This is a genomic window from Streptomyces sp. NBRC 110028 (assembly GCF_001417735.1).
Lineage (GTDB): Bacteria > Actinomycetota > Actinomycetes > Streptomycetales > Streptomycetaceae > Streptomyces.
The window spans coordinates 171,943-213,378 of the sequence record NZ_BBUZ01000035.1 but is presented as its reverse complement, the minus strand read 5'-3'; the positions used below and the strand labels follow the sequence as shown (position 1 = coordinate 213,378).

Annotated in this window: 31 protein-coding genes and 1 riboswitch (1 of these 32 only partly in view); of the genes, 21 read left to right on the top strand and 10 right to left on the bottom strand. The window is 73.7% G+C overall.

Features of this window, described 5'->3' with window-relative positions:
- The first annotated feature begins 116 nt into the window (after nucleotides 1-116).
- From ASC60_RS28310 to ASC60_RS28280, 7 genes are all read left to right on the top strand, one after another.
- Nucleotides 117-1,511 carry an alpha/beta fold hydrolase gene (locus tag ASC60_RS28310; RefSeq protein ID WP_159043331.1) on the top strand — a complete coding sequence of 465 codons (1,395 nt, stop codon included), beginning with the start codon at nucleotides 117-119 and terminating at the stop codon, nucleotides 1,509-1,511.
- Nucleotides 1,512-1,689: 178 nt separating this feature from the next.
- Nucleotides 1,690-2,982 carry a P450-derived glycosyltransferase activator gene (locus tag ASC60_RS28305; RefSeq protein WP_055555810.1) on the top strand — a complete coding sequence of 431 codons (1,293 nt, stop codon included), beginning with the start codon at nucleotides 1,690-1,692 and terminating at the stop codon, nucleotides 2,980-2,982.
- 41 nt (nucleotides 2,983-3,023) lie between these two features.
- Entirely contained in the window at nucleotides 3,024-4,310 is a 1,287-nt protein-coding gene (gene oleG1 / locus ASC60_RS28300) for an L-oleandrosyl-oleandolide desosaminyltransferase OleG1 (RefSeq protein WP_055555853.1), read from the top strand.
- Between the two features lie 4 nt (nucleotides 4,311-4,314).
- A complete protein-coding gene (gene oleG2, locus ASC60_RS28295) occupies nucleotides 4,315-5,595 on the top strand; it encodes an oleandolide olivosyltransferase OleG2 (protein ID WP_055555851.1) in 1,281 nt (426 codons plus the stop codon).
- Nucleotides 5,585-6,325: a class I SAM-dependent methyltransferase gene (locus ASC60_RS28290; protein WP_055555808.1), complete on the top strand. Its 741-nt coding sequence runs from the start codon at nucleotides 5,585-5,587 to the stop codon at nucleotides 6,323-6,325. Before oleG2 ends, ASC60_RS28290 begins: the two co-directional genes overlap by 11 nt.
- A 74-nt stretch (nucleotides 6,326-6,399) precedes the next feature.
- Nucleotides 6,400-7,551: a hypothetical protein gene (locus tag ASC60_RS43355; RefSeq protein ID WP_055555806.1), complete on the top strand. Its 1,152-nt coding sequence runs from the start codon at nucleotides 6,400-6,402 to the stop codon at nucleotides 7,549-7,551.
- Between the two features lie 80 nt (nucleotides 7,552-7,631).
- Complete coding sequence (locus ASC60_RS28280; protein ID WP_055555805.1) at nucleotides 7,632-8,855, top strand: cytochrome P450; 1,224 nt, start codon at nucleotides 7,632-7,634, stop codon at nucleotides 8,853-8,855.
- Nucleotides 8,856-8,948: 93 nt separating this feature from the next.
- Here the strand turns inward: ASC60_RS28280 and ASC60_RS28275 are convergent, their stop codons facing one another.
- The gene (locus tag ASC60_RS28275; RefSeq protein ID WP_079038683.1) at nucleotides 8,949-10,658 is read right to left on the bottom strand and encodes a TlrC/CarA/OleB/SrmB family ABC-F type ribosomal protection protein; all 1,710 of its coding nucleotides are present in this window, start codon (nucleotides 10,656-10,658) and stop codon (nucleotides 8,949-8,951) included.
- Nucleotides 10,659-11,095: 437 nt separating this feature from the next.
- Between ASC60_RS28275 and ASC60_RS28270 the strand changes: the two genes are divergently transcribed.
- On the top strand, nucleotides 11,096-11,302 hold the full coding sequence (locus tag ASC60_RS28270) for a DUF5302 domain-containing protein (RefSeq protein ID WP_055555804.1): 207 nt from the start codon (nucleotides 11,096-11,098) through the stop codon (nucleotides 11,300-11,302).
- A 666-nt stretch (nucleotides 11,303-11,968) separates the two neighbouring features.
- Nucleotides 11,969-13,246 (top strand): MFS transporter, encoded by a 1,278-nt coding sequence (locus ASC60_RS28265; protein WP_055555803.1) that lies wholly within the window; start codon nucleotides 11,969-11,971, stop codon nucleotides 13,244-13,246.
- Nucleotides 13,247-13,537: 291 nt separating this feature from the next.
- On the opposite strand, the gene ASC60_RS28260 is transcribed toward ASC60_RS28265, so the two are convergent.
- Nucleotides 13,538-13,717 carry a hypothetical protein gene (locus tag ASC60_RS28260; RefSeq protein ID WP_055555802.1) on the bottom strand — a complete coding sequence of 60 codons (180 nt, stop codon included), beginning with the start codon at nucleotides 13,715-13,717 and terminating at the stop codon, nucleotides 13,538-13,540.
- A gap of 609 nt (nucleotides 13,718-14,326) precedes the next feature.
- On the opposite strand from ASC60_RS28260, the gene ASC60_RS28250 reads away from it, so the two are divergent.
- Complete coding sequence (locus tag ASC60_RS28250) at nucleotides 14,327-15,166, top strand: family 16 glycosylhydrolase (protein WP_055555798.1); 840 nt, start codon at nucleotides 14,327-14,329, stop codon at nucleotides 15,164-15,166.
- A gap of 4 nt (nucleotides 15,167-15,170) precedes the next feature.
- On the opposite strand, the gene ASC60_RS28245 is transcribed toward ASC60_RS28250, so the two are convergent.
- The 4 genes from ASC60_RS28245 to ASC60_RS28230 form a co-directional block, all read right to left on the bottom strand.
- Complete coding sequence (locus ASC60_RS28245) at nucleotides 15,171-16,166, bottom strand: DMT family transporter (RefSeq protein ID WP_079038682.1); 996 nt, start codon at nucleotides 16,164-16,166, stop codon at nucleotides 15,171-15,173.
- A gap of 97 nt (nucleotides 16,167-16,263) precedes the next feature.
- Nucleotides 16,264-17,820 (bottom strand): phosphatase PAP2 family protein, encoded by a 1,557-nt coding sequence (locus ASC60_RS28240; RefSeq protein ID WP_055555796.1) that lies wholly within the window; start codon nucleotides 17,818-17,820, stop codon nucleotides 16,264-16,266.
- Between the two features lie 122 nt (nucleotides 17,821-17,942).
- Nucleotides 17,943-20,267, bottom strand: a complete 2,325-nt coding sequence (locus tag ASC60_RS28235) for a glycoside hydrolase family 95-like protein (RefSeq protein WP_055555794.1) — start codon at nucleotides 20,265-20,267, stop codon at nucleotides 17,943-17,945.
- A gap of 282 nt (nucleotides 20,268-20,549) precedes the next feature.
- On the bottom strand, nucleotides 20,550-21,485 hold the full coding sequence (locus ASC60_RS28230) for a DUF3048 domain-containing protein (RefSeq protein ID WP_055555792.1): 936 nt from the start codon (nucleotides 21,483-21,485) through the stop codon (nucleotides 20,550-20,552).
- Nucleotides 21,486-21,705: 220 nt separating this feature from the next.
- On the opposite strand from ASC60_RS28230, the gene ASC60_RS42365 reads away from it, so the two are divergent.
- From ASC60_RS42365 to cobM, 9 genes are all read left to right on the top strand, one after another.
- On the top strand, nucleotides 21,706-21,876 hold the full coding sequence (locus ASC60_RS42365) for a hypothetical protein (RefSeq protein ID WP_199831072.1): 171 nt from the start codon (nucleotides 21,706-21,708) through the stop codon (nucleotides 21,874-21,876).
- A gap of 933 nt (nucleotides 21,877-22,809) precedes the next feature.
- Entirely contained in the window at nucleotides 22,810-24,015 is a 1,206-nt protein-coding gene (locus tag ASC60_RS28225) for a cytochrome P450 (RefSeq protein ID WP_055555790.1), read from the top strand.
- A gap of 336 nt (nucleotides 24,016-24,351) precedes the next feature.
- Nucleotides 24,352-26,250 (top strand): methylmalonyl-CoA mutase subunit beta, encoded by a 1,899-nt coding sequence (locus ASC60_RS28220; RefSeq protein WP_055555788.1) that lies wholly within the window; start codon nucleotides 24,352-24,354, stop codon nucleotides 26,248-26,250.
- The gene (scpA, locus tag ASC60_RS28215) at nucleotides 26,250-28,490 is read left to right on the top strand and encodes a methylmalonyl-CoA mutase (protein ID WP_055555787.1); all 2,241 of its coding nucleotides are present in this window, start codon (nucleotides 26,250-26,252) and stop codon (nucleotides 28,488-28,490) included. Before ASC60_RS28220 ends, scpA begins: the two co-directional genes overlap by 1 nt.
- Entirely contained in the window at nucleotides 28,490-29,491 is a 1,002-nt protein-coding gene (gene meaB / locus ASC60_RS28210) for a methylmalonyl Co-A mutase-associated GTPase MeaB (protein WP_055555786.1), read from the top strand. The genes scpA and meaB overlap by 1 nt, the downstream gene beginning before the upstream one ends.
- Before the next feature lie 161 nt (nucleotides 29,492-29,652).
- A complete protein-coding gene (locus ASC60_RS28205; RefSeq protein WP_055555784.1) occupies nucleotides 29,653-30,378 on the top strand; it encodes a (2Fe-2S)-binding protein in 726 nt (241 codons plus the stop codon).
- Nucleotides 30,379-30,427: 49 nt separating this feature from the next.
- Nucleotides 30,428-31,177 carry a DapH/DapD/GlmU-related protein gene (locus ASC60_RS28200; protein WP_055555845.1) on the top strand — a complete coding sequence of 250 codons (750 nt, stop codon included), beginning with the start codon at nucleotides 30,428-30,430 and terminating at the stop codon, nucleotides 31,175-31,177.
- A gap of 81 nt (nucleotides 31,178-31,258) precedes the next feature.
- A complete protein-coding gene (locus ASC60_RS28195; protein ID WP_055555782.1) occupies nucleotides 31,259-32,500 on the top strand; it encodes a bifunctional cobalt-precorrin-7 (C(5))-methyltransferase/cobalt-precorrin-6B (C(15))-methyltransferase in 1,242 nt (413 codons plus the stop codon).
- Nucleotides 32,497-33,261 (top strand): precorrin-4 C(11)-methyltransferase, encoded by a 765-nt coding sequence (gene cobM, locus ASC60_RS28190; protein ID WP_055555780.1) that lies wholly within the window; start codon nucleotides 32,497-32,499, stop codon nucleotides 33,259-33,261. The genes ASC60_RS28195 and cobM overlap by 4 nt, the downstream gene beginning before the upstream one ends.
- A gap of 50 nt (nucleotides 33,262-33,311) precedes the next feature.
- Here the strand turns inward: cobM and ASC60_RS28185 are convergent, their stop codons facing one another.
- A complete protein-coding gene (locus tag ASC60_RS28185; RefSeq protein ID WP_055555778.1) occupies nucleotides 33,312-34,454 on the bottom strand; it encodes a cobalt-precorrin-5B (C(1))-methyltransferase in 1,143 nt (380 codons plus the stop codon).
- A 53-nt stretch (nucleotides 34,455-34,507) separates the two neighbouring features.
- Here ASC60_RS28185 and ASC60_RS28180 point away from each other — a divergent pair, with 53 nt between their 5' ends.
- A complete protein-coding gene (locus ASC60_RS28180) occupies nucleotides 34,508-35,281 on the top strand; it encodes a cobalt-precorrin-6A reductase (protein ID WP_055555777.1) in 774 nt (257 codons plus the stop codon).
- Here the strand turns inward: ASC60_RS28180 and ASC60_RS28175 are convergent.
- Genes ASC60_RS28175 through cobG form a run of 3 tightly spaced genes read right to left on the bottom strand, consistent with a single transcriptional unit; the run spans nucleotide 35,266 to nucleotide 38,824 of the window.
- Nucleotides 35,266-36,801: a precorrin-2 C(20)-methyltransferase gene (locus ASC60_RS28175; RefSeq protein ID WP_055555775.1), complete on the bottom strand. Its 1,536-nt coding sequence runs from the start codon at nucleotides 36,799-36,801 to the stop codon at nucleotides 35,266-35,268. The two genes, ASC60_RS28180 and ASC60_RS28175, sit on opposite strands and share 16 nt — an antisense overlap.
- Entirely contained in the window at nucleotides 36,798-37,439 is a 642-nt protein-coding gene (locus ASC60_RS28170) for a precorrin-8X methylmutase (RefSeq protein ID WP_055555843.1), read from the bottom strand. The genes ASC60_RS28175 and ASC60_RS28170 overlap by 4 nt, the downstream gene beginning before the upstream one ends.
- Before the next feature lie 8 nt (nucleotides 37,440-37,447).
- Nucleotides 37,448-38,824, bottom strand: a complete 1,377-nt coding sequence (gene cobG / locus ASC60_RS28165; RefSeq protein ID WP_055555773.1) for a precorrin-3B synthase — start codon at nucleotides 38,822-38,824, stop codon at nucleotides 37,448-37,450.
- Between the two features lie 258 nt (nucleotides 38,825-39,082).
- Nucleotides 39,083-39,211, top strand: a riboswitch (cobalamin riboswitch).
- Nucleotides 39,212-39,242: 31 nt separating this feature from the next.
- Between cobG and cobN the strand changes: the two genes are divergently transcribed.
- Nucleotides 39,243-41,436: the 5' portion of a cobaltochelatase subunit CobN gene (gene cobN, locus ASC60_RS28160; RefSeq protein ID WP_055555771.1), read on the top strand. Its footprint extends 1,436 nt past the window's final position; only the first 2,194 of its 3,630 coding nucleotides appear in the window; it begins with the start codon at nucleotides 39,243-39,245; the stop codon falls past the right edge of the window.

Sequence of the window (41,436 nt, the reverse complement as noted above, 5' to 3'; positions counted from 1 at the left end):
GCTGTCGGAGCGCCGGCCTGCCGGCGACGAGTGTGGCGTGGGGGATGTGGGCCGGTCAGGGTATGGCGTCGGTGGAAGGTGTGGGGCAGGAGTTGTCCCGTCGGGGGGTGCGGGCGATGGATCCCGAACGTGCTGTCGCCGCGATGGCCGACGCGGTTGGTCGTGGTGAAACGTTCGTCGCGATCGCCGCCGTGGACTGGGAACGCTTTGTGACCGGCTTTGCCTCCGCTCGTCCCCGCCCTTTGATCAGCGACCTGCCGGAAGTCCGTACCGCCCTGCAGAACCAGGAGCAGGACCAGCTCCATGCCCCCGTCCCCGAGGACCGATCGGCACAGCTTCTGCGGCAGCTGTCCCTGCTGTCTCCCGCCGGACGGGAAGCCGAGCTGGTGAAGCTCGTCCGCACCGAGGCCGCCGCTGTTCTCGGGCACGGCTCCGCGCAGGACGTCCCGGCCGAGCGGGCGTTCAAGGAGCTGGGCTTCGACTCACTCACCGCCGTTCAGCTCCGCAACAGACTGGCCGCCGCCACCGGCACCAGGCTCCCCGCCGGCGCCGTCTTCGACCACCCCGACGCTTCGGTTCTCGCCAGGTGGCTGCACGCAGAGATGCGGCATGCCGATAGTGGACACGGTGGTGCGCACGCCGGTGGACCTGGGCCGGACGCCGACGATGGTCGGTCGGTCGGCGCTGGGCAGAGCGGAATGCTGGCCGATCTGTACCGGCATTCCGCCGAGTTGGGCCGGAGCCGGGAGTTCATCGGGCTGCTGGCCGAGACCGCGGCCTTCCGCCCGGTGTTCCACGGGCCGGCGGACCTCGACGCGCCGTTGGAGGCCGTTCCGCTGGCGGACGGGGTGCGCAAGCCGCAGTTGATCTGTTGCAGCGGGACCGCGCCGGTCGGCGGGCCGCACGAGTTCGCGCGCCTGGCTTCGTTCTTCCGCGGCACTCGTGCGGTCTCGGCGCTTCCGCTGCCCGGCTACCTGCCCGGTGAGCAGTTGCCCGCGGACCTCGACGCCGTGCTCGCCGCGCAGGCCGAGGCGGTGGAGAAGCAGACCGGGGGTGCGCCGTTCGTCCTGGTCGGCTACTCGGCGGGCGGACTGATGGCCCACGCGCTCGCCTGCCACCTGGTCGGACGCGGCACACCGCCGAGCGGTGAGGTGCTGGTGGACGTCTATCCGCCGGGACGGCAGGAACCCGTGTTCCGCTGGCAAAAGGAGCTCACTGAGGGCATGTTCGCCCAGGACTTCGTGCCCATGGACGACACGCGGCTGACGGCCCTCGGCACGTACGACCGTCTCATGGCCGAGTGGCGGCCGGCGCCCTCCGGACTGCCCTCCCTTCTGATCCGGGCTACCGAACCCATGGCGGAGTGGACCGGGGCCACCGACTGGCGGGCCTCCTGGGAGTACGACCACACCGCCGTCGACATGCCGGGGAACCACTTCACGATCATGCGCGAGCACGCGGAGGACGCGGCCCGGCACATCGACGTCTGGCTGAAGGGGCTCACACCCTGACACCTGCCCGCACCCCGTGACTCCTGCCCGCACCCGGCGTCCCGGTCCTCCCAACCCGTATGCGTAACGGCCGAGTCGCTCAGGAAGTCCCCATCGGCATGCCCCGCATTCCTCCTCCCTCCGAACGCATCGACGACCCGAATCCCCGCAGGGACCGGCGAAGGAGCGTGTTGCACTCATGCAGGACATGCAAGGCGTACAGCCCGAACAGCAAGTGCCGAACACGCGGCAGACGCAGCTCGAGCAGAGCGAGCAGCGCACGGAAGCCGCCCAGGAGATGGAGGACAGCGAACTGGGGCGCCGCCTGCAGATGCTCCGCGGCATGCAGTGGGTCTTCGGCGCCAACGGCGATCCGTACGCCCGGCTGCTGTGTGGCATGGAGGAAGACCCGTCACCCCTCTACGACGAGATACGGACCCTGGGCGAGCTGCACCGGAGCAGGACCGGAGCCTGGGTCACCGCAGCCCCCGGGCTCGGGGGCCGCATCCTCGCCGACCGGCAGCTCGGTGCCCGGCGGCTCGTTGCCGGTGCGGGCGAGACCGACGGGCTGGAGCAGTACGTGCTGCCCGGGCACCAGGCGTTCCTGCGGCTGGAGCGCGAGGAGGCCGAGCGACTGCGGGAGGTCGCGGCGCCGGTGCTGGGGGCCGCGGCGGTCGACGCGTGGCGCCCGCTGATCGACGAGGTCTGCGCGGGGCTCGCGAAGGGGCTGCCGGACACGTTCGACTTGGTCGAGGAGTACGCGGGGCTGGTGCCGGTCGAGGTGCTGGCGCGGATCTGGGGCGTCCCCGGGGAGGACCGCGCCCGGTTCGGGCGTGACTGCCGGGCGCTCGCTCCCGCGCTGGACAGCCTCCTGTGTCCCCAGCAGTTGGCGCTGAGCAAGGACATGGCGTCCGCCCTGGAGGACCTGCGACTCCTCTTCGATGGCCTCGACGCGATGCCGCGCCTCGCCGGCCCCGCCGGCGGTGACGGAACGGCCGTGGCCATGCTCACCGTTCTGCTCTGCACGGAGCCGGTGACCACGGCGATCGGGAACGCCGTGCTCGGGCTCCTGCCCGGGCAGTGGCCCGCGCCCTGCACCGGCCGGGTGGCTGCCGGGCAGGTTGCCGAGCAGGCGCTGCACCGGGCGGTGTCGTACCGTATCGCGACGCGGTTCGCCCGGGAGGACCTGGAGTTGGCGGGCTGCGAGGTCAAGTCCGGTGACGAGGTGGTGGTCCTGGCCGGAGCGGTCGGCCGGGACGGACCGTCCGCAGCCGCCCCACCAGCCCCGCCCACCCCGCCCGCCCCGTCGGTCTTCGGTGCCGCCGCCTTCGAGAACGTGCTGGCCGAGCCCCTCGTCCGGGCCGTGACGGGAGCGGCGCTCCACGCCCTCGCGGAGCGGGCCCCCCGGCTGACGGCGGCGGGACCCGTCGTACGACGGCGGCGTTCCCCCGTCGTCGGCGGGCTGCACCGGGCTCCGGTGGCTGCGGCATGAGCATCGCGTCGAACGGTGCGCGCCCGGCACCCCGCCGGCCCCTGCGCGTGATGATGACCACCTTCGCGGCCAACACGCACTTCCAGCCGCTGGTTCCCCTGGCCTGGGCACTGCGGACGGCTGGGCACGAGGTGCGCTTGGTGAGCCAGCCCTCGCTGAGCGACGTGGTGACGCAGGCGGGGCTCACCTCGGTCCCGGTGGGCACCGAGGCTCCGGTCGAGCAGTTCGCGGCGACCTGGGGCGGCGATGCCTACATCGGCGTCAACAGCATCGACTTCACCGGCGACGACCCCGGCCTGTGGACATGGCCGTACCTGCTGGGCATGGAGACCATGCTGGTGCCGGCCTTCTACGAGCTGCTGAACAACGAGTCCTTCGTGGACGGCGTGGTCGAGTTCGCCCGTGACTGGCGGCCCGACCTGGTGATCTGGGAGCCGTTGACGTTCGCCGGCGCGGTGGCGGCGCGCGTCACCGGCGCGGCCCACGCCCGGCTGCCGTGGGGGCAGGAGATCACCCTGCGCGGGCGGCAGGCGTTCCTCGCCGAGCGTGCCCTGCAACCGTTCGAGCACCGGGAGGATCCCACGGCCGAGTGGCTGGGCCGCATGCTCGACCGGTACGGCTGCTCGTTCGACGAGGAGATGGTCACCGGGCAGTGGACCATCGACACGCTGCCGCGCAGCATGCGGCTGGAGCTGTCCGAGGAGCTGCGTACCCTGGACATGCGGTACGTGCCGTACAACGGACCGGCGGTCGTACCCCCCTGGGTGTGGGAACCGTGCGAGCGGCCCCGGGTCTGCCTGACGATCGGCACCTCCCAGCGTGACTCCGGCCGGCACCATGTCCCCCTCGACCACCTGCTCGACTCCCTCGCCGACGTGGACGCGGAGATCGTGGCCACGCTCGACACCACCCAGCAGGAGCACCTGCGGGGCGCGGCCCCCGGCAACGTCCGGCTGGTGGACTTCGTCCCGCTGCACGCGCTGATGCCGACCTGCTCGGCGATCGTGCACCACGGTGGTCCGGGCACGTGGTCGACGGCGGCGCTCCACGGCGTCCCGCAGATCATCCTGGACACCTCGTGGGACACGCCGGTGCGGGCGCAGCGCATGCAGCGGCTCGGGGCGGGCCTGTCGATGCCGGTGGAGGAACTGGGCGTCGAGGCGCTGCGGGACCGGGTGCTGCGGCTGCTGGGGGAGCCGGAGTTCCGCGCGGGCGCCGAGCGGATCCGGGCCGAGATGCTCGCGATGCCGGCCCCCGGTGACGTCGTACCGGACCTGGAACGGCTCACCGCGGAGCATGCCACCGGCGCGGTGGCGGGGAGGCGGTGAGACGATGCGTGTACTGCTGACCTGCTTCGCCAACGACACGCACTTCCACGGGCTGGTGCCGCTGGCGTGGGCGCTGCGGGCCGCCGGGCACGAGGTCCGCGTGGCCAGCCAGCCCGCCCTGTCCGACACGATCACCCAAGCGGGACTGACCGCGGTGCCCGTGGGCCGGGACACCGCCTTCCTGGAGCTGATGGGGGAGATCGGCGCGGACGTCCAGAAGTACTCCACCGGTATCGACCTGGGCGTCCGTGCGGAGCTGGCGAGCTGGGATTACCTGCTCGGCATGCACACGACCCTGGTGCCCACGTTCTACTCGCTGGTCAACGACGAGCCGTTCGTCGACGGCCTCGTCGCGCTGGCCCGGGCCTGGCGGCCCGACCTCATCCTGTGGGAGCACTTCAGCTTCGCCGGGGCGTTGGCGGCGCGGGCCACCGGCACGCCCCACGCCCGCGTGCTGTGGGGGTCGGACCTCATCGTCCGGTTCCGCCGGGACTTCCTCGCGGAGCGGGCGAACCGGCCCGCCGAGCACCGCGAGGACCCCATGGCCGAGTGGCTGAGCTGGGCGGCCGAACGGCTGGGCTCCACCTTCGACGAGGACCTGGTGACCGGGCAGTGGACGATCGACCCGCTGCCGCGGAGCATGCGGCTGCCCACCGGGACCACGACGGTGCCGATGCGGTACGTGCCGTACAACGGGCGGGCCGTGGTCCCCGCATGGGTCCGGCGGCGCGCGCGGCGGCCCCGGATCTGCCTGACGCTCGGGGTGTCGGCCCGGCAGACCCTGGGCGACGGCGTGTCGCTGGCGGAGGTGCTGGCCGCGCTGGGCGACGTGGACGCGGAGATCGTGGCAACGCTGGACGCCTCCCAGCGCAAGCTCCTGGGGCCTGTGCCGGACAACGTCCGGCTGGTGGACTTCGTGCCCCTGCACGCCCTGATGCCGACCTGTTCGGCGATCGTGCACCACGGCGGCGCCGGTACCTGGCTGACGGCCGCCGCCCACGGCGTTCCGCAGATCGTCCTCGGTGACCTCTGGGACAACCTGCTGCGCGCCCGGCAGACACAGGCCGCGGGCGCGGGCCTGTTCATCCATCCGTCCGAGGTCACCGCGGCCGGGCTCGGTGAGGGCGTGCGCCGGGTGCTGACGGACCCTTCCATCCGGGCCGCCGCACAGCGCGTCCGGGACGAGATGAACGCCGAGCCGTCGCCGGGCGAGGTCGTGCCGGTGCTGGAGCGGCTCGCCGCGAGCGGCGGACGCGGACGAGGAGGCGGGACCCATGCGGGCTGACACGGAGCCAACTTCCCGGTACGAGGACGAGTTCGCCGAGATCTACGACGCCGTGTACCGGGGCCGGGGGAAGGACTACGCCGGCGAGGCGAAGGACGTGGCGGACCTCGTGCGCGACCGGGTGCCGGACGCGTCCTCCCTCCTGGACGTGGCCTGCGGCACGGGCGCGCACCTGCGGCACTTCGCCGCGCTCTTCGACGACGCCCGCGGTCTCGAGCTGTCCGCGAGCATGCTGGACATCGCCCGCTCCCGCATGCCGGGCGTGCCGCTGCACCAGGGGGACATGCGCGCCTTCGACCTGGGCCACACGTTCTCCGCGGTCACCTGCATGTTCAGCTCGGTCGGCCACTTGGCCACCACCGCCGAACTCGACGCGACGCTGCGGTGCTTCGCCCGGCACACCCGGACCGGTGGCGTGGCCGTCGTCGAGCCGTGGTGGTTCCCGGAGACCTTCACCGACGGCTACGTGGCGGGCGACATCGTACGCGTCGACGGCCGGACCATCTCCCGGGTGTCCCACTCGGTGCGGGACGGCGACGCCACCCGCATGGAGATCCACTACGTGATCGCCGACGCCGAGCACGGTCCCCGGCACCTGGTCGAGCACCACCGCATCACGCTGTTCCCGCGGCAGGCGTACACGGCCGCGTACGAGAAGGCGGGCTACACCGTCGAGTACCTCGACGGCGGCCCCTCGGGCCGGGGGCTGTTCGTCGGCACCCGGACGTGAACCCGCCGCGCACCGCCCGATCACCTGCTCACGCCGTTCACACCGATCACCGGACCACGCGAAGGACCTTTCACATGTCGTACGACGACCACGCGGTGCTGGAAGCGATACTGCGGTGCGCCGGAGGTGACGAGCGCTTCCTGCTGAGCACCGTCGAGGAATGGGGACCCGCCAGGATCACCGCGGCGCTCGTGGACGAGTTGCTGTTCCGCTGCGAGATCCCGCAGGTGGGCGGCGAGGCGTTCGTCGGCTTGGACGTCCTGCACGGCACCGACCGGATCAGCCATGTGCTGCAGGTGACGGACGGCAAGCCGGTCACGTCGGCGGAACCGGCCGGCCAGGAACTGGGCGCCGTACTGGAGTTCACGCTCAGCGACCTCCTGCGGGAGCTGTTCGGCCCGGCGTCCGGCCGCACCGCGGGGGCCTTCGGCGTCTCCTTCCTGCCCGACCTGCGCGGCCCGCGGACCATGGAGGGCGCGGCCCTGGCCGCCCGCGCCACCAACGTGGTGCTGCACGCGACGACCAACGAGACGCCCCCACTGGACCGGCTGGCCCTGCGCTACGAGTCCGACAAGTGGGGGGGCGTCCACTGGTTCACCGGCCACTACGACCGGCACCTGCGGCCGCTGCGCGACCAGGCGGTGCGGATCCTGGAGATCGGCATCGGCGGCTACGACGATTTGCTGCCGAGCGGCGCCTCACTGAACATGTGGAAGCGCTACTTCACGCGCGGCCTGGTCTTCGGCGTGGACATCTTCGACAAGTCCGCATGCGACCAGCCGCGCGTCAAGACGCTCCGCGGCCGGCAGGACGACCCGGAGTTCATGCGCCGCGTCGCCGAGGAGCACGGGCCGTTCGACGTCATCATCGACGACGGCAGCCACATCAACGCACACATGCGGACGTCGTTCTCGGTGATGTTCCCCCACCTGCGCAACGGCGGCTTCTACGTCATCGAGGACACCTTCACCTCCTACTGGCCCGGGTACGGAGGCCACCCGGAGCCCGGTGCCCGTCCGGACACCGCGCTGGAGATGGTCAAGGGACTGATCGACTCGCTGCACTACGAGGAGCGGCCGGACGGCGCGGCCACGGCCGACTACATCGCCAGGAACCTCGTCGGGCTGCACGCCTACCACAACCTCGTCTTCCTCGAGAAGGGCGTCAACAAGGAGGGCGGCATCCCACACACCGTGCCCCGGGAGCCGTTCTGGAACGACAACTAGCCGACGGCCGCAACCAGAGCCGGAAACCGCACCACTGCTCGCGCCACCTCCGGACCACCTCCAGCAAAGGAGACACCGCTGTGACCGACACGCACACCGGACCGACATCGGCCGACGCGGCACCCGCCTACCCGTTCAGCCTGCCGCACGCCCTGGACCTCGACCCGCACTACGCCGAACTCCGCCGCGACGACCCCGTCTCCAGGGTGCGCCTGCCCTACGGCGAGGGCACGGCCTGGCTGGTCACCCGCATGTCCGACGCCCGTATCGTCCTGGGCGACTCCCGCTTCAGCACCGCGGCCGCCACAGATCCCGCCACCCCCCGGATGTTCCCCACCCCGCCCGAGCCGGACGGCGTCCTCGCCCAGGACCCGCCGGACCACACCCGGCTGCGGCGGCTCGTGGGCAAGGCCTTCACGGCACGCCGAGTGGAGGAGATGCGGCCCCGTGTCCGCGCCCTCGTCGACTCCCTGCTCGACGACATGGTGGCGCACGGTTCACCCGCCGACCTCGTCGAGTTCCTCGCCGTTCCCTTCCCCGTCGCGGTCATCTGCGAACTGCTCGGCGTGCCCCTGGAGGACCGCGACCTGTTCCGGACCTTCTCCGACGCCATGCTCTCCTCGACCCGGCTCACCGCCGCGGAGATACAGCAGGTCCAGCAGGACTTCATGGTCTACATGGACGGCCTGGTTGCCCAGCGCCGCGACGCCCCCACCGAGGACCTGCTCGGCTCCCTCGCCCTCGCCACCGACAACGACGACCACCTGACCAAGGGCGAGATCGTCAACATGGGCGTGAGCCTGCTCATAGCGGGCCACGAGACGTCGGTCAACCAGATCACCAACCTCGTCCACCTCCTGCTGACCGAGCGCAAGCGCTACGAGTCGCTGGTCGCCGACCCGGCCCTCGTGCCCGCGGCGGTGGAGGAGATGCTGCGGTACACACCGCTCGTGTCCGCCGGCAGCTTCGTCCGCGTGGCCACCGAGGACGTGGAGCTGAGCACCGTGACCGTGCGGGCCGGTGAGCCCTGCGTCGTCCACTTCGCGTCGGCCAACCGGGACGAGGAGGTCTTCGACCACGCCGACGAGCTGGACTTCCACCGTGCGCGCAACGCGCACATAGCTTTCGGGCACGGAGCGCACCACTGCATCGGCGCCCAACTGGGCCGACTGGAACTCCAGGAGGCCCTGTCCGCCCTCGTCCGGCGCTTCCCCACCCTCGACCTGGCCGAGCCGGTCGCGGGACTGAAGTGGAAGCAGGGCATGCTGATCCGCGGATTGGAACGCCAGATCGTCTCCTGGTGACGGCCGGCCGCCCGGCCGCCCACCGGGCACCGGCGTCACCAGGGCACCGGCCGGGACCGGAGACCCGGCCGGTGCCCCTCGCCCGAGGCCGTCTCACTCCACGAAGCGGCCACCCTCCATGTGCATGCGGCGGCCGGTGAACCGCTGCGCGAACATGCGGTCGTGGGAGACCACGACCAGTGCGCCCCGGTAGTGCGCCAGTGCCTCCTCCAGGTCCTCCACGAGCGCGGGCGACAGGTGGTTCGTCGGCTCGTCGAGCAGCAGCAGGTCCGCCGGATCGCGCAGCAGACGGGCCAGGGCCAGCCGCCTCAACTGCCCGGTGGACAGGTCTCCCACCGCGGTGCCCAGCGCCGAGGGCCGGAAGAGCCCGAATCCCAGGAGCGCGCCCCGGTGTTCCTCCGCAGGGCCGGGCAGCCCCGCCGCGAAGGCCGCCAGCAGGCTCTGCTGCCGGTCGGCGATCTCCGTCTCCTGCGGCAGCCAGCCGATGCGCTCCGGGCGCTCGCACTCGCCCTGATCGGGCGCCAGGTCACCGGCCAGCACGCGCAGCAGGGTGCTCTTGCCCGCGCCGTTGTGCCCCGTGACCAGGATGCGCTCACCGGGGTCGACGGTGAAGGACGGGACGTCGAGCCGCGTGCCGACGGTGACCTTGTACAGCTCGGCGAGTGCCCCGCCGCGCTCGACCGTGCCGCCGCCCTCCACCCGGACCCGGAAACGCATGGGTTTAGGGGGCCGCGGCACCGGGTTCTCCTCCAGCCGGCGGACCCGCTCCTTGGCGTTGCGGACCCGCGCGGAGATCTGCTTCTCCACGTTGCGCTGGTGGCGCTGGTTCGACCGCTCGGTGTTGCGCCGCGGACCGGTGGCCAGGTTGTCGGCGGCGCTGCGGGCCAGTTCGCGCTGGCGTGCCAGGTCCTCCAGCCAGTCCTGGTACGTCTGCTCCCAGCGGCGCCGCGCGGCCGCCTTGGCTTGCAGGTATCCCGCGTAACCGCCGCCGTGCCGGTTGACGGTGCGCCGCTCGCCGTCCACCTCCCACAGGGCGGTGGCCACGCGCTCCAGGAAGACCCGGTCGTGCGAGACGACCAGCACGCTGCCGCGGTGGGCCCGCAGGCGCTCCTCCAGCCACTCCAGCGCCCCGACGTCGAGGTGGTTGGTGGGCTCGTCGAGCAGCATCAGCTGCGGGGACGCGGCCAGCAGGCAGGCCAGGTTGAGACGCGCCTGCTCACCTCCGGAGAGGCTGCCGAGCCGCCGGTCGCCCGTGATGCCCGCCAGACCGAGGCCGTGCATCGCCGCGTCGACACGGGCGTCCGCCGCGTAGCCGTCGCGGGCCTCGAACGCCTCCAGCAGGTCGCCGTAGGCGCCGAGCAGGCCCTCCAGCTCCTCGGGCTCCGCCCCGGCCAGCGCCTGCTCCGCCTTACGCAACCCCCGCTCCAGGGAGCGCAGTTCGGCGAGGGCGTGGTCGATGGCGTCCCGCACGGTGTCGTCTGGGGGCAGGTCCGGTGTCTGGGGGAGGTAGCCGCAGCCGCCGGGGGCCCGGACGAGGACCTGGCCACCATCCGGGCGGTCCACGCCGGCGAGCATGCGGAGCAGGGTCGACTTGCCCGATCCGTTCTCACCGATGATGCCGACGCGTTCGCCGAGTGCCACCGACTGGTTGATGCCGTCCAACAGCGGCCGTCCGCCGGGTGCTCGGACGATGTCGTCGAGGACGACCTGGAAGGAACCGGTCTCCGGTTGCGTGGGAAGGAGCTTTTCCGACGTGCCGGTGAGCGCCGCGGCGCCGGTATCGGAACGGTGTGCATTCTGCATGGGTGATCCGCCATTCGGAGAAAAAGAGGCAGTGTGGCCAAAAGGGAGCGGTCCACGGCAGACGGCGGAAGAAGAGAATGCCTCGGCGAACACGGCTCACCCGACGGTGCGCGACGCGAAAAACGGAGGCGAAGAGGCGAGGCCGGGAGGCGTCGCAATCAGCGGCAGGAGAAGCCGCGTCACCGTCCTGCCGGGAACCCTCGACGGCGCCGGAGCGGAACCGCGTACGCGGTGCTCCTCGTCGCCCGGACTCCCGTGGCGGTATCAGAGGAAGTAGTAACTGACCACGTCGGCACGATAGCAGAGCAGACGGAGCTGACAGGGGGCCGCGTGATGCGATGGCTGAATATGCGCCACGCCCCGGATCGCTTGCTCGCGGGACGACGAGGCCGTGTGCGAATGTGTCCCGGGCAGTCGTTCGTCAGCGGGAGGTTCACATGCAGGACAACCAGGGTGGATCCGGAGCCGAGTCCGAGTCCGAGACCGAGATCGAGAGCGACGTCAAGCGGAAGTTCCGGGAAGCACTGGAGCGCAAGAAGCTCCTCAGCCGGGAACGCCGGGCGCACGAGGACGCTCGTTCCAAGGTGAACGGAACGTCCCGCAAAGGCGCCAAGAAGCCGAATTTCCGCCGCAAGGCCGGGTGACATCGACCGCTCCGCACACCCGTGCCCCACAGCTCGACTCCGCTGCGACAGGGGCCTGTCCGCGCCGGGGAACCGGCCCGGGCAGGTGTAAGGTGGCGGGCATGTATCCAGGTGTCGGTTCCCTGAAGCTCCGCCGCCGCGCCTGACGGTGCGGCCCTGAACTCTCGTTTCGCGTGCCCACCGTCGCGGTGTCAGTGCCGGGCGGCTTCTTCGTGCTGCCCGGTTCCGGAGCGAACCTGTGGAGCACACTGTGGGTGCATTCCCCGCAAGGGGCCGGCCTGAGGCCGGCCGACCGATACACGAGTTCACCGATGCGAGCGAGGACCGCCGGCCCGGGCGCCGGTGGTCGACGACGCCGGCCACCCCTTCCGCACTGGCCCTGACGGGCCCCGCTCGCCGGCGCCGCTCCCGGCCCCGGCCGGCGGCACCACCCGGGTACGCCGCTCCCGCGGCCCTGGCGGCGTGCGCCGCGCACAGGCCGTACCGGCCCGGCCGGTCTGCCGGCGGACCTCTGCGCCCTGCCGTCCCCGCAGCAACGCTCGCGGGACACGGCGAGACCGCCCCTCGGCCGCCGGCCGCCGTCACCACCCCGGGGCGCCGGAGTCTCGCCGCTCTCGCGCCGGCGCCGTCCACCACCGCTCCCGTGCCTGCCGGAAGGGCCGACTCATGACCAAGCGACACCTCCCCGCCGTCCTCGCGCCCCTGGGCCGGCCCGGCTACCGCCGCCTCTTCGCCGCCATGGTCCTCGCCCTCTTCGGGTACGGCGCGTGGACCATCTACCTCGCGCTCCAGGCGCTGGAGCTCGGTGCCTCGGCGCCGGAGCTGGCCTCGGTCGTCGTCTGGACCGGCGTGGGCCTGCTGGCGACGGCGTTCGCCACCGGTGTGGTCGCCGACCGCGCCGCGAAGAGGTCCGTGCTGCTGGCGGTGCTCGTGGCCAACCTGGCGACGACGGGAGTCATCGCGGGGCTGTCCCTCGCGGACGGCCTCGCACTGTGGCACCTCAGCGTGTCGGCGTTCGCCGTGGGGGCCGCCACGGCGTTCTTCTTCCCCGCCTACACCGCACTCGTTCCCGTCGTCGTGCCCGCCTCCGACCTCATGGCCGTCAACGGCCTCGAAGGGGCCACGCGCCCGTCCGTCCAGCAGGCGGCCGCCCCCGCCGCCGTCGGGGCACTCGTGGGCGCGACCGTTCCGGCGGCAGGTGCGCTGCTGACCGTGTCCGTGTTCGCCGCGGCGCTGCTGTGCACGCTGGGCCTTCCCCCGGGCGCACCCGAGGCGGAGACCACCCGGACGCATCCCGTGCACGACCTCGTCGAAGGGTTCCGGTTCGCGGCCCGCACCCCGTGGATCCTCGCGAGCGTCGTCTTCGCGGCGCTCATGGGGCTGTTGGTGACCGGCCCGCTGGAGGTGCTCCTCCCCGCCCTCGTGCGGGCCCGGTCCGACAACGGATCCACCGTCTACGGACTGCTCGTCGCGGTACTCGGTCTCGGCGGCCTGGCCGGGTCGCTGGTCGCCGGCTCCCTCACCATGCCGCGGCGCTACCTGACGACGATGCTGGGCAGTTGGGCACTGGGCTGCCTGCCGATCGGCCTGGTCGCGCTCACGGACCACCCCTGGGTCATCGGCGCGAGCCTGTTCGTCTACGGTGCCCTGCTCAGCGTCGGCCTGGTCATCTGGGGCACGCTCCTGCAACGGCGGGTGCCGATGGAGATGATCGGGCGGATCGCCGGACTCGACTTCCTGATCACCATCGCCTTCATGCCCGTGTCGATCGCCTTCGTCGGCCTGGTGTCGCAGCAGCTCTCCCACCGGGTCCTGTTCCTGATCGCGGGCCTGGCACCCATCGTGCTCGCGGTGCTCGTGGGCGGCCTTGCCAAGGTGCGCGCCGACGAGACCGCCCACCCGCTCGACGACGACACCATCCAGGAGGAAGTGACACACCGGTAGGAGGACACCGCAGGATGCCGGCGGCGTGCCGGTCCGCTCCGTATCCACCGGCCCGGATACGGCGAGTCGTACCGGCGCGGCGCCGAGCTGCCGTCACAGGCGCCGCCTATGGGGGACAGGGCCGACGCGATGGTGCGAGGCCGGGCCGCCGGGCAGCCCCTGCTACGGACGGAGCAACTCGGCAGGGAGCACCCGGTCGAGTGCGGCGGGCAGGCATTCCTCGTCGCCGGTGCCGACCAGGTCCAGGACGCCGCCCTCCGCCGCACAGTGGCGGTTCGAACTCCTCGATGCTCATGCGGGGTGCGTGGCGATCCACACCCCGGCGGCCCGGAGGGCGAGCGGGAGGAAGCCGCACCTGAGGGCCGTGCGGGCCAGCGCCGTCGGCTCCGCGTCGGTGCGATCGTCCCCGATCAGGGACCGGAGGAGGCCCACCGCGTCCTCGAACTCCAGCGGGCCGAGCCTCAGGCGCACCGCCGGTGCGGTCAGGACCTGCTTTTGGATGGTCGTGTCGCTTCTCTACCGGATGACTCGATGTCTTCTCTCTGTCCCAGCAGTGCTCCTACGGCGGGACACCTCGAAGGAGGCTGAGCTTCTCGTCCTGCGGCACGAAAACGCTGTCCTGCGACGCCAGCTGCGGGGGCGGGTACGGTACGAGACGGCGGACCGTCTCTGGTTCGCCTCCCTGTCCTCGCTGATCCCCGCCGCCGCGGGGTCAAGGTCTTCCCGGTGGTGGACGTGATCAAGGGGGCTGGTGGTGCTGCCGTTGGCAGTAGCGGTGGCGAAGCTTTCACGGGGCATCCAGGGCTGACACGGGCTTCGCGGGGCCCGCTGGCGCCCACTGTCAGGACTCGGCGGGGCCCTGGAGCATGGGGAGGGGCTTAGGGAGGGGCGGACCCTCCCACTGGGTGTGTTTTCGCAGGTGACTGCGTTGCCCTGATTCTCCGTCCGGTTAACACACCGTCCCGCGCCGGACCTTCCCCGCCGGGCTCCGTCCCGAACCGTTGACGTCTTCTGGGGGCCGCGGGATTGTGGTGGCTCCTGTTTGCTTGTGTTCGAAGTTTCGGACTTCGGGAGGCGGCCATGCGTGGCGTGTCAGCACCGGGCGGGCGTTACGGACGCAGGAGATTCCTCGGCGGAGCAGCCGCCCTCGGCGGGGCCGCGGCCCTGGCCGGGTGGCCCCGCCCGGCGGCCGCCGCGCCGGCGGCGACCTGGGAAGACGTGATCAACGGCTCCTTCGGGAGCTACGGCGCCTTCGAGGCGGAGTGGAACTACCTCTACCCGTGGGGCTCCGACCACAACGGCAGTGCCCGGATGTACGGCAGCTCCACCGACCACAACCACATCACGCTCGCCTCCGGGGTGCTCACCCTGAAGGCCACCCGCATCACCTGGGACGAGGGCACCAGCGGCTCGTCCCCGCATCTGCCGATCCGCTACCACTCGGGCGCGGTGCACGCGAAGAACCAGATCGTGGTGACCGACCAGTTCCCCGACTACGAGGTCAAGGGCGAGTTCCAGGCACCGAGCGCGGCCGGGACCTGGCCCGCCTTCTGGCTGACCGGCGTCAACAGCTGGCCGCCGGAGAGCGACATCCTGGAGTTCAAGGGCAACTCCAACAACTGGTTCAACACCTTCCGCAGCTCCTCGGACGTCTCCAGCACGATCGTCGGGGTCTCCGGCCCCGGGAACTGGCACACCTACCGCGCCTGGATCACCAAGGTGAATGCCACCGACGTGGACATCCACTACTACCTCGACGGCACCTGGAAGGCCGTCCACCGCGGCGCCGGTTTCGTCGGCAAACCGCTGTGGCTCATCATCAACCTCCAGATGGAGGGCTCATCGGGCTCCTCCGGACCCGGCGGCGACACCTACTACCGGGCCCGGAACGTGTACGTCGGGCGGAACCGCACCCGCTGAGGCGCTATCGGTGGGTCTGGAGCACCGCCTCGCCGCGGTCGGGGGCGCGCCTGCGGACCGGGTGCCGGGGCCGGGGGATCCGGCGGGTCAGCCGGGGCGGGGCCTCGGGGGCCCGGGGGGCGGGCGGCTGATCGTCGGGGCCGTCGTCCTCGGGCCGCCGCACGGCGTCCGCCCCGGTCTCCGCGTTGTGCACCGTCAGCATCACCAGCCCCGTGGTCGCCACCAGCGCGGCGAGCACCGCCAGCAGCGCGCCCGGCGTGCCGTGCCGGAAGTGCTCGCCCAGCGCGGTGATGCCCACGACCGTCGCCACCACGGGGTTGATCACCGTGGCCGTCGCGAGCGGCGCCGCCAGCCCGGCCCCGTGGTACGACGCCTGGGACAGCAGCACCCCGCCCCCGGCCAGCAGCCCGATCATGACGAGGCTGGGCAGGACGCCGGCCCCAGAACCCCAGCTCCCCTCCACGGCGACGTTCTTGACGAACACCGAGGAGATACCGAAGGCGGTCCCCGCGGCGGTGGCCAGCAGCCCCCCGCGCAGCCCGCCCGGCGGCAGCCGGCGCGCGACCAGCACCAGCGCCGCGACGAAGGAGAGCGTGACCACGGTCACCGTGACCCGCTCCCCGTCCGACAGCGCCTGGGCCCGCGACGTACCGGTCAGCGACAGCAGCCCGGCCAGCCCCGCGGTGGCCAGCAGCGCGCCCCGCCAGCCCGCCGCGCCGACCGGGCGCCGTACGAACACCGCCGCCATCGGCAGCGCGAAGACGATGGTGAGCGCGCCCAGCGGCTGCACCACGCTCAGCGGACCGTAGGCCAGCGCGAGCACGTGGAGGACCGCACCGGCCCCGTTCAGGACCACCGCGGCCCACCAGCGCCCGCGCCGCAGCGGCCCGATGGCGCCCAGCGGCGTGGTCGCCGCGACATGCTCCTGGAGGATGGCCCCGGCGGCGTAGCACACCGACGAGGCCAGTGCCAGCAGCACCGACAGCGCGAGCGAGGTCACGTCGAGGCCCCCTGGGCCGATCCACTTCCGTCCATGCCCTCATCCTTGAGGGTCGGACCCCGCCGCGTCGTCGTCCTTGAGCACAGACTTGCCCGTACTACTTGCGTAGTACGGCATGCCACCACTTCGCCTTGGCGGCGGCCGTGCGGGCCCGCTGCAGCAGTTCGTTCTGCGGCTGGGCGGGCCGGTAGACGGTGAGCGCCCCGGGCCGCTTGTCGATCAGCAGCGCCTCCGCGGGCTCCGCGGCGACCTCACCGTCGTAGGCGCGGGTGTCCAGGGCCTGCAGCCCGGACAGCCGCAGCTGCCGCATCCGGCGGGTCGTATAGACGCGCGAGCGCCCGAGGGTGCCGGTCAGCGCCGAGAACAGCAGCCGGGTCCGGGCCAGCGGCTGGTCCCCGTCGATGGCCCGGACATCCAGCAGCCCGTCGTCGAGCTGCTGGCGGTACGCGGGCGCGAACCCCTCGGGGGAGTAGCCGCCGTTGCCGACGAACAGCACCCACAGCCGCCGCTGGTGCCCGTTGACCTCGATCTCCATGGGGGTGGCCGTGCGCAGCACCCGGCCGAGCGCGACGGCGGCCGCCGGCCACTTGCCCAGCCGGCCCTGCAGGCTCTCGCGGATCCGCACCAGCTCGGGGTAGAAGCCGAGGCTGAAGGTGTTGACGAAGTGGCTGGTCCCCTCGCCCCCGGCGATCGGGGTGGCCCGGGCGAGGTCCACGGCGACCGCGTCGCCCTCGGTCACCGCGTGCGCGGTGTCCTCGAAGTTCGGTACGCCGATGTCCAGCGCGAAGTGGTCGAGGGTGCCGCCGGGGAAGACGGCCAGCGGCAGCCCGCGCTCGGCGGCGAGCGCCGCCGCCGCGTTGACGCTGCCGTCCCCGCCGCAGATCCCCAGCGCCCCGGCCCGCTCGGCGGCCCGGCGGGCGGCCTGGCCGAGCAGCGTCATGAAGTCGTCGTCGGGCCCGCACTCCATGATCTCGGCCGCGGGCAGCAGCACCTCCAGCTGCTCGGCGTCGGTGAACCCGCCCGTGGCCGTCGCGTTGCCCGCGCTGTGGTTGACGAGCACCACCAGCCCCTCGCCCTTGGGCATGGCGGGCGCCGAGACCCGCGGCCGGGCCCGCGCCGGGGTCTCCGGCCGCGGCGGCCACCAGCGGCAGGTCAGCGCGGCGGCCCCGACCCCCAGGGCGGCCCCGGCCACCACATCGCTCGGGTAGTGGACGCCCACATAGACCCGGGAGACGGCGACCGCGGCGGCGAGCGGGGCGACCAGGGTGCCGTACCGGGACGACTCGATGGCGACCCCGGCCGCGAAGGCGGCCGCCGAGGCGGAGTGCCCGGAGGGGAAGGAACTGGTCCAGGGCTGCCGGCGCAGCCGCCGGACCAGCGGCACGGCGTCCATCCCCGGGCGGCGCCGCTCCACGGTCCACTTCACCACCAGGTTCGACGCCATCGAGGCGGCCGCGAGCGAGCCGATGCCCCGCAGCGCCGACCGCCGCGCGGTGCGCCCGCCCACCGCCGCGAGCACGGCGGCCGTGCCGAACCACAGCTTGCCGTGGTCGGCGGCCCGGCTCAGCCGGGGCAGCAGGGGATGAGCGCCCCGCAGCCGGCCGGCTGCGACCCGCGCGAACAGTTGCCGGTCGATATCACTGATCGGTCCCATGTCTCATGGGTAACCCGGAATGGCCGGGGCACGCCTGACCGGCACGCGCTGTGACCCATCCCCCTACGGTTCCGCGCGGTACGGGGCGGGCCCGCACCCGCCCCGTACCGCGTGACGTGGCGTCAGGAGCCGGGGAGCCCCCAACGCGGCGCCGCCTCGTTCGGCTCGACCGGCCCGACCGTCATGTCCGGGTGATCGCCGCGTGCCGTGATCACCGCCTCGCGCCCCTTGCCCAGCGCGATCCGGATCGTCCCCGCGCCGACCCGCTCGTACGGCAGCCGCCGCCCGCGCTCGTCGTGCACCTCGATGCTCCCGGGCAGGGAATGCCGTACGACACAGGGCGCGCCCGCCTCGCTGCGCAGCCGCACCCAGCGGGTCACCCCGCCCTCGCGCGCCGCGCTCAGCAGGAACGCGCCCTGGGTGCGGAAGTCGTGCACCATCAGATCGCGCCAGGCGGCGGGCAGCGCGGGGAACACCCGGATCACCCCGCCCCAGCTCTGGCACACCATGTCGTGCAGCGACTGCGCGGCCGACAGCGGGGTCTCGATGACCGGACCCGACTCCTTGTACAGGGTGTTCGGCTGGATGAAGCGGGTCATCAGCTCGCCCAGGTACTTCAGCGCGTCCTCGCCGCGCCCCATCTGCGCGGACATCGAGGCGGCGCCGGTGAAGGTGTAGCCCTGCAGCGCGCCCTCGAAGCCGACCCAGTGGTTCAGGGACGTCTCGATCAGCTTCCGTCGGCCGGGGTCCTCCCAGGTCACCTCGTACAGCGGATAGACGGCGAGCATGTGGGAGTAGTGGCGGTGGGACTTGGCGAACGGAACCCCCGCGCCGATCATGAAGCCGTTCTCGTCGACCGGATACGGGGTGAGCTTCGTCAGCACCTCCCGCCAGCGCGGGGCCGACGGATCGTCGACGCCGAGGATCTTCGCCGAGTCCAGCAGCGTGGCGCAGCCCCAGCGCAGCAGCATCAGGTCGTAGTTGCAGTCCGGGGCGTTCACCCCGTACTCGGGCGAGAAGGTGGCGGGCAGATGCAGCTTGCCGTCGCTGCCGGGGGCGAGGAAGTGGAGGTAGTACGCGACGGACTTGCGCAGGAGCGGGAAGACCACGTCCCGGAGGATCGTGATGTCCATGGTGTGGCGGTAGCTGAGCCACACGTTGTGCAGCGCCCAGGTGAGGTTGCCGACCTCGGGGGTGGGCGGGTCCTGGCCGGGTATGCCGACGGCGAAGCCGCCGTTCGTCACCGAGCCGCCGTTGACCAGGTGGATGTCGGTGGTGCGCGGGATGCCCGCCGAGTCCTTGCGGTAGGGGGTGTCGAGCTGGTTGGAGAGGTTGTCGCGGAACTCGCCGAGGGCGCGGGTCACGGCGTCCAGCTCCAGGTGGTTGGAGCCGTGGATCAGCCAGTACTCCAGCTGCACATTGAGGTTCCACCAGGTGGCGGGCCACGGCGTGGACTCCAGCCACGGCCCGCAGGTGGCCATCACGGGCGCGTCGGCGCGGGCCGCCGAGGCCACCTTGTACAGCTGGATCCAGTAGAAGCGCTGGAGGCGGGCATCGGGGAGCGAGAGGAAGCTCTTGCGGTAGTACGCGTGCCACCAGGTGCGGTGGGTGGCCGCCAGCACGTCGTACGGCAGCGCCGAGGTGGCCCGGACGGTCCTCACCGCGCGGTCGCGGGCGGTGGTGCGGGGGTGGGAGTGCGCGACCGTGACGTAGAGGGTGCGGCGCCGGGAGCGGGTGCGCTCGCGCCAGGCCGTCACGTGCTGCCCGCCCGCGAGCAGCGGCTGTACGGCGGCCCGGATGCCGTGGCGCTCCTCCACGGTGGCCGGGGGATTGCCGGTGTAGCCGTCGGGAACCGGCTTGAACGCGACGCGCGGGCTGATGGCCTCGGCCGGGTGGAACACCCAGCGGAACTCCGTCTCGCCACCGGTGGGGGTGACCTCGATGGCCATCACCGAGCGGGAGTTGTGGACCAGCGCGCGCAGGGTCAGCGTGCCCCGGTCGGTGGTGATCGTGCCGGTCAGCTCCGCGTCGCGCAGGCGCAGCCGCCAGTCGACGGCCGTGATCGTGCCGACCGGCTCCAGGGTGAAGTGGCCGATCGGAAGCCGGGCGAGCCCGAAGAGCGAGCCGAACCCGGGCCGGTGGTCCTGCACTTCGGTGTGCTGGACGTTGAACCGGACGGCCCCCGGGGTGTCCGGATCGGCGTAGATGCCGGAGCCCAGCCGGGCGTTGCCGAGGTACGGGCCCTCGTACCAGGTCCTGGGCATCTTCCGCCAGACCATGTCGGCGTCGTCCAGGACGGTGGTCCAGGGGTCGGGGGAGGTCTGCCGGGCGGCGTCCGGGGCCGTGGCGGCGGCCGCGTGGGCGACGGTGACCGGCGCGGTGAGCCCGAGGGTCCCGGTGGCCAGGGCGCCACCGACGACGGTCCTTCTGGTGGGTGCGGGTGACATGACACTCCAGGGTTTCGAGATCCAGCCGTCCGGCGTTCGGGGACCGGGGAAGCCCTGGTCGCAGGCATGGTCACGTACATGCCTGGAGTTCCCCGGGCTGAACCCCTCGGCATGATGCAGCCCTTCCGGAGGAACCGGAACCCCTCGCGCACCAGAAACATCGGATGGGAGGCCCGAGATGGTGGGCCGAAATGTCTCGACCGGCCTGCCGGGGCGGCGATACCTCGGATCTCCTCGCCCCGGGCGCTGTGCACGCCGCGATCGTCCACCCAGTGAGACGGCTCACCGGGCCGCGAGGACCACCCACACCGGGCCCGGAGCGAACGTCATCCGGTCACCGTCCGTGGTCGTAAAGGTGGTGCCGCCCCCCGCCCCCGGCCGTGACCAGCGGGTCTCGTACGCCTTGCCGTCGCGCAGCACCAGCGCGGTGCCCGACCCGACCGTCTCGGTGAAGGGCGTGACGCTGCCGAGCACATCGTGGAAGCGCGAGGAGCGGACCGTCGTGTACTGCACCACGACCGTGGCGGCGCCCAGCGGTCCGCCGTCGGTGGTGCGGGCCGGGGTGCCGTCCATCGCCACCAGCCACCGCTTGCCGGTGGCGGACCAGGTGAAGGTGAAGCCCGCGGACGGATAGCGCACCGTCTGCCGCCTCCTGGGCTCCCCGCCCGGCGGAGCGGCGCCGAAGCGGAAGCCGATGTCCGAAGCGTCCGAGGCGTGCGGAGCCGCCCGCAGCGCGGCCTTGGGGCGCACGTACAGGTTGTGCGGCGCGGGGTGCTCCGTACCGCGGAAGTAGGCGCGCGGCGCCGTACCGGGCGGCAGCGGGTACAGCGGCGCGGCGTCCACGGTGGACCGCAGCCGGGACTGGACGCCCGAGTACGCGAGCGCCGGGCGCCCGAACTGGCGCAGCAGTTCCAGATCGCTCTCGCGGGCGCTGCGCACCGGCCCCACGGTGGCGGGCAGCCGGCCGGAGAAGACCGCGAGCAGCCGGCTCAACCCGCCCTCCACCTGCTCGGCATAGACGAGGTCGGCCGCGCCGAGGCCGGTCTGGGGGCGGGCTCGGCCGGTGTTGTCGATCTTCACGGCGAGGACGGGCGCGGGCCTCGCGGACTGCCCGGTGAAGGGGGAGCGGCCGCGCTCCGCGCTCCCGTCCGGGCCCGCCCCGCCGCGGCAACCACCCAGCGTGGCGAGCACGAGGAGCGCCGCGAGCAGCCCGGACACGGGCCGGGCGCCCCATGGGCTCCTCGCCCGTTCGGCCGGCACAAGCCCCACCCCCTCCCGCCCAAGCTCACCACGGATGGCGGCCGGTGGCCACTCGGCGCGGAGCGTTCGGCCGGGGTCCTCGGTGTTTGTCCAGTCCTTGGGAATCGACGGGCGGAGCCTTCAAGTGCTCGTTAACCTGACGACAGATCCGGTTCGGCCGACCACGAAGGAGTGTGCGGTGGCCCCCGAGCAGACGATGAGCGACGAGTCACATACGGAGAACGGCAGGAGGCGGGCGGAGCCGCCGGAAGTGGGCAGTCTGGAGGTGTGGGCGCGTTCCGCGCCGATCCGTCTCGCCGGTTACGAGGACGATCTGGCCGAGCCGCACATCCTCCAGAGCGTGGACTGAGCGGCACCACCGTCGCCTCCATGCCGGACGACGGGGACGGCCGCCGGTCCGTACGACGCTGTTCGTGACCGGCGCCTGCTCCGGTCCGGCCGCTGTCCGCTGGCAGCAAGCGGACATCGGGGCCGCGGCCCGGCCGCTCGGCCGACAGCCCCGCTCCTCCTTCGCCGGCTCGCCGGCCGGTCTGTGGGCGGCGAGCGCGGATCCGCCCGAAACGCCCGCCCAATGATGGCCCGTCAGAGCCGTCCGCCCATGATCCCGTACGTCCTCCCGGCGCACCCCGACGGGTGCGGGGGCGGGCCGCTGGTGTACGACGTGCCCGGCGAGCGGGTCGGCCAAGCGGGTCGGCCAAGCGGGCCGGCCAAGCGGGTCGGCCAAGCGGGGCGCACCGCCGGGGCGTGCGGCCGGTCCGCTCCCGGCGAGTCGGGGGAGACGCCGCGATGACGCGCGGCGCGCGACGGCGGCGCCGGCCGCCGCACCGCCGCTGATCCTTCCCGATGCCGGTGGCGGCCCCCCGCATCCTGCCGGGCCGGACATCCGGCGGCGGGGATTCGCGCGGGGCGAGCCCGGCCTGACGGCCCGTCACCACGATCGCGCCGGCTCGACGCGGCGGCGACCGGGCCCGAACCACCCCATCGTCGCCCCTGCTGACCGCCGCTGTGCGGCCCCCCGGGATCCCGCGTGTCAAGGCTCAAGCGGCGCGGTGCGGCGATTGGCAACTTGCTGCCGAAGGGGGAGCGGCGGCGCTCGGACGCGGTTTGCTGATTCAAGCAGAAAGGCACGGCCCGCGGCGGTGAACGGGGGGGATCAAGGACGAGGTGGCCCTGGACGGGGGTCGGGGCCGCCCGTGGCGCAGGCGGCGTCGGGGAGATTCAGCCCCGGCGCCGCCTCCCGGCCACTGATCTGGACCGACGGCACTCTCTAAGGTCGGGAGCCATGCAGGACACCACCGACACCGCCGACACCGCCGCGCTGCTCGAAGATCCGTATCCGGCCCTGGCCGCGCTCCGGGAGGCGGGCCCGGTCCACCGGATCGCCGGCGCCGACGGCCGCCCCGCCTGGCTGGTCACCCGCTACGACGATGTGCGGCGGGCGTTCGCCGACCCACGCCTCTCGGTGGACAAGCGCCACGCCGCGCCGGGCAACTTCAGCGGCTTCTCCCTGCCGCCCGCCCTGGACGCGAACCTGCTCAACATGGACCCGCCGGACCACACCCGGGTGCGCCGCCTCGTGGCCAAGGCGTTCACCCCCGCCCGGGTCGAGAAGCTGCGCGCACCGGTCCGCCGGGTCGCCGGTGAACTGCTCGACGCCATCGAGGCGGAGGGCCGCGCGGATCTGCTCGCCACGTACGCCGGACAGCTGCCCATCATCGTCATCTGCGATCTGCTCGGCGTCCCGGAGGGCCACCGCCGCGACTTCCGCGCCTGGAGCGACGCGCTGATCACCCCCGACCCGGCGCGGCCCCAGGCCGCGAAGGAGGCGGTCGGCGCCATGCTGCGCTTCTACACCGGCCTCATCGCGAAGAAGCGCGCCGAACCCGGCGACGATCTGCTGTCCGACCTGATCAGGGTGCGCGACGAGGAGACGGGAGGCGGGGACGACCGGCTCAGCGAGGACGAGCTGACCTCGCTGGCCTTCCTCATCCTGCTCGCGGGGTACGAGAACACGGTTCACCTCATCGCCAACTCGGTGCTCTCCCTGCTCGACCATCCCGGTCTGCTGGAGGAACTGCGCGCGGACCCCGCCCGCGTCCCGGCCGCCTTCGACGAGCTGGCCCGCTACGAGGCCCCGGCCCCGCTCGCGATCCGCCGCTTCCCCCGGGAGGACATCGAGATCGGCGGCGTGACGATCCCCGCCGGGGAGACGGTGCTGCTCTCCATCGCCTCGGCACACCGTGATCCGGCCCGCTTCCAGGACCCGGACGCACTCAATCCGCATATTGGCCGATCCGGGCACCTTGCCCTCGGCCACGGCATCCACTACTGCCTCGGCGCACCGCTGGCCCGGATGGAGACCGACATCGCTCTGGCCACGCTGTTGTCCCGTTTTCCGGGGCTGCGCCTCGACGTGCCCAGGGAGGAGCTGCGGTGGCGGCCTTCGATCCGCGCACGTGGCCTGATCTCGCTCCCCGTGGCCTGGTGAATGAAGAAGCGAACAGATTTTTGATGCATAACCCCCGCCGGATGCGGTAAAAAGGTCATCGAGCCCGCCCGGTGTGCATCCCCCGTCGCACCGGGCGGGCCTCTGCGTGAGAGCGCTTCTCCCATGGTCGCCGGCGTACCGCGAGCACGGCGTGAGCCCCCGGACACCGGCCCCCGCGACCGCACCCTCGCGCGGTGTCGCGGCAACCCCTACGATCCCCATGAACACCGGACTTACCGGAGAGTAATCGGTTGGAGCCGGGCAGCCAGGGCCGAGAGTAAGGTCACAGCTCTACCCTCTGCTGCGCCTTTAGCCGAGCGCATTAGCCTCACTTTCATGACGGTCCTGCCCGACGGGCTTCCCCTAGCCGATGAATTCCCGGATGTGACGCGAGACGAATGGCGTCGCCTCGTGGAAGGCGTGCTGCGCAAAACCGGCGCGTCGGACGCCACGGGCGTACAGGCCGAAGCGGCCCTCGCGACCGAGATCGAGGACGGGATCACCGTCCGCCCCCTCTACACCGCCCAGGACGCCCCCCAGGACCCCGGCCACTCCGGCTACCCGGGCTTCGCCCCGTATCTCCGCGGCGCGCGCCCCGCGGGATCCGCCGTCTCCGGCTGGGACGTACGCCCCCTGCACGCCCACCCGGACGCGGGCTCCACCAACCGGGCCGTGCTCGCGGACCTGGAGAACGGCGCCGGGTCGGTGTGGCTGACCGTCGGCGAAGGCGGGGTGGCCGTCGACGCGCTGCCCGAGGCCCTGGCGGGCGTCTACCTCGACCTCGCGCCCGTCGTCCTCGACGCGGGTGCGGACTTCGAGGCCGCGGCGCGCGCCCTGCTGCGGCTGTACGCCGACCGTCGGGTGCCGCCGCACGCGGCGCTCGGCAACCTGGGCGCCGACCCGCTGGGCCTGGTGGCCCGCACCGGCCGGGACGCGGACCTGCCCGCCCACCTCGCGGCCGCCGCCGGCCTGGCGGTCGCCTGCTACCGCGACCACCGCGGCGTCCGGGCCCTCACCGTGGACGCGCTGCCGTATCACGAGGCGGGCGGCGGGGTGGCCCAGGAGCTGGGCTGTTCGCTGGCCGCCGCAGTGGCGTATCTGCGCGCGCTGACCGCGGCCGGGATGACGGTCGAGGCGGCCTGCTCCGAGCTGGAGTTCCGCTACGCGGCCACCGCCGACCAGTTCACCACCATCGCCAAGCTGCGCGCCGCGAGGCGGCTGTGGGCGCGGGTGGCCGAGGCGTGCGGGGCGGCGACGGGCGCACCGGGGTGCGCCCAGCGCCAGCACGCCGTCACCTCGCCGGTGATGATGACCCGGCGCGACCCGTGGGTGAACATGCTCCGCACCACCGTGGCGAGCCTGGCCGCCGGCGTCGGCGGCGCCGACGCGGTCACGGTGCTGCCGTTCGACAGCGCGATCGGCCTGCCGGACGACTTCGCCCGCCGTATCGCCCGCAACACCTCCACGATCCTGCTGGAGGAGTCGGGGCTGGCCCGGGTGATCGACCCGGCCGGCGGCTCCTGGTACGTCGAGTCGCTGACCGAGGACATCTGCCGCGCCGCGTGGGCCTGGTTCCAGGAGATCGAGCGGGCCGGGGGACTGGCCGCCGCCCTCGCCTCCGGGCTGGTGCGCGACCGGCTGGCCGCCACCTGGGAGCGCCGCTCGCGCGACCTCGCCCGCCGCAAGGAGCCGATCACCGGCGTGAGCGAGTTCCCGCACCTGGCCGAGCCGCCGGTCGAGCGCGCCGCCGCTCCCGAGCGGCCCGGTGGTGGGCTGCCGCGGGTGCGCCGCGACGAGGCGTACGAGGCGCTGCGCGCCCGCTCCGACGCGCACGCGGCCGACCGGGGCGCCCGGCCGAGGGTGTTCCTGGCCGCGCTGGGGCCCGCGGCCGTGCACACCGCCCGCGCCTCCTTCGCCGCCAACCTCTTCCAGGCGGGCGGCATCGAGACCGTGCAGGAACCGGCGACGGTCGACGCGGAGTCGGTGGCCGAGGCGTTCGCCGCGAGCGGCGCCACGGTGGCCTGCCTGGCTTCCGGCGACAAGGTCTACGCGGAACAGGCGGCGGCCGTGGCGGCGCGGCTGAAGGCCGCCGGGGCGGCCCGGGTCCTGCTGGCCGGGCGGCCCGGGACACTGCAAGACGAGTACGAGCGGGCCGGGGTGGACGGCTTTGTCCACGTCGGCTGTGACGCGGTCGAGGTGCTGTCCTCGGCTCTGGACATCATGGGGGTGCGGTGATGGGCGGCAATCCGGCCGAAGCGGGCAGGATCCCGGATTTCTCGGCCGTCGAGTTCGACGGACCGGCGGACGGACCGGCGCCCGGCAGCGGTGCCGGTTTCGCCGCCTGGGCCGCCGCCGTGCAGGACAGCGTCGGCAAGGGCGTCGAGGACCTGGTGTGGGACACCCCCGAGGGCATCGGCGTCAAGCCGTTGTACACCGCCGAGGACCTGGACGGGCTGGACTTCCTGGGCACCTACCCGGGCGTGGCGCCGTATCTGCGCGGCCCGTACCCGACGATGTACGTCAACCAGCCCTGGACGATCCGGCAGTACGCGGGCTTCTCCACCGCCGAGGAGTCCAACGCGTTCTACCGCCGCAACCTCGCGGCCGGGCAGAAGGGCCTGTCGGTCGCCTTCGACCTGCCCACCCACCGCGGCTACGACAGCGACCACCCCCGGGTCACCGGGGACGTCGGCATGGCGGGCGTGGCCATCGACTCGATCTACGACATGCGGCAGCTCTTCGACGGCATCCCGCTGGACCGGATGTCGGTGTCGATGACGATGAACGGCGCGGTGCTGCCCATCCTCGCGCTCTACATCGTGGCCGCCGAGGAGCAGGGCGTGCCGCCCGAGAAGCTGGCCGGGACCATTCAGAACGACATCCTCAAGGAGTTCATGGTCCGCAACACCTACATCTATCCGCCGCAGCCGTCGATGCGGATCATCTCCGACATCTTCGCCTACACCTCGCAGCGGATGCCGCGCTACAACTCCATCTCCATCTCCGGCTACCACATCCAGGAGGCCGGGGCCACGGCCGACCTGGAGCTGGCGTACACCCTCGCGGACGGGGTGGAGTACCTGCGGGCCGGGCTCGACGCCGGGATGGACGTGGACGCGTTCGCGCCGCGGCTGTCGTTCTTCTGGGCGATCGGCATGAACTTCTTCATGGAGATCGCCAAGCTGCGGGCGGCGCGGCTGCTGTGGGCCAAGCTGGTCAGGCAGTTCGACCCGAAGAACCCCAAGTCGCTCAGCCTGCGCACCCATTCGCAGACCTCCGGCTGGTCGCTGACCGCGCAGGACGTCTTCAACAACGTGACCCGTACGTGTGTCGAGGCCATGGCCGCCACCCAGGGCCACACCCAGTCGCTGCACACCAACGCCCTCGACGAGGCCCTGGCCCTGCCCACCGACTTCTCCGCCCGGATCGCCCGCAACACCCAGCTGCTGATCCAGCAGGAGTCGGGCACCACGCGGGTGATCGACCCGTGGGGCGGCAGCGCCTACGTCGAGCGGCTGACCCACGACCTCGCGCGGCGCGCCTGGCAGCACATCGAGGAGGTCGAGGCGGCCGGCGGCATGGCCAAGGCCATCGACGCGGGCATCCCCAAGCTGCGGGTCGAGGAGGCCGCGGCCCGCACCCAGGCGCGGATCGACTCCGGCCGCCAGCCGGTGATCGGCGTCAACAAGTACCGGGTCGACAGTGACGAGCGAATCGAGGTCCGGGCGGTCGACAACTCCTCGGTGCGCGCCCAGCAGCTCGAGAAGCTGCGGCGGCTGCGCGCCGAGCGCGACGAGACCGCCTGCCAGGACGCGCTGCGCGCACTCACCGCCGCCGCCGAATCCGGCCCCGGCGGCGGCATGGAGGGCAATCTGCTGGCGCTCGCCGTGGTCGCCGCCCGCGCCAAGGCCACCGTCGGGGAGATCTCCGACGCCCTGGAGAAGGTCTATGGCCGCCACTCCGGCCAGATCCGTACGATCTCCGGTGTGTACCGAGACGAGGCCGGACCGTCGTCCGGCGTGGACCGCACCCGCGCGCTGGTGGAGAAGTTCGAGAGCGCCGAGGGCCGCCGCCCCCGCATCCTGATCGCCAAGATGGGCCAGGACGGGCACGACCGCGGCCAGAAGGTGATCGCGACCGCCTTCGCCGACCTGGGCTTCGACGTCGACGTCGGCCCGCTGTTCCAGACGCCGGAGGAGGTCGCCCGGCAGGCGGTGGAGGCCGATGTGCACATCGTCGGCGTCTCGTCGCTGGCCGCCGGACACCTCACACTGGTGCCCGCGCTGCGCGAGCAGCTGGCCGAGGCGGGCCGCGAGGACATCACCGTCGTCGTCGGGGGCGTCATCCCGCCGCAGGACGTCCAGACCCTGCACGAGGCCGGTGCCGCCGCCGTCTTCCTGCCGGGCACGGTCATCCCGGACGCCGCCCACGACCTGGTACGGAAGCTGGCCGCCGACCTCGGCCACGAGCTGTAATGCCACGGACGATCGACATCGAGGAGTACGCCAAGGGTGTGCTCGACGGGAAGCGCGCGTACATCGCCCGCGCCATCACCCTCGTCGAGTCCACCCGGTCCGACCACCGCGACCTCGCCCAGCGGCTGCTGATCGAACTGCTGCCGCACACCGGCGGGGCGCGGCGGGTCGGCATCAGCGGGGTGCCCGGGGTGGGCAAGTCGACCTTCATCGACGCCCTGGGCACCATGCTCACCGGGCTCGGCCACAAGGTGGCGGTGCTCGCCGTCGACCCGTCCTCCAGCCGCACCGGCGGCTCCATTCTGGGCGACAAGACCCGGATGGAGCGGCTGGCCGTCGACCCCAGCGCCTTCGTACGGCCCTCGCCGAGTGCCGGGACGCTCGGCGGGGTCGCCCGCGCCACCCGGGAGTCCATGGTGGTGATGGAGGCCGCCGGCTACGACGTGCTGCTGGTGGAGACCGTCGGCGTGGGCCAGTCCGAGACGGCCGTCGCGGACATGGTCGACACCTTCCTGCTGCTCTCCCTGGCCCGCACCGGAGACCAGCTGCAGGGCATCAAGAAGGGCGTCCTGGAACTGGCCGACGTCGTCACCATCAACAAGGCGGACGGCCCCCACGCCCGGGACGCCAAGTCCGCCGCCCGCGAACTGTCGGGCGCCCTGCGGCTGTTGCAGCCCCCCGACGCCCCGTGGAACCCGCCGGTGCTCACCTGCTCGGCGCGCGAGAACACCGGGCTCGACGTGGTGTGGGAGCGGCTGGAGCAGCACCGCCGGGTGCTGGAGGCCACCGGCGCGCTGGAGGCCAAGCGCCGCGACCAGCAGGTGGGCTGGACCTGGTCCATGGTCCGCGACCAGCTGCTCGCCCGGCTGCACGCCCACCCCGAGGTGCGCCGGCTCGCGCCCGCCCTCGAACAGGAGGTCCGCGACGGCACGCTGACGGCGACGCTGGCGGCGGACCGGCTGCTGGAGGCGTTCCGCACCCCGGCCGCCGACACCCGTTAGGGGGTGTCTTTCGGATCAGGTCGGATCAGGGAGCGGGGTCTGGTGCGTGCGATCGCAAGGCGGAGGAGGAGAGCGCAGCGGCGCTGCGTGCGACGACGACAACGCGGCGAGCGTGCGTGCCAGACCCCGCGAGCCCGGCATGATCCGGAAGGCACCCCCTAATGCCGGCCATGGCGCGGGCCGCCGAGGTGGGGCCGTTCTTCGCGCTGCGCACCGGCTCCGGTGACCCGGCGGCGGAGGGGTACGAGCGGATCGGCGCGGCCTGCCGGCTGACGGGCGGGGGCGCCGCCGCGCCCCCGCTGCGCGGCCGGGTGGAGGCGGTCGCCGCGAGCCTGGGCACCGACGAGCCGAGGGTCGCGGCCTCCCTCACCTTCCAAGGGCTCGCCGCCCGCGTCTGGTCCCTCGCGCTCGGCCCCGCGGCCCTGACCGGCGCGGTGTACGACCTCCGCCCCGACCGGCTGTGGTGGAACCCCCGGCGCACCGCCCCCGACGACCTGTGGTGGCCCGGCACACCACCGGTGAAGGGCGAACCCGGCGGGCTCGCCGGGCAGCTCGCCGACTCCGCGTACGCGCATCTGACGCCGCTGCACCACGCCGTCAGCCGCGCCTACCGGGTCTCGGACCGGCTGCTGTGGGGCAACGCCGCCTCGGCGCTGGTGGGTTCGCTGCGGGTGCTGCACGACTGGTGCCGGGCGCGGGGCCTGGACGAGGCGGGGGAGCGGGCGATGGCCGTGGTCCGCGCCCAGTTCGCGTACCCGCCGCTGCGCGGCACCGGCCGACTGACCACCACCCCGCCCGCCTTCCGGCGCCGCAGCTGCTGCCTGTACTACCGGGTGCCGGGCGGTGGCCTGTGCGGCGACTGCGTCCTGCGGCGGCCGGGGAGTTGAGGGCGCATGCGAGGCAGACGGCCCCGCGGCGGCCGGATACGGTGTGTACATGCCGAAGAACGAGAACGTGTTCTCATCCTGGCGGGCGTGGCGCCGCCGCGCCGCGTCCCGGCTGGTGCACCGCGGGTGGCGCGCCGTGCAGCGCGCGGGCGCGGTGACCGCCGAGCGGCCCGGCCCGTACCGCTTCGGCCGCATCGGCACCGGCACCCGGCTGGCGTTCCCCCAGGGCACCGTCTTCGGCGAACCGTGGATCGAACTCGGCGACCACTGCGTCATCGGCGAGCAGGTCACGCTCACCGTCGGCATGATGCCCGGCCTCGACCTCGGCCCCGGCCCCATCCTGCGGCTCGGCGACGGCGTGGTGCTGGGCCGCGGCAGCCACGTCATCGCCTCCCGGGACGTGGTCTTCGGCGACGACGTGTTCTGCGGCCCGTACACCTACGTGACCAGCGACAACCACTCCTACGACGATCCCCACCAGCCCATCGGCCGCCAGTGGCCGCGCTCCGCCCCCGTCGAGATCGGCTCCGGGAGCTGGCTGGGCGCGGGCGCGGTGATCCTGCCCGGGGCGCGGCTGGGCCGCAACGTCGTCGTCGCGGCCGGCGCGGTCGTACGGGGCGAGGTGCCCGACCACGCCGTGGTCGCCGGGGCGCCCGCCCGCGTCATCCGGCGCTGGGCCCCCGAGGACGGCTGGCAACCGCCGCTGCGGACGCCCGCGCCCGAGCCGATACCGGCCGGCATGACGGTGGAGGAGCTGCTGGCGCTCGCCGAGACGGAGCCGGGCGCGGGGGCGTCGTAGCAGGTCAGTAGAGTGCGGGCCGGGGCCTGGGGGACAACGAACCTCCTGGCCCCAGCCGCCACCGAACCACGAGGAACCCCAGTGAGCCCACCACCCACCCCCCTGACCGTCATCGGCATCGGCGCCGACGGATGGGGCGGGCTCGCCCCGGCCGGCCGTGCGGCGCTGCGCACGGCGGAGGTCGTCATCGGCGGACCGCGCCAACTCGACCTGCTGCCACCGGACTGCGCCGCCGAACGCGTCCCCTGGCCGTCCCCGCTGCGCCCCGCCCTCCCCGGGCTGCTCGCCGCGCACACCGGGCGCGAGGTGTGCGTGCTGGCGAGCGGCGACCCCATGTTCTTCGGCATCGGACGCACCCTCACCGAACTGCTGGGCCCCGGCGCGCTGCGGGTACTGCCGCATCCGTCGTCCGTCTCCTACGCCTGCGCGCGGCTGGGCTGGGCACAGGAGACCACCGAGGTGATCAGCCTCGTCGGCCGCCCCCTGGCCACCCTCTCCCGCGCCCTGTACCCCGGCCGCCGGCTGCTCGTCCTCAGCGCCGGCGCCGGGACCCCGGCCGAGGTCGCCGGGCTGCTGCGGGACCGCGGCTTCGGCCCGACCCGGATGCGGGTCCTGGAACAGCTGGGCGGCGCGCGGGAACACGCCGTCGAGGGCACCGCCGAGGCATGGCCCCACCCGCCCGGCGACCCCCTCAACGTCATCGCCCTCGACTGCGCACCGGCGCCGGATGCCCCGCGCCTGTCCGCCGTCCCCGGGCTGCCGGACGCCGCGTACGAACACGACGGCCAGCTGACCAAACGCCACATCCGCGCCGCCACCCTCGCCGCCCTCGCCCCCGCCCCGGGCGAACTGCTGTGGGACGTCGGCGGCGGCTCCGGCTCCATCGCCGTGGAGTGGATGCGCGCCCACCCCGCCTGCCGTGCCGTCTCCGTCGAACGCGATCCGGTCCGCGCGACACGCATCACCCGCAACGCCACCACCCTCGGCGTCCCCGGCCTGCGCGTCGTCACCGGCGCCGCCCCGGCCGCCCTCACCGGCCTGCCCGCCCCCGACGCCGTCTTCGTCGGCGGCGGCGCCACCACCCCCGGCCTCCTGGAGGCCTGCTGGACCGCCCTCCCCCCGGGCGGCCGCCTCGTGGTCAACACCGTGACCCTCGAATCCGAAGCCCTGCTCACCCGCTGGTACACCCGCCACGGCGGCGACCTCACCCGCCTCGCCGTCTCCCACGCCGCTCCCGTGGGCGGCTTCACCGGCTGGCGCCAGGCGATGCCGGTCACCCAGTGGTCCACCACCAAAGCCCCAGTCCCAGGAGAGACACGATGACGGTGTACTTCATCGGCGCGGGCCCCGGCGCCGCCGATCTCATCACCCTGCGCGGCGCGCGCACCCTCGCCCGCTGCCGGGTGTGCCTCTACGCGGGCAGCCTCGTCCCCCGCGAACTGCTGGCCGAATGCCCGCCGGACGCCCGGCTCGTGGACACCGCCGGGCTCGATCTCGACCAGATCACCGCCGAGTTCGCCGCCGCCCACGAGGCGGGCCACGACGTGGCACGCCTCCACTCCGGCGATCCGTCGGTCTTCAGCGCCGTCGCCGAGCAAATGCGGCGCCTCGACGCGGCCGGAATCCCGTACGAGGTCGTCCCCGGCGTCCCGGCCTTCGCCGCCGCGGCCGCGGCCCTGGGCCGGGAGCTGACCGTGCCGACCGTCGGCCAGACCGTCATCCTCACCCGCGTCGCCCAGCAGGCCACCCCCATGCCCGACGGCGAGGACCTGGCCACCCTCGGCCGCAGCCGCGCCCTGCTCGTCCTGCACCTCGCCGCCCGCTACGTGGACCGCGTGGTCGGCGAACTCCTCCCGCACTACGGCCCCGACTGCCCGGCCGCCGTGGTCGCCATGGCCAGCCGCCCCGGCGAACTGGTGCTGCGCGGCACCCTGGCGGACATCGCGGACCAGGTGAAGGCGGCCGGAGTGGTGCGTACGGCCGTCATCATGGTGGGCCGCACCCTGGCCGCCGAACAGTTCCGCGACAGCCACCTCTACTCCCCGGCCCGCCCCCGGCCCCCACAGGACACCCCCGCCCCCTGAGCGCCCGTGCCCGCCGCCTGGCGGGCACGCGCACCGCGCCCGCCGGCGCCTCAGGCGTCCCGTGGGCCGCGGGGGGCGGCGTGGCCCACGACGGTGCCCGCGCGGTCGACGCAGATCACGTCGACCGCGACCGGGGCCCCGCGCAGCACCCCCAGGGCGACCTCCCGCGCCGCCGCCGCGACCAGGTCGCCGAGGGGGACGCCCCGGGCCGCGCACAGCTGCACCGTCTCCAGGCCGGTGTTGGCCGCCGCGACCGCCGCCGCCAGTTCCTCGTCCGCGCCGCCGCGGCGGGCCAGCTCCGCGAGGAAGCCCTTGTCGACCTGGGAGCGGGAGGAGTGCAGGTCCAGGTGGCCCGCCGCGAGCTTGGAGAGCTTGGCGAAGCCCCCGGCGATCGTCAGCCGCTCCACCGGGTGGCGGCGCAGGTACTTGAGCACGGCGCCCGCGAAGTCGCCCATGTCCAGCAGGGCGTCCTGCGGCAGCCCGTGCGTGGCCACCGCCACCTTCTCGGACGTCGACCCCGTGCACCCCGCCACATGGCGCCGTCCCGCCGCCCTGGCGACGTCCACGCCGCGCCGGATGCTGTCGATCCACGCCGAGCAGGAGTACGGCACCACGATGCCGGTCGTGCCCAGGATGGACAGCCCGCCGAGGATGCCCAGCCGGGGGTTCCACGTGCTGCGGGCGATCTCCTCGCCGTCGTCCACCGAGATCTCGATCTCGACGTCCCCGCCGCCGCCGTGGCGGGCGGCGACGGAGGCGATGTGCTCGCTCATCATCTGGCGGGGCACGGGGTTGACGGCCGGTTCGCCCACCGCGAGCGGCAGTCCGGGCCGGGTGACGGTGCCGACGCCGGGACCGGCCCGGAACACCACGCCGCCGCCCGGCGGCAGGGCCCGTACGGTCGCCCGTATCAGCGCGCCGTGCGTGACGTCGGGATCGTCCCCGGCGTCCTTCACGACCGCCGCCATGGCCCGGTCCGCCCCCAGTTCCTCGGCCGCCAGCGCGAACGCGGGCCGCTGCCCCTTGGGCAGCGCGATCGTCACCGGGTCGGGGAAGTCGCCGGTCAGCAGCGCGGTGTACGCGGCCGTCGCCGCGGCGGTCGCGCACGCCCCGGTGGTCCACCCGTGCCGCAGCCCGGTCCGCTCCAGCTGTGCCCCGCGGCCCCCGCTCACCCCGGCCTCCGCCTCAGCCATGGGCCACCGGCCGCGCATACGATGACGGGCGCACGGACGACGAAAGGCATCCGATGAACAGCGCACCGGCGCGCCATGTGCTCATCCTGGGCGGCACCACCGAGGCCCGCCGACTCGCCGCGGAGCTGGACCGCGATCCGGCCCTGCGCGTCACCAGCTCCCTCGCGGGCCGGGTCGCCGAACCGCGGCTGCCCGCCGGGCAGGTGCGGATCGGCGGGTTCGGGGGCCCCGAGGGCATGGCCCGCTGGCTGCGCGAGCACCAGGTGGACGCGCTCATCGACGCCACCCATCCTTTCGCCGACACGATCAGTCACAACGCGGCCCGTGCGGCCGCCGCCGTCCATGTTCCCCTGCTGGCCCTGCGCCGCCCCGGCTGGGTGGCGGGCCCGGGCGACCGCTGGCACCCGGCCGCCTCGCTGGAGGAGGCCGCGCGGCTGCTGCCGGACCTGGGGGAGCGGGTCTTCCTCACCACGGGCCGCATGGGGCTGGCCGCCTTCGCCCACCTCACCGCGCCCTCTTTCCTGGTCCGCTCGGTCGACGCCCCGCAGCCACCGTTCCCGCCCCGCATGGAGGTGATCCTCGACCGTGGTCCGTTCACCCTCGCGGGAGAGGCCGAGCTGCTGCGCCGCCACCGCATCGACGTCCTGGTCACCAAGGACAGCGGCGCGGGCGCCACGGCCCCCAAGCTGACCGCGGCCCGCGACGCCGGAATCCCCGTGGTCGTCGTCCAGCGCCCCCCGGCCCCGCGGGACGTCCCGGTGGTGCGGACCCCCGCCGAGGCCGTCGCCTGGCTCCGTACGGCGCCGGGACGTCACACCTCCGGGTAGCGTCGCGGGGTCCAGACGATCTCCGTGCCGTCGCCACGGCGGACCGTACGCGTCTGGGAGGACCCGATCAGCAGGATCGTGCGCATGTCCACCTCGGCCGGGTCGAGGTCGGCCAGGCGGACGATGCGGACGCTCTCCTCGGGGCCGCCGATGTCACGGCCCAGCACGACGGGGGTGTCCGGCGCGCGGTGTTCCAGGAGGAGTTCGCGGGCCTTGCCGACCTGCCAGATCCGGCTGCGGGAGCCGGGGTTGTAGAGGGCGAGGACCAGGTCGGCGGCGGCCGCGGCGTGCAGGCGCCCGGCGATGACCTCCCAGGGCTTGAGCCGGTCCGACAGCGAGACGACGGCGTAGTCGTGGCCGAGCGGCGCACCGGCGCGGGCGGCCGCGGCATGGGCGGCGGTCACGCCGGGCAGCACCCGCACCGGGACATCGCGGTACGGGCCCTCGGACGCGGCCTCCAGAACGGCGGTGGCCATGGCGAACACGCCGGGGTCGCCCGAGGAGACGACGGCGACACGCCGACCGCGCCGGGCCAGGTCGAGGGCGAATTCGGCGCGCTCGGCCTCGACCTTGTTGTCGGAGGGGTGCCGTCGCTGACCGGGCCGTACGGGGACCCGGTCCAGATAGGTGGTGTAGCCGACCAGGTCCTCGGCGGCGGCCAACTCGCCCCGGGCCTCGGGGGTGAGCCACAGCGGACCGGCCGGTCCGAGGCCCACCACCACGACTTCGCCCGGGCGTCCGGACGCGGCGGCGGCCGGGGCGGCCGGTGCGCCGATACGGCTCGGCAGCACCGCCACCGAGAAGTACGGCACCGACGACGGGTCGACCTCCTCCAGCGGCCCGGTGCGCTCCGCGCTCATCGTGGCCCGCTCCACGTACCGCGCGTCGGCGAGCCGCCCCGAACGCTCCAGGGCGCGCCGCACGGCCGGGAAGGTGCGGCCGAGCTTCATGACCGCCGCCGCGTCGGTCGTCGCCAGGCGCGCGGTCAGCTCCTCCTCGGGCAGCGTGCCCGGGAGGACAGTCAGCACCTCCTCGCCCTCCACCAGCGGCGCGCCGAGCCGGGCGGCCGCCGCGCTCACCGAGGTCACGCCGGGGATCACCTCGGTGGGGTAGCGGTCGGCGAGCCGCTTGTGCATGTGCATGTACGAGCCGTAGAAGAGCGGATCGCCCTCGGCCAGCACCGCGACCGTGCGCCCCGCGTCCAGGTGCGCGGCGAGCCGCGCCGCCGCCTCCGCGTAGAACTCCTCCATCGCGCCCCGGTAGCCGCCCGGATGGTCGGTGCCCTCCGTGGTGACCGGGTAGACCAGTCGCTCCTCGATGTGGTCGGGCCGCAGATGCCGCTCGGCGATGGAGCGGGCGATGCTGCGGCCGTGCCGGGCGCTGTGGTACGCCACGACATCGGCCCCGGCGATGACCTCCACCGCCCGTACCGTCATCAGGGAAGGGTCACCGGGGCCGAGGCCCACGCCGTACAGCCGTCCCTTCGCCGCGGGCGTCGCCTGTCGCTGCTGCTCGCTCACTCTTCCTCGCTCGCTATCGCGTTGATCGCGGCCGCGGCGATGGCGCTGCCGCCGCGTCGGCCGCGCACCACCAGATGGTGGGGCGCCGACGGATGTCCGGCCAGCGCCTCCTTGGACTCGGCGGCGCCGATGAACCCGACCGGCACACCGATGACGGCGGCCGGGCGCGGCGCGCCCTGTTCGAGCATTTCCAGCAGACGGAACAGCGCGGTGGGCGCGTTGCCGACGGCCACGACCGAACCCTCCAGCCGGTCCCGCCACAGCTCCAGCGCGGCGGCGCTGCGCGTGGTCCCCATGCGCCGCGCCAACTCCGGTACGGCGGGGTCGGACAGCGTGCACACCACGTCGTTGTCGGCGGGCAGCCGCCTGCGGGTGACGCCGCTGGCGACCATCTGGGCGTCGCAGAGCACGGGCGCTCCGGCGCGCAGCGCCTCCCGGGCCCGGGCGACCACCTCGGGCGTGTATGCGAGGTCCTTGACCAGGTCGACCATGCCGCACGCGTGGATCATCCGCACCACGACGCGGCTGACGTCGGCGGGGAGGCCGTCCAGGTCCGCCTCGGCGCGGATGGTGGCAAAGGAGGCGCGGTAGATGGCCGCCCCGTCCTTCTCGTAGTCGAACACTGTGTCCTCGATCATGTCGTTGATCATGCTGTTCCGCGGGTCGTCGCCACGGCGTCGGCCAATCGCTCCGCCGTTACCTCTGTCGCGCCGTCGGGCTCCCGCGTGCCGCGTACGGTGAGCCGGTAATCCGTGCCGGAGGTGGCCAGCGCGTCCACCCAGCGGCCGCCGGGGTGGCCGCAGCGCCGCTCACAGCCGGAGAAGTACACCGGCACCGGCGGCGGCGCGCCGGGGGAGCGGGGAGCGTCCGCCACCGCGCGTGTCGCGTGGGCGCGCACATCCGCCAGGGACTTGGCGCAGCCCGGCCGTCCCGTGCACGCGCCGACCCCGGCCCACGGGGAGCCCGGATCGGTCACCAGCCCCGCGTCGGCCACCTCCCGCGACGCGGCCGCCGCGTCGTCCGCGGTGAACCCCGGGAGCACCACGCCGCGCCAGGGTGTCACACGCAGCTCGCCCGACCCGCCCCGGGAGGCGAGCCCGGCGAGCAGCCGCCACGGCGCCGCGCCGACCCGGCCCAGGGGCACGAGGACGGACACGGCGTGGCGCCCGTCCGGCCCGGACACGACGCCCGGCGCGGGCGGCGCGCCGGGCGCGTCAACAGGCCCGCCGCGTCCGGTACGTACGGCTTCGACGCCCTCGTCCGCGAACCGTGCCGCCAGGCCGTCGGCGGTCACGGCGTGTCGCGCGGGCAGTTCGCGCACCCGCCACGCCCCGGTGCCGCTCGCCCGGGCCCTGGCCAGGAACTCCACGGCGGCCAGCGCGGCGGCGCGCGGCGCGTCCCGCCCCCGCACCTCAAGACCGGCCTCCGGCGCACCGGAGCCCACCCGCAGCACCGCCCCGCCGTCCGGCGTTGCGATCAATGTCACATCCGCGCCCAATGCGGCCACATCGCCCCGGCCGTCGTCCATCGCGAACAGGAAACGGCCCGACAAGCCGGACAACTCGTCCCACGCCCCGGCGCACAGCGCGGCGTCCAACTCCCGGGCCCACACGGTGACGTCGCCGTGCCCGCCGCCGTCGAGGCCGCTCAGCGGGGACGCCACGATGTTGCGCACCCGGTCATGCCGGTCGGAGGGAAGCAGCCCGGCGTCCCGCAACGCGGCCGCCAGCTCGCCGCCGCACGCCGCGTCCAGGCCGCGGAGCTGGAGATTGCCCCGCGAGGTGAGGTCCAGACGGCCGTCGCCCAGCTCCTCGCTCACCCGCGCCAGCGCCAGCGCCTGACCTGCCGTCAGCAGACCGCCGGGTATCCGGACGCGCGCCAGGGAGCCGTCGTCCGCCGGGTGCAGCCGCAGCGCGCCGGGGCAGGCGTCATCGCGTCCGCGCGCCCGCCGCGAGGGCGCTTGGCCGGGCGCTTCGTTCGCAGGTGGGACGGTTGCCGGGGGGAGGGACATGGCGGCGAGCATACCGACGTCCGGTCGGCCCTCACCGTCCCGTGCCAGGTCAGCAACGCCTACTATGCTCTGCGGCGGGCCGTCTGGCCCGCCTGACGCTCAAGACGGCGTCTTGGGGGTGTCTTGCCGATCAGGCCGGATCAGCGAATGGCGTCTGGTGCGGTGCATCGCACAACCCGCGTGAGGAGTGCGCAGCGGCGCTGCGTGCGACGAGCGCGGGGCCGCGAGGCGCCGCCCGCCGCGGCAGCGGCCGATGTCACAGCGGCGTCGGGAGCCCGGCATGGTCGGCGAGACATCCCCTGGGGGAGGAAACCGGTGCGAATCCGGTGCGGTCCCGCCACTGTGAGCACGGCAGCCCGCCGTGCGAGTCAGGAACTCCCGCCGTCTTCCAACCCGCCCGGGGCGCGGACCCCGAGGAAGGCACCGAGCCATGATCCTGCTGCTGTCGACGTCCGACACCGACCTGCTCAGCGCCCGCGCGGCCACGGGCCCGGTGCCATACCGCCTCGCCAACCCGGCGCGGCTCCCGCTCGACGATCTGCCCGGCCTCCTCGACGGTGTCGAACTCGTCGTCGTGCGGCTGCTCGGTGGCATCCGCGCCTGGGAGGACGGCCTCGAGACCCTGCTCGCGGGCGACCTCCCCGTCGTCGTCCTCACCGGTGAACAGGCCCCCGACGCCCAGCTCATGGAGGCGTCCACGGTCCCCGTGGGGATCGCCGCCGAGGCCCACGCCTACCTCGCGCACGGCGGCCCCGCCAACCTGGGTCAGCTGGCCCGCTTCCTGTCCGACACCGTGCTGCTCACCGGCCACGGCTTCGAACCGCCCGCCACCGCCCCCACCTGGGGGCCGCTGGAGCGCACCGCGCGCGAGGGCGTCACCGGCCCGGTGATCGCCGTGCTCTACTACCGGGCCCACCACATGAGCGGCAACACCGCCTTCGTGGAGGCGCTGTGCCGGGCCGTCGAGGACGCCGGAGGCCGCCCGCTGCCGCTGTTCGTCGCCTCCCTCCGGGCCCCCGAGCCCGAGCTGATCGAGGCCCTCGGCGCGGCCGACGCCGTCGTCACCACCGTGCTCGCCGCGGGCGGCACCCGCCCCGCCGAGGCGTCGGCGGGCGGCGACGACGAGGCGTGGGACGCGGGCGCGCTCGCCGCGCTCGACGTCCCCGTGCTCCAGGCGCTGTGCCTGACCTCGCCGCGCAGCGCGTGGGAGGAGAACGACGAGGGCCTGTCGCCGCTGGACGCCGCGACCCAGGTCGCCGTCCCGGAGTTCGACGGGCGGCTGATCACCGTGCCGTTCTCCTTCAAGGAGGTCGACGAGGACGGCCTGCCGGTCTACGCCGCCGACCCCGAGCGCGCCGCGCGCGTCGCCGGAATCGCCGTACGGCACGCCCGGCTGAAGCACATACCGGCGGCCGACAAGCGCCTCGCGCTCGTGCTGTCCGCCTACCCCACCAAGCACTCCCGCATCGGCAACGCGGTCGGCCTCGACACCCCCGCCAGCGCCGTCGCCCTGCTGCGCCGGCTGCGCGCCGAAGGCTACGACCTCGGCCCCGAGGAGGGCGACGGGGCGCTCCCGGGCCTCGCCTCCGGCGTCGGCGACGAACTGATCTACGCCCTCATCGAGGCCGGCGGCCACGACCAGGACTGGCTCACCGAGGAGCAGCTGGCCAAGAACCCGGTCCGCGTCCCCGCCGCCGACTACCGCCGCTGGTACGCCACCCTGCCGGGGGAGCTGCGCGACGCGGTCGAGGAGCACTGGGGCCCGCCGCCCGGTGAGATGTTCGTGGACACCAGCCGCGACCCCGAGGGCGAGATCGTCCTCGCCGCGCTGCGCCACGGCAACCTCCTGGTCGTCATCCAGCCGCCGCGCGGCTTCGGCGAAAACCCCATCGCCATCTACCACGACCCCGATCTGCCGCCCTCGCACCACTACCTGGCCGCCTACCGCTGGATGGCGACCCCGCAGGCCGACGGCGGCTTCGGCGCCGACGCCATGGTGCACCTGGGCAAGCACGGCAACCTGGAGTGGCTGCCGGGCAAGAACGCGGGCCTGTCCGCCGCCTGCGGCCCCGACGCCGCACTGGGCGACCTGCCGCTGATCTACCCCTTCCTGGTCAACGACCCCGGCGAGGGCACCCAGGCCAAGCGGCGGGTCCACGCCACCCTGGTCGACCACCTCGTACCGCCGATGGCCCGCGCCGACTCCTACGGCGACATCGCCCGGCTGGAACAGCTGCTGGACGAGTACGCCGCCATCTCCGCGATGGACCCGGCCAAGCTCCCGGCCATCCGTTCCCAGATCTGGACCTTGATCCAGGCCGCCCGGCTCGACCACGACCTGGGTCTTGAGGGGCGGCCCGACGACGAGGGCTTCGACGACTTCCTGCTGCACGTCGACGGCTGGCTGTGCGAGGTCAAGGACGCCCAGATCCGCGACGGTCTGCACGTGCTCGGCGGCGCGCCGACCGGCCCCGAGCGCGTCAACCTCGTCCTGGCCATCCTGCGCGCCCGCCAGATCTGGGGCGGTACGTCGGCGCTCCCCGGGCTGCGCGAGGCGCTGGGCCTGGACGAGTCGGCCGCCACCCGCACCAGCGCCGACGAGGCCGAGGAGCGCGCCCGCGCCC

Excerpts from the sequence above, each read along its gene's own strand:
- ASC60_RS28270 (WP_055555804.1), top strand. The coding sequence starts at position 11,096 with ATGCAGGACAACCAGGGTGGATCCGGAGCCGAGTCCGAGTCCGAGACC.
- ASC60_RS28170 (WP_055555843.1), bottom strand. The coding sequence starts at position 37,439 with ATGATCGAGGACACAGTGTTCGACTACGAGAAGGACGGGGCGGCCATC.
- ASC60_RS28310 (WP_159043331.1), top strand. The coding sequence starts at position 117 with ATGGATCCCGAACGTGCTGTCGCCGCGATGGCCGACGCGGTTGGTCGT.
- ASC60_RS28265 (WP_055555803.1), top strand. The coding sequence starts at position 11,969 with ATGACCAAGCGACACCTCCCCGCCGTCCTCGCGCCCCTGGGCCGGCCC.
- ASC60_RS28305 (WP_055555810.1), top strand. The coding sequence starts at position 1,690 with ATGCAGGACATGCAAGGCGTACAGCCCGAACAGCAAGTGCCGAACACG.
- ASC60_RS28220 (WP_055555788.1), top strand. The coding sequence starts at position 24,352 with ATGACGGTCCTGCCCGACGGGCTTCCCCTAGCCGATGAATTCCCGGAT.
- ASC60_RS28185 (WP_055555778.1), bottom strand. The coding sequence starts at position 34,454 with ATGGCTGAGGCGGAGGCCGGGGTGAGCGGGGGCCGCGGGGCACAGCTG.
- meaB (WP_055555786.1), top strand. The coding sequence starts at position 28,490 with ATGCCACGGACGATCGACATCGAGGAGTACGCCAAGGGTGTGCTCGAC.
- oleG2 (WP_055555851.1), top strand. The coding sequence starts at position 4,315 with ATGCGTGTACTGCTGACCTGCTTCGCCAACGACACGCACTTCCACGGG.
- ASC60_RS43355 (WP_055555806.1), top strand. The coding sequence starts at position 6,400 with ATGTCGTACGACGACCACGCGGTGCTGGAAGCGATACTGCGGTGCGCC.
- ASC60_RS28225 (WP_055555790.1), top strand. The coding sequence starts at position 22,810 with ATGCAGGACACCACCGACACCGCCGACACCGCCGCGCTGCTCGAAGAT.
- cobG (WP_055555773.1), bottom strand. The coding sequence starts at position 38,824 with ATGCTCGCCGCCATGTCCCTCCCCCCGGCAACCGTCCCACCTGCGAAC.
- ASC60_RS28240 (WP_055555796.1), bottom strand. The coding sequence starts at position 17,820 with ATGGGACCGATCAGTGATATCGACCGGCAACTGTTCGCGCGGGTCGCA.
- ASC60_RS28235 (WP_055555794.1), bottom strand. The coding sequence starts at position 20,267 with ATGTCACCCGCACCCACCAGAAGGACCGTCGTCGGTGGCGCCCTGGCC.
- ASC60_RS28275 (WP_079038683.1), bottom strand. The coding sequence starts at position 10,658 with ATGCAGAATGCACACCGTTCCGATACCGGCGCCGCGGCGCTCACCGGC.
- ASC60_RS28200 (WP_055555845.1), top strand. The coding sequence starts at position 30,428 with ATGCCGAAGAACGAGAACGTGTTCTCATCCTGGCGGGCGTGGCGCCGC.
- scpA (WP_055555787.1), top strand. The coding sequence starts at position 26,250 with ATGGGCGGCAATCCGGCCGAAGCGGGCAGGATCCCGGATTTCTCGGCC.
- ASC60_RS28205 (WP_055555784.1), top strand. The coding sequence starts at position 29,653 with ATGCCGGCCATGGCGCGGGCCGCCGAGGTGGGGCCGTTCTTCGCGCTG.
- ASC60_RS28290 (WP_055555808.1), top strand. The coding sequence starts at position 5,585 with ATGCGGGCTGACACGGAGCCAACTTCCCGGTACGAGGACGAGTTCGCC.
- ASC60_RS28180 (WP_055555777.1), top strand. The coding sequence starts at position 34,508 with ATGAACAGCGCACCGGCGCGCCATGTGCTCATCCTGGGCGGCACCACC.
- cobM (WP_055555780.1), top strand. The coding sequence starts at position 32,497 with ATGACGGTGTACTTCATCGGCGCGGGCCCCGGCGCCGCCGATCTCATC.
- ASC60_RS28250 (WP_055555798.1), top strand. The coding sequence starts at position 14,327 with ATGCGTGGCGTGTCAGCACCGGGCGGGCGTTACGGACGCAGGAGATTC.